Annotated in this window: 40 protein-coding genes, 1 pseudogene and 1 riboswitch (1 of these 42 running past the window's edge); of the genes and pseudogenes, 17 read left to right on the top strand and 24 right to left on the bottom strand. The window is 56.5% G+C overall.

What is annotated here, in order from left to right:
- Window positions 1-487 precede the first annotated feature (487 nt).
- Window positions 488-1,384, top strand: coding sequence for a DMT family transporter (locus tag EC836_RS13655; protein ID WP_123333984.1), 897 nt, complete (start codon window positions 488-490; stop codon window positions 1,382-1,384).
- Between the two features lie 96 nt (window positions 1,385-1,480).
- Here EC836_RS13655 and EC836_RS13650 read toward each other — a convergent pair whose 3' ends face one another.
- From EC836_RS13650 to EC836_RS13640, 3 genes are all read right to left on the bottom strand, one after another.
- Window positions 1,481-2,653, bottom strand: a complete 1,173-nt coding sequence (locus EC836_RS13650) for a Gfo/Idh/MocA family protein (protein WP_199735154.1) — start codon at window positions 2,651-2,653, stop codon at window positions 1,481-1,483.
- Window positions 2,654-2,658: 5 nt separating this feature from the next.
- Window positions 2,659-3,711, bottom strand: coding sequence for a sugar phosphate isomerase/epimerase (locus EC836_RS13645; protein ID WP_123333918.1), 1,053 nt, complete (start codon window positions 3,709-3,711; stop codon window positions 2,659-2,661).
- Between the two features lie 65 nt (window positions 3,712-3,776).
- Window positions 3,777-4,703 (bottom strand): substrate-binding domain-containing protein, encoded by a 927-nt coding sequence (locus EC836_RS13640; RefSeq protein WP_123333916.1) that lies wholly within the window; start codon window positions 4,701-4,703, stop codon window positions 3,777-3,779.
- A 379-nt stretch (window positions 4,704-5,082) separates the two neighbouring features.
- Between EC836_RS13640 and EC836_RS13635 the strand changes: the two genes are divergently transcribed.
- A complete protein-coding gene (locus tag EC836_RS13635) occupies window positions 5,083-5,799 on the top strand; it encodes a hypothetical protein (RefSeq protein WP_123333914.1) in 717 nt (238 codons plus the stop codon).
- A gap of 178 nt (window positions 5,800-5,977) precedes the next feature.
- Window positions 5,978-6,310, top strand: a complete 333-nt coding sequence (locus EC836_RS13630; RefSeq protein ID WP_123333912.1) for a hypothetical protein — start codon at window positions 5,978-5,980, stop codon at window positions 6,308-6,310.
- Between the two features lie 148 nt (window positions 6,311-6,458).
- Here the strand turns inward: EC836_RS13630 and glgX are convergent, their stop codons facing one another.
- From glgX to treR, 6 genes are all read right to left on the bottom strand, one after another.
- Complete coding sequence (gene glgX / locus EC836_RS13625; RefSeq protein WP_123333910.1) at window positions 6,459-8,534, bottom strand: glycogen debranching protein GlgX; 2,076 nt, start codon at window positions 8,532-8,534, stop codon at window positions 6,459-6,461.
- Window positions 8,535-8,574: 40 nt separating this feature from the next.
- Window positions 8,575-11,097 carry a malto-oligosyltrehalose synthase gene (gene treY / locus EC836_RS13620; protein WP_123333908.1) on the bottom strand — a complete coding sequence of 841 codons (2,523 nt, stop codon included), beginning with the start codon at window positions 11,095-11,097 and terminating at the stop codon, window positions 8,575-8,577.
- Window positions 11,094-12,881, bottom strand: a complete 1,788-nt coding sequence (gene treZ, locus EC836_RS13615; RefSeq protein WP_123333906.1) for a malto-oligosyltrehalose trehalohydrolase — start codon at window positions 12,879-12,881, stop codon at window positions 11,094-11,096. Before treZ ends, treY begins: the two co-directional genes overlap by 4 nt.
- Window positions 12,882-13,027: 146 nt before the next feature.
- Window positions 13,028-14,671: an alpha,alpha-phosphotrehalase gene (gene treC, locus EC836_RS13610; RefSeq protein ID WP_123333904.1), complete on the bottom strand. Its 1,644-nt coding sequence runs from the start codon at window positions 14,669-14,671 to the stop codon at window positions 13,028-13,030.
- 23 nt (window positions 14,672-14,694) lie between these two features.
- Entirely contained in the window at window positions 14,695-16,113 is a 1,419-nt protein-coding gene (gene treB / locus EC836_RS13605) for a PTS trehalose transporter subunit IIBC (protein ID WP_123333902.1), read from the bottom strand.
- Between the two features lie 169 nt (window positions 16,114-16,282).
- Entirely contained in the window at window positions 16,283-17,233 is a 951-nt protein-coding gene (gene treR / locus EC836_RS13600; RefSeq protein WP_123333900.1) for a trehalose operon repressor TreR, read from the bottom strand.
- Window positions 17,234-17,997: 764 nt separating this feature from the next.
- On the opposite strand from treR, the gene EC836_RS13595 reads away from it, so the two are divergent.
- Genes EC836_RS13595 through EC836_RS13575 form a run of 5 tightly spaced genes read left to right on the top strand, consistent with a single transcriptional unit; the run spans window position 17,998 to window position 23,373 of the window.
- Window positions 17,998-18,405, top strand: coding sequence for a biopolymer transporter ExbD (locus tag EC836_RS13595; RefSeq protein WP_123333898.1), 408 nt, complete (start codon window positions 17,998-18,000; stop codon window positions 18,403-18,405).
- Between the two features lies 1 nt (window position 18,406).
- A complete protein-coding gene (locus EC836_RS13590) occupies window positions 18,407-19,192 on the top strand; it encodes an energy transducer TonB (RefSeq protein ID WP_123333896.1) in 786 nt (261 codons plus the stop codon).
- 33 nt (window positions 19,193-19,225) lie between these two features.
- Window positions 19,226-21,466 (top strand): TonB-dependent receptor, encoded by a 2,241-nt coding sequence (locus EC836_RS13585; RefSeq protein ID WP_123333894.1) that lies wholly within the window; start codon window positions 19,226-19,228, stop codon window positions 21,464-21,466.
- 19 nt (window positions 21,467-21,485) lie between these two features.
- Window positions 21,486-22,133 carry a MotA/TolQ/ExbB proton channel family protein gene (locus tag EC836_RS13580; RefSeq protein WP_123333892.1) on the top strand — a complete coding sequence of 216 codons (648 nt, stop codon included), beginning with the start codon at window positions 21,486-21,488 and terminating at the stop codon, window positions 22,131-22,133.
- A complete protein-coding gene (locus EC836_RS13575) occupies window positions 22,126-23,373 on the top strand; it encodes a phospholipase D-like domain-containing protein (protein ID WP_123333890.1) in 1,248 nt (415 codons plus the stop codon). Before EC836_RS13580 ends, EC836_RS13575 begins: the two co-directional genes overlap by 8 nt.
- A 575-nt stretch (window positions 23,374-23,948) precedes the next feature.
- Here the strand turns inward: EC836_RS13575 and EC836_RS13565 are convergent.
- Window positions 23,949-26,027 (bottom strand): AAA family ATPase, encoded by a 2,079-nt coding sequence (locus tag EC836_RS13565; protein WP_148050375.1) that lies wholly within the window; start codon window positions 26,025-26,027, stop codon window positions 23,949-23,951.
- A gap of 140 nt (window positions 26,028-26,167) precedes the next feature.
- Between EC836_RS13565 and EC836_RS13555 the strand changes: the two genes are divergently transcribed.
- A protein-coding gene (locus tag EC836_RS13555) for an IS3 family transposase (protein WP_233599332.1) occupies window positions 26,168-27,303 on the top strand; the annotation gives its coding sequence in 2 pieces (ribosomal slippage) (window positions 26,168-26,414 and window positions 26,414-27,303; 1,137 coding nt in all).
- A gap of 84 nt (window positions 27,304-27,387) precedes the next feature.
- Here the strand turns inward: EC836_RS13555 and EC836_RS13550 are convergent.
- Window positions 27,388-28,740 (bottom strand): AAA family ATPase, encoded by a 1,353-nt coding sequence (locus EC836_RS13550; protein WP_123333882.1) that lies wholly within the window; start codon window positions 28,738-28,740, stop codon window positions 27,388-27,390.
- A gap of 1 nt (window position 28,741) precedes the next feature.
- A complete protein-coding gene (locus tag EC836_RS13545; RefSeq protein ID WP_123333880.1) occupies window positions 28,742-29,731 on the bottom strand; it encodes a reverse transcriptase domain-containing protein in 990 nt (329 codons plus the stop codon).
- A gap of 446 nt (window positions 29,732-30,177) precedes the next feature.
- Here EC836_RS13545 and EC836_RS24985 point away from each other — a divergent pair.
- Window positions 30,178-30,679: pseudogene (locus EC836_RS24985) on the top strand (tyrosine-type recombinase/integrase); the annotation flags it as partial.
- 75 nt (window positions 30,680-30,754) lie between these two features.
- Here the strand turns inward: EC836_RS24985 and EC836_RS24725 are convergent.
- The 3 genes from EC836_RS24725 to EC836_RS13525 all read right to left on the bottom strand — a co-directional run bounded on the left by EC836_RS24725 (window position 30,755) and on the right by EC836_RS13525 (window position 33,356).
- A complete protein-coding gene (locus EC836_RS24725) occupies window positions 30,755-30,928 on the bottom strand; it encodes a hypothetical protein (RefSeq protein ID WP_158612790.1) in 174 nt (57 codons plus the stop codon).
- Window positions 30,929-31,323: 395 nt separating this feature from the next.
- Complete coding sequence (locus EC836_RS13530; protein ID WP_123333879.1) at window positions 31,324-32,577, bottom strand: enolase C-terminal domain-like protein; 1,254 nt, start codon at window positions 32,575-32,577, stop codon at window positions 31,324-31,326.
- A 77-nt stretch (window positions 32,578-32,654) separates the two neighbouring features.
- Window positions 32,655-33,356 (bottom strand): FadR/GntR family transcriptional regulator, encoded by a 702-nt coding sequence (locus EC836_RS13525; RefSeq protein WP_123333876.1) that lies wholly within the window; start codon window positions 33,354-33,356, stop codon window positions 32,655-32,657.
- A 278-nt stretch (window positions 33,357-33,634) separates the two neighbouring features.
- Here EC836_RS13525 and EC836_RS13520 point away from each other — a divergent pair, with 278 nt between their 5' ends.
- The 4 genes from EC836_RS13520 (at window position 33,635) to idnD (ending at window position 38,182) form a co-directional block, all read left to right on the top strand.
- The gene (locus EC836_RS13520) at window positions 33,635-34,402 is read left to right on the top strand and encodes an SDR family oxidoreductase (protein WP_123333875.1); all 768 of its coding nucleotides are present in this window, start codon (window positions 33,635-33,637) and stop codon (window positions 34,400-34,402) included.
- A 69-nt stretch (window positions 34,403-34,471) separates the two neighbouring features.
- Window positions 34,472-35,761 carry an MFS transporter gene (locus EC836_RS13515; protein WP_123333873.1) on the top strand — a complete coding sequence of 430 codons (1,290 nt, stop codon included), beginning with the start codon at window positions 34,472-34,474 and terminating at the stop codon, window positions 35,759-35,761.
- Between the two features lie 13 nt (window positions 35,762-35,774).
- Window positions 35,775-37,139, top strand: a complete 1,365-nt coding sequence (locus EC836_RS13510; protein ID WP_123333871.1) for an MFS transporter — start codon at window positions 35,775-35,777, stop codon at window positions 37,137-37,139.
- A gap of 2 nt (window positions 37,140-37,141) precedes the next feature.
- Window positions 37,142-38,182, top strand: coding sequence for an L-idonate 5-dehydrogenase (idnD, locus tag EC836_RS13505; RefSeq protein ID WP_123333869.1), 1,041 nt, complete (start codon window positions 37,142-37,144; stop codon window positions 38,180-38,182).
- Between the two features lie 137 nt (window positions 38,183-38,319).
- Here idnD and EC836_RS13500 read toward each other — a convergent pair whose 3' ends face one another.
- The 4 genes from EC836_RS13500 to EC836_RS13485 are packed head-to-tail and all read right to left on the bottom strand — an operon-like array spanning window position 38,320 to window position 41,186.
- Window positions 38,320-39,297, bottom strand: coding sequence for a HesA/MoeB/ThiF family protein (locus EC836_RS13500; protein WP_123333867.1), 978 nt, complete (start codon window positions 39,295-39,297; stop codon window positions 38,320-38,322).
- The gene (locus EC836_RS13495) at window positions 39,297-40,058 is read right to left on the bottom strand and encodes a thiazole synthase (protein ID WP_123333865.1); all 762 of its coding nucleotides are present in this window, start codon (window positions 40,056-40,058) and stop codon (window positions 39,297-39,299) included. The genes EC836_RS13500 and EC836_RS13495 overlap by 1 nt, the downstream gene beginning before the upstream one ends.
- 1 nt (window position 40,059) lies before the next feature.
- Entirely contained in the window at window positions 40,060-40,257 is a 198-nt protein-coding gene (gene thiS, locus EC836_RS13490) for a sulfur carrier protein ThiS (protein ID WP_123333863.1), read from the bottom strand.
- Window positions 40,257-41,186, bottom strand: a complete 930-nt coding sequence (locus tag EC836_RS13485; protein ID WP_123333861.1) for an FAD-dependent oxidoreductase — start codon at window positions 41,184-41,186, stop codon at window positions 40,257-40,259. The genes thiS and EC836_RS13485 overlap by 1 nt, the downstream gene beginning before the upstream one ends.
- Before the next feature lie 141 nt (window positions 41,187-41,327).
- Window positions 41,328-41,448, bottom strand: a riboswitch (TPP riboswitch).
- A 187-nt stretch (window positions 41,449-41,635) separates the two neighbouring features.
- On the opposite strand from EC836_RS13485, the gene EC836_RS13480 reads away from it, so the two are divergent.
- Together EC836_RS13480 and EC836_RS13475 are read left to right on the top strand one after the other, a co-directional pair.
- The gene (locus tag EC836_RS13480; protein ID WP_123333859.1) at window positions 41,636-42,691 is read left to right on the top strand and encodes an LLM class flavin-dependent oxidoreductase; all 1,056 of its coding nucleotides are present in this window, start codon (window positions 41,636-41,638) and stop codon (window positions 42,689-42,691) included.
- Between the two features lie 192 nt (window positions 42,692-42,883).
- On the top strand, window positions 42,884-44,656 hold the full coding sequence (locus tag EC836_RS13475; protein ID WP_123333858.1) for a sensor domain-containing phosphodiesterase: 1,773 nt from the start codon (window positions 42,884-42,886) through the stop codon (window positions 44,654-44,656).
- Window positions 44,657-44,658: 2 nt separating this feature from the next.
- Here the strand turns inward: EC836_RS13475 and EC836_RS13470 are convergent, their stop codons facing one another.
- Window positions 44,659-46,041: an NAD-dependent succinate-semialdehyde dehydrogenase gene (locus EC836_RS13470; RefSeq protein ID WP_123333856.1), complete on the bottom strand. Its 1,383-nt coding sequence runs from the start codon at window positions 46,039-46,041 to the stop codon at window positions 44,659-44,661.
- Window positions 46,042-46,181: 140 nt separating this feature from the next.
- Between EC836_RS13470 and EC836_RS13465 the strand changes: the two genes are divergently transcribed.
- Window positions 46,182-47,036 carry a LysR family transcriptional regulator gene (locus EC836_RS13465; protein ID WP_123333854.1) on the top strand — a complete coding sequence of 285 codons (855 nt, stop codon included), beginning with the start codon at window positions 46,182-46,184 and terminating at the stop codon, window positions 47,034-47,036.
- On the opposite strand, the gene EC836_RS13460 is transcribed toward EC836_RS13465, so the two are convergent.
- The 4 genes in view from EC836_RS13460 to EC836_RS13445 are tightly spaced (at most 13 nt apart) and all read right to left on the bottom strand, a layout consistent with a single transcriptional unit that may run on beyond the window.
- Entirely contained in the window at window positions 47,025-48,251 is a 1,227-nt protein-coding gene (locus EC836_RS13460; RefSeq protein ID WP_233599330.1) for a M20 family metallo-hydrolase, read from the bottom strand. The two genes, EC836_RS13465 and EC836_RS13460, sit on opposite strands and share 12 nt — an antisense overlap.
- Before the next feature lie 7 nt (window positions 48,252-48,258).
- A complete protein-coding gene (locus EC836_RS13455) occupies window positions 48,259-49,137 on the bottom strand; it encodes an alpha/beta fold hydrolase (protein ID WP_123333852.1) in 879 nt (292 codons plus the stop codon).
- Window positions 49,138-49,147: 10 nt separating this feature from the next.
- Window positions 49,148-50,281, bottom strand: a complete 1,134-nt coding sequence (locus EC836_RS13450; protein WP_123333850.1) for a pyridoxal phosphate-dependent aminotransferase — start codon at window positions 50,279-50,281, stop codon at window positions 49,148-49,150.
- Window positions 50,282-50,294: 13 nt separating this feature from the next.
- On the bottom strand, window positions 50,295-50,375 hold the final stretch of the coding sequence (locus EC836_RS13445) for an SDR family oxidoreductase (protein WP_123333848.1). 702 nt of this gene lie beyond the right edge of the window; 81 of the gene's 783 nt are visible here — the last part of the coding sequence; its start codon lies beyond the right edge, outside the window — the gene reads right to left on this strand; it ends in the stop codon at window positions 50,295-50,297.

Below are 50,375 nucleotides of genomic sequence, written 5' to 3'. Positions count from 1 at the left end.
CAGGGTTTTCCCTTAGGGATGTTCCAAATTCACCCTGCTTCAGGTAGTGGTAGCTAACCACTACCGACTGCAATACTCAAGATACAAGGGATGTTCAATCCTGGCCGGTCCGCACGGCACAACGCCGCAACCGAAGGCACCGCACAGCGGCGCGAGGACCGTCCGGCAGCCGCCGAGGCCGGGCCACCCTTCCTGAACCCAACGCAACTGCTGCTATCAGACCTGCTCTGGGCAGAGTTTCCCGCCCCCACCCTGAATTATATAAAACGCATATCAGACACATACCTGATTACGATTTCACATATCAGAAACCGTCAGCGATTATCACTGTCATCGCACAACACCCGCCCAGCTAAACTTCAAGGAAACCACCCGAACCCTAAAACTTCCAGCCGACTGGCATTCGAGAAAACATTGATTTAACCGCTTTTCGGCGCGAATCGTACCGCCGACAGCACTTCACTTTACAGACATAGAAATGGTTCAAATGATGCTATCCGCCAAGTCCCGCGCAGCCGGGATTGCTTTTGCCGTACTCGCCGCCTTTGGTTTTTCGTTTAAGGCGATATTCGTCAAGCTCGCCTATCAGTCCGCTCCCGTGGATGCCGTTACCCTGCTAGCGCTGCGAATGAGCATGTCGCTTCCGGTTATCCTGCTGATGGCCATCCCGATCCTACGCCAGGGCCCAGCGCTGACGCGGAAGGATTACGGCTGGCTGTTCCTGCTGGGTGTAGTGGGCTATTACGGGTCCAGCATGCTGGATTTTATGGGGTTGCAGTATATCTCCGCCGGTCTGGAGCGGCTGATCCTGTTTACCTACCCAATGCTGACCATCCTGATTGGGGTGGCTTTTCTGGGGAAAAAGTTTGAGAAGAAGGTGCTGCTGGCGATGGCGCTCGCCTACGCCGGGATACTCTTCGCGTTTATGCACGATGTCAGCGTTTCAGCCGAGATGAGTACGGTGATCGTCGGCGGCCTGCTGGTGTTCGGCTGTGCGGTGCTGTATGCCGGCTACAGCGCCGGTTCGGAAGCGGCAATCGGGCGCCTTGGCGCGATGAAGTTTTCCGTGCTGGCGCTACTGGTGTCCACGATGGCCACGCTGGTGCACTTCCTGCTTACACATCGTCTGACGACGCTGAATTTGCCTCTGCCGGTCTACGGCTGGTGTCTGGCGATGGCCCTGTTCTCAACGGTGCTGCCGATTTTCTGGCAGTCCGCCGCCGTTTTCCGTATCGGTGCCGCCAGGGCGGTGATGATTGGCCTGCTTGGCCCGGTGCTGACTATTTTCTTTAGCTGGTGGCTGCTGAAGGAACCGATCTCGCTGGAGCAGATGCTGGGAACGGGACTGGTGATTTGCGGCCTGCTGGTGGTGATCCGCCGTTAAATGAAAAACCGGCTGCCCGGCAGACTCAACTCTGTCGGATAGACTGTTCTTGCGATATCTCTGACCGTGCCCCTGACGGTCAGAGATATCGGGCGATCAGCGGTACTTCGGTTTCATCCAAACCGTGCCCTGCTCGTGGCTGTCCACGACCGCATCGACAAACGCCACGCCCTTCAGCCCGTCATAAATCTGCGGCACCGCCGCACCTGCCAGACCCGGTTCCTGCCCGGCATCACGCGCCCTCAGCGCATCGGCGAACCCGCTGTAGAGGTTCGAAAATGCCTCGATGTAGCCCTCGGGATGGCCCGGCGGCGTGCGGGTGCGTGAACGGGTCAACGTAGCCAGATCGTCGCGCCCGCGTTTAATGACCTGGCTGTTACCCTCCAGCGGGGTATAAAGCAGTTCGTTCGGCTGCTCCTGCGCCCACATCAGGCTACCGGTTTCGCCAAAAACGCGCAGCCGCAGCGCGTTGGCGCAGCCAATCGCCACCTGCGACGACCACAGCATCCCCCTTGCACCGCCCTCATAGCGGATCAGCACGTGGGCGTTATCGTCCAGCGCACGTCCCTCAACGAAGGTTGCCAGATCGGCCATCACGCTTTCGGCCTTCAGCCCGGTCACATAGCCCGCCAGATGGTAGGCATGGGTGCCAATATCGCCCACCGAACCACCCCGGCCGTTTTTCTTCGGATCGACGCGCCAGGCGGCCTGCTGATTGTTTTTCTGCTCCACGCCGGTCGCCATCCACTCCAGCGGATATTCCACCTGCACCGTGCGCACCTGACCGATCAGCCCGGCGGCAATACGCTGCCGCGCCTCGGCAATTAGCGGATAGCCCGCGTAGGTATAGGTGACGCCGAGGAAGCCGCCGGTGCGCTGCACCACTTCGGCCAGCAGCTCCGCATCCTCCAGCGTGCTGGTCAGCGGTTTTTCGCAAATCACATCGATCCCCGCCTCCAGGCAGGCGCGCGACACGGGGTAGTGGGTGAAATTGGGCGTGCAGATAGCAATCACATCCACGCCGTCTTCACGCGCGGATTCGGCCGCGATCATCGCCGTAAAATCGTCATAGGAACGATCGGCGGCGATAAAGTTTTCCGCCGCAAAGGCATGACCGCGCGCGGCGTTAATATCGAAGGCCCCGGCAACCAGCTCATACTGATTATCCAGCCGGGCCGCAAAGCGGTGGATACCGCCGATGTAGGCACCCTCGCCGCCGCCGACCATGCCCAGGCGGATGCGGCGTCCCTTCAGTGGTGTTTTTTTCATGATGGTCAGAGCCCCAAAATTTTACGGTTAAGCGCCGGGTCGGCCCAGGATTTACAGAAGTCATCAAAGGATTTATCGGTCACGCGGATGATATGGTCGCTGATAAATTTCGCCCCCTCCCACGCGCCGTCTTCGGGATTTTTAAAGCAGCATTCCCACTCCAGCACCGCCCAGCCGTCAAAGCCGTAGCCCGTCAGTTTGGAGAAGATCGCGGAAAAGTCGATTTGCCCGTCGCCCGGCGAGCGGAAGCGCCCGGCACGACTGCTCCAGGGCTGATAGCCGCCCCACGCTCCGCTTTTACCGTTGGGGAGGAACTCGGCATCCTTCACGTGGAAGGCTTTAATCCGCTCGTGGTAGTGATCGATAAACGCCAGGTAATTCATGCCCTGCAGCACCAGATGGCTGGGGTCATACATCATATTGCAGCGGGGATGGTGGCCGGTTTTTTCCAGAAAGCGCTCGAAGGTCAGGCCGTCGTGCAGATCTTCGGTGGCATGAATCTCATAGCAGACATCCACGCCCTGTTCGTCAAACGCGTTGAGGATCGGCAGCCAGCGGCGCGTCAGCTCGTCAAATCCTTCCTCGATTAACCCTTCCGGCCACTGCGGATAGGGATACAAATACGGCCACAGCAGGGTACCGGAAAACGTCACGTGCTTGCTCAAGCCAAAACGGCGGGAGGCCTTTGCCGCCAGATGTAGCTGTTCGGTCGCCCAGCGCTGCCGTTCCTGCGGATTATTGCGCACCGCTTCCGGCGCAAAGCTGTCGGCGGGCAGATTAAATGCCGGATGCAGCGCCACCAGCTGCCCCTGTAAATGGCTGGCTAAATCGGTGAGCGTCAGGTCGTGTTCGGCAAGCATGCCGAGGATCTCATCGGCGTAGGTCTGGCTTTCCGCCGCGCGCGCCAGGTCGATCAGCCGCGTGTCCCAGGTGGGGATTTCCACGCCCTTAAATCCTTTCTCCGCCGCCCATGCCGCCATACCGGCCAGCGTATTGTAAGGTGCGCTGTCTCCGGCAAACTGCGCCAGGAATACACCAGGACCTTTAATCGTCTTCATTGTGGCTCCTGTAGAAAAAGGCACCTGCGGCAAACACAGGTGCAAATAACCCCACTAGAAAGGTATTACTTCGTCATAAACTGCTGATAGTTCTGCGGCGTAACCTGCTGGAAGGGGATGAATTTAATGTCCTCAACCTTGCCGCCTTTCGCGGCTGTCTCGGCCATGTCTACCGCGCCGTAGGCCTGCGATTTGGCATCCTGGAACACCGTGACGGTCAGCAGGCCGGTTTTAATCGCCTGCAACCCGTTCGGACCGCCGTCGGTGCCGCCGACCAGAATGTCCTTGCCGGGCTTCAGGCCGTTGCTCTTGATGGCCATTGCTGCACCGATCGCCATTTCATCGGCGTTCGCGGACAGAATGTCGATTTTGTCGCCGGCGAGGATCCAGTTGTTCATCAGGTTCATGCCATCTTCACGCATCCATTTAGCGGTATCTTCCAGCGTCACGTGCATATTGGGATGTTTGGCGATCACCTCTTTTGCGCCCTGCGTTCTGAAGCGGGTGGCATCGTTGCTCAGCAGCCCTTTCATAATCGCCACGTTGACGCTTTTCCGATCCTTCACCTTCTCCGCCAGGTACTCCATTTGCAGCCTGCCGGCCTCGACTTCATCACTGCCGATATAGCTGACCCCGTCACCCATTTTCGAATCCGACGGCATACGGTTGAGATAAATCAGCGGAACTTTGGCCTTCCTGGCGGCCTCGCTCATATTTTTGGTGCCCTGGGTATCCACCGGGTTGACGATAATCACGTCCACCTTACCGTTGATAAAATTCTGTACCTGGCTCAGCTGCTTATCGACCGCGCCCTGCGCATCTTCAAACTGCACTTTCATATCGGGATAGGTTTTACTTTGGTCCAGCACGTATCCCCGCAGGCGGGACAGAAAGACATCATCCATTTGTGCGATGCTGACGCCCACCTGAACGGCAAAAGCAGCCGGACTGAGCGTAATAAGGGTCAGACAGAGTAAGAGGGATTTTTTCATTATTGCCTTCCACATTAATGGGTTAATCGGCGTTCACCGACTACGAAGGTTTATTATCAACTGCCGTTATCTAAAAATGGCCCCGCCTGTCAACAGGACTTCGCACCATTTTTTCCAATAATAAGATCGGAGCAATAAAAATTGCAATGCGTGAAATTTGAGCGCATTTCATGAATGAAACGGACGCTAAGCGCTTTCAATTCATCATGTTAATGTTTTGTTAACTAGCGAAATGGGGTTTTCACCCGCCTGGCAGAATCATTTTCTTAGAGGGTAATCACATTAATTAAGGGGAAATGAACTGATATCGTTACGGGTTCCACATTTCTCATTCCGTTGCTACCCTGTGAACGTTAATTAACTGTTATTGAGGCAAGGGATGAAAGTGGTCACTGAACAGGCTGATGCAGAGTTTATGCAGGCATTTTTTGAAAACGAGGCCGGGAGCCAACACGATGAGCGACGTGCCGCGAAAATCCAACAGGCACTGACCACCGCCGTCGGGCAGAAAAACCGCGAGTCGACGCTAGTCTGGCAGCACGCCATCACCTTCCTGGCGCTGTTTGTTTTTCTTTATGCCGCGCTGGGTGCTTCGCTGACGCTGGATCTCTCCGCCGGGAATGCCAGCCACGGCCATAAAAGCATTGAATATGCGCTGGAAGCCATTCCGGTACTGATCGCTTTTTCGGGCTACTTTATCGCTATTCTGTACCTGTTCCACTGTAAAACCAGCGCCCGCCGATCGGAAAGTTGGGATCGGGCGATCCGCGCGCTGGAAGCGCAGGATCCCGGCAGCCTGTTTACCGCCGTTAACGCCCGCAGCTCAGGTGCCAGCGACTATTCCAGCCCGGCGATTGCTACCGCTCTGGCGCTGTTTATCGGCCTGACCTGGCTGGTTATTTATAACTACCTCACCTTCACCACCAGCGGCGTAATGGGCAGCGTGATCTCGCTGTTTATCAGCACCATGACCTATGTGATCCTTGATATCCAGCTGCTGAAACCGACGCATAACCATGCCGCCCCTGCTGAGCCGGAGAAAGAGGAAGAGAAAGAGAAAGCGGAAGAAACCCGGACCCCGCCGGAACAGGACTGAGTCAGAAGTCAGCACGGATACGAACACTGTTATCGGCACTGGCACTGGCACTGATTTTGACGCAACGGGTGGCAATGCAGCAGCATTTTCACCCGCTTTGTCCCATACTGACTGCTGTCACCGCTGAAACCGGCCAGACTTGTCAACGCCCCTGAAACGGGCCACCGCAGGAGATGTTATGAAAATTTTGATCCCCGCTGTTCTACTTTTCGCCGCTGCATCAGCCAGCGCCGCGGACGACCAGCAAACCGAAGCTACCTACATCAATCATCTGTGCAGCGTTGCGGTAGAAAAACCCGATGCCTCTGCCGATTTCTTCCTGCAAAAAATTAAAGAGCTGAGTATGCGCGGTGAGTCGCCGTCGGCGCTGAATAAGGATGAGTTCGATCAGGAGACTGCAGAAGAGGTCGTCAATAGCTGGCAGTCGCTGTCGCCGGAACAGCGTAAACAGGTGAAATCAACCGAAGGCTGCCAGCAGCTGATGGCCAGCGAGTTCCAGCAGTCGGATTAACGGTCGACACGGCAGAAATCACGGGCCGCGGGCTTTCCACCCGGCGGCCTGTTATTAACACATCCCCACACAAAAACTCATGACGGGGATTTCGCCATTGCTGACGCCCTCCCTGCCGGCGTTTAACCCCTGACCGCCACCGGCCCTGTCATGGCCTTCTGAACAGCACAAAACTGCGCCCCGCCAGTTCGAAGTCCTCTTCCTGCGTAATCACCTGCCCCTGCTGCTGCGGATCGGCGGTGTTCAGCTCCAGTACCCAGCCGCCTTCGCCAATTTGCGGAATGCGGAACGGCACGCTGCCCTCAAACGGGTTGAACAGCATCAACACATCGTGCCAGATCCCTTCCTGCTGTTGCAGATCGGGCCGCGTCAGGTACAACCCGATCGTCGTGCCTTCATCCCACTGCTCCGACTGCTGCGGGCCGCCGCCGGCGTTAAACCACTGGATCACCATGCCGTCGCGCCAGTTCTCTCGGCGCAGCAGCGGCTGGCTGGCCCGCAGCGTAATCAGGCGGCGGGTAAATTCACGCAGCGCTCCGGCGCTTTCCGGCAGGTTTTCCCAGTGTATCCACGAGATCTCGCTGTCCTGACAGTAGCCATTATTGTTGCCCAGCTGGCTGCGGCCAAATTCATCCCCGGCCAGCAGCATCGGCGTACCGTGGGAAAACAGCAGCGTGGTGAGGAAATTACGCTTCTGGCACTCGCGCACGGTGTTGATCCCCGCGTCGTCCGTCGGGCCTTCCGCGCCGTAGTTGCAGGAGCGGTTATCGTTATGGCCGTCGTTATTCCCTTCGCCGTTGGCCTCGTTGTGCTTCTCGTTGTACGACACCAGGTCGTTCAGCGTGAAGCCATCGTGTGCGGTGATAAAGTTAACGCTTGCCGACGGGCGGCGGCCGCGCAAATCGTACAGATCGCCGGAACCCAGCAGGCGGGCGGCAAAATCGGTGGTGACGTTTTCGCCCTTCCAGTACTCGCGCACCGTGTCGCGATATTTATCGTTCCATTCGCCCCAGCCCGGCGGAAAGCCGCCTACCTGATAGCCGCCCGGCCCGATATCCCAGGGCTCGCCGATCAGCTTGAGTTTCGCCAGCAGCGGATCCTGCATGACCGCATCAAAAAAGCCGCCGCGCTGATCGAAGCCTTCCGGCTCGCGCCCCAGAATGGTACCCAGGTCGAAACGAAAACCATCAATATGCATCGCTTCCGCCCAGTAGCGCAGTGAATCCATCACCATTTGCAGCACGCGGGGATGTGAGGTATTCACCGTGTTTCCGGTGCCGGTATCGTTGATGTAATAACGGTGCTGGTCCGGCAGGGTGCGATAGTAGGAGAAGTTATCAATGCCCTTAAAGGACAGCGTTGGCCCCTGCTCGTTACCCTCCGCTGTGTGGTTGTAGACCACATCCAGAATCACTTCGATACCGGCGTCGTGATACGCCCGCACCATCTCGCGGAAGCCCTGAATGCCCCGGGGGCCGTAATAACGGGTGGCGGGCACGAAGAAGCCGAGCGAATTGTAGCCCCAGAAATTTTTCAGCCCTTTATCCAGCAGATGCTGGTCGTCGGGGAACCAGTGTACCGGCAGCAGTTCAACCGAGGTGATGCCCAGGCTCTTGATGTAGTCAACCGACGCCTGATGGCCCATCCCCTCAAACGTACCGCGCAGCTCGGGCGGAATGGCCGGATTCAGCTGGGTAAAGCCTTTGACGTGGGTTTCATACACCACCGCGTTCGGCCAGGGGACCGACGGGCGTCGGTGATCCTGCCAGTCAAACTCATTGATATCGATCACCCGGCATTTTGGAGTGAAAGGTGCGCTGTCGCGGGTATCGAAGCTTAAATCCTTCTCTTCATGCCCCAGCTGGTAGGCAAAATGGGCGTCGTTCCAGGCGATATCACCGGCCAGCTCGCGGGCATAAGGGTCGATAAGCAGCTTATGCGGGTTGAAGCGGTGGCCGTTTTCCGGATCGTACGGGCCGTGAACGCGATAGCCGTACAGCGCACCGGGCCTGAGGCCGGGGACGTAGCCGTGCCAGACCTCATTGGTGTATTCCGGCAGCGTCAGCCGGGCAATTTCATGCTGCCCGCTGTCGTCATACAGGCAAAGCTCAACCCGCTCCGCGTGGGCGGAGAAGATGGCGAAGTTAACCCCTTCGCCGTCGTAATTTGCCCCAAGTGCGTAACCGTATCCTGCCCTGATTTCAAATCGTTGTTCGTTGGACATTGTTTTCCCTTAATCCCTGAATCATGGTGTCAGCAACACATCAGACGGCAACCAGCACGACCGCCCGGCCGGGCAGCGCGGAAAGCTCCAGCCTGTCTCCGGCGGCATAGTCTTTACCGCTGAACAGTTCGCGGTAGCGCTTTCCGGCAAGCCGCGCCGGTAACGCCACGGCCGTTTCCTGCCACAGTTCAGCCGCGGCATCGGCCAGCGGTTTATCCGAGACGTTGAAGACCAGACGCGGCGCAATAACGATCGCCGCGTGCTGGTCGTCCGCGCGGGCAAAGGCAATCACGTTATCCGCGTGATGACCAACGGCCTGAAGCGGCAGATACGCACCCCGTCGGAACAGCGCCGGGGCGCGCTGGCGCAGCCCGAGCAGCGCGGCGGTGACGTGCTGGTTAACCCGACCGCTCCGCCAGTGCTCATCGGCGCTGAACGGCTCCGGCTCGACCAGTTGCTGTGCCAGCAGAGCAAAGTCCGGCTCGCGGCGGTTGTCCGGGTCCACCAGGCTGAAATTGAGCGCCTCGCTGCCCTGATAGATGTCCGGCACCCCCGGCGCGGTCAGCTTGATCGCCGTCTGCGTCAGGCTGTTGATCAATCCGCCCCGGATAAACGGCTGCAGCGTCTGATGGAAATCCGTCAGGAAGCGGGCGTTCTCCGGCGAGAATAAATGGCGGGCATAGTCGAGTACCGCCGTTTCATAGGCTTCATTGGTGTCCACCCAGTCGGTACGCAGCTTGGCTTCCCGCAGCGCTTTTTCAACAAAGCCCAGGAAACGCGCCTCCAGCGATGCCAGCGCGGCGGCATCGGGGATCTGACGGGATGCCGGCCACACGCCGGCCAGCGCCTGATAGAGCATCCAGGTATCGGCGGCTTTGGGCGCGGTGCCGTCGTTAAGAAACTTCACGTGGGTCTGGTTCATCTGCCGCCAGCGGGCAAAACCGTCGCGCCAGATATCCGGTGCTTCGGTCAGCGTATAGAGCCGGGCGCGGGCGTCCTCTCCGCGCTTGGTATCATGCGTCGAGGTTCCCGAGAGCGCGTCGGGCTGCTGCGCCAGGCGGAGATGCATCTCCCTGTGGAAGCGCGTCAGTGAAAAAGCGCGTTTAACCGGCTCGGCGCCGACTTCATTCAGCGCCAGGCCCATGTTCTGGCGGAAGAACAGCGTATCCTCGACCGATTTCGCCATCAGCGGCCCGGTCAGCTGCTGGAAGCGGGTGCGGAATTCGGCGGCATCATCATAGGCCGCAGCGGTCAGCCCGCCGGTCAGAATGCAGACCACAAAGTCCAGTGCCGCGCTTTCCGGCGGCTCCGGCCGGTTTTTGACCTTCTCCGCCACGCGTTCCAGCAGGCTGATATCCGCTTCAGACATGCCCGCCGCCGTGCCGTAGGTGCGATAGGTCGGGAAAGCCAGCAGCAGTTCGCGCAGCGCATCGCGCACGCTGCTTTTTTCCAGCGCCACCCGCGTGGTTTGCGCTATCTTCATTGCCAGCCTGAACAGGCGGGAAAACTCACCGGCAAAATTGCGATCGACCATCAGAATCCTGGCTTCCCGCAGCTCGGCGCGCATATCCACCTCGCTTCCCACCGCCTCGTGCCAGACGTGGCGCAAACGGTCAATGTTCTCATCATCCACCAGCACTTCGGACAGCGCGGCGATAAATTCATAGCCGGTGGTGCCGGATACCGGCCAGTCCGGCGGCAGCTGTTCATCCTGCGAGAGAATTTTCTCCACGGTGATATAGCAATCCGGCCCCGCTTCCTGGCGCAGCCGCTCCAGATAGCTTTTCGGATCGGCCAGACCGTCCACGTGATCCACCCGCAGGCCGTCGACCAGCCCGCTTCTGACCAGCTCAAGAATCAGTCGATGGCAATCGTCAAACACCGCGTGGTCCTCAACCCGCACGCCCACCAGGCCGGTCACCTCAAAGAAGCGGCGGTAAGAGAGTTCAGTGGGCGCGTCCCGCCACGACATCAGCCGCCAGGACTGGCGCTCGTGCAGTTCGGCGATGTCCCCGGGATCGGTCAGCGCCAGCACCGCCGCGCGATTACCCGCCCAGCTATCCGGATTAAGCGGGTAATAACTGTCGTAATAAACCAGCGCGGGATCGCCGCTATGCATATCGGCCTGTACGCTAATCTCGCCGTTTTCCAGCGCCGTCTCGAAGGTATCGCCGAGGAACGGCAGCGTCAGGCGCTGCGAGCCATCGATATCAAAATAGCGGGCATAGTGACTCTGCCGGCCATATTTGATCACGCTTCGCCACCAGGCGTTTTCCAGCGAGCTGGCCATATGGTTGGGTACGATATCGAGGATCAGCCCCAGCCCGGCCGCTTTCAGCGCGTGGGCCAGCTGTTCAAAGCCTTCACGCCCGCCGATTGAGGGTTCAATTTCATTGAAGTCGGTGATGTCGTAGCCGTGGGTGGAGCCGGTGGTCGCGGTAAACACCGGCGAGGCGTAAAGATGGCTGATGCCAAGGTGCTTCAGGTAAGGAATGAGTTTAACGGCGCGATCGAAGGTCATGCCGTTGCGGAACTGAATGCGGTAGGTGGAAAGTGGGATCATTGCGCGGCCCCCTCTGCAAGCCGGACGATCATCGCGTTCTGTCCCAGCCGGTCGGCTTCAGCAGGCCAGGCAAACAGGGTTTTACCCGGCAGCTCGGGCAGCGACAGCGCGTTCTCGCTGAGATTCAGCGCCAGCGACAGCGTTCCCGCCGGGAAGCGCCAGCGAACGGCCACCACGCCCGGTGCCGTCACCAGGATCTCTCCGGCCCCGAGCGCGCCACCGGCGATCAGCGGCACGATATGCTGCTGGCGCAGCAGCAGAAGCTGACGCACCAGCGTCAGCCAGGCCTTGCCCTCTTCCCCGTGGCGTTTTTCCCAGTCGAGCTTCGAACGCTGGAATGTTTCCACGGCGTTAGGGTCCGGCACGCTTTCGCTGCTGTACCCGGCGTGGCCGTCAAACTCCTTCGCCCGCCCTTCCCGCACCGCACGGGCCAGATCGCCGTGGAAATCGGTGAAGAACAGGAACGGACGGCTTTCACCATACTCTTCCCCCATAAACAGCAGCGGAATATGCGGCGACAACAGCAGGGTGGTGAGCAGGATGCGGGTTCGGTCGGCCCCGGCCAGCGATATCAGACGCTCGCCCTGGGCGCGGTTCCCGGCCTGGTCGTGATTCTGTATAAAGTCGACAAACGCCGTCGGCGGCTGCCCGGTACTGTCGACCCCGCGCGGCTCGCCGCTCTGAACGGACACCTCGCCCTGATAAGCAAAGCCCTCCGCCAGCGCACGGGCCAGCCATTTTTCCGGCTGCTGAGCAAAATCGCGGTAGTAGGCCTGGGTTTCCCCGGTCGCAAGAACGTGGGCGGCATTATGAAAGTCATCGTTCCATTCCGCGGTAAACAGCGGCGCGGAGCCGTCTTCGGCCCGTGGATGCAGGAAAGTCACATTGCGGCTGTCTTCGGTGGTGAGGTGGATCGGGCGGTCGGTAATGTCGCTGCGGATACGCTCGGCGATCTCCACCAGCACATGCGTGGCGGAGTCGTCTTTTATCTGGTCGATGGCATCGAATCGCAGCCCGTCCAGGCGGTACTCCGTCAGCCAGTAGAGCGGTGCCTCCACGATATAGCGGCGCACAGCGTCAATGTCGCAGGCGATACCGTTGCCCCACGGTGTGGTGCGCTGCGGATCGAAAAAATCCGGCGACAGCGTCGGCAGGTAGTTACCTTCCGGGCCAAAGTGGTTGAGCACGATATCCAGCACCACCGACAGGCCGTAACCGTGGGCAGCGTCAATAAAGGCTTTAAATTCGTCCGGCGTCCCGTAGGCAGCGTGCGGCGCGTAAAACAACACGCCGTCATAGCCCCAGCCGCGATCGCCGCCGAACTGCGCCACCGGCATCACCTCGATCAGCGTGATGCCCAGCTCGGCAAGATAAGGCAACTTTTCGATGGCCGCGCTGAACGTGCCTTCCGGTGTGAAAGTGCCGATATGCAGTTCATACACCACGGCGTTTTCCCACGGCACGCCGCGCCATTCCGCGTGCTGCCAGCGGAAACTCGTCGGGTCGACCACCCGTGACGGTCCGTTAACCCCGTCCCGTTGTGCTCTGGAGGCCGGATCCGGCACTGTGCTGCCGTCACTCAGCACGAAGCGGTATTCGGCACCGGGGTCAACCCCCTCAACCTTGAGCTCAAACCAGCCGTCACCGACCGGATCCATCGGCCGATCGGCACCGGCCAGGCGCAGCATGACGTGCTGCTGGCCCGTTGCCCACAGGCGAAAGCGGACCACGCCAGCGGCGACGTATTCCGCTCCCCAACTGCGCAAAACAGATTTTCCATTCATTCTTTAGCCCCGTTTAACCCGTTAATTCCGTGAGTAACATCAACCCGGGCTGTTAAGGCGGAGGGATAGCGTGAAACGGTATCCGCTTCAGACAGCTTACGAAAAACAAGCTTAGTCGAAGCTAAAGAAAATGAAGGCCGGTTGCGTCAGTCCGCCAGCTGCCAGAAGCACTCATAGGGGCGCAAAACGCCCGGCAGCGCGGCATCCTCGTAGTTGTGCAGCAGCACCTCACCGCGAAATTCCGCCAGCGTGACCGCCTGCTCCTGAGCGCTGAGGTTCGCCAGCACGCGCAGAGTTTTTCCTCCGGCGGATCGGGTGTAGCACCAGACGTCGGCGCTGTCTGGCAGCAGATCCTGATAATCGCCCTCGGTCAGCAGCGATACGCTTTTCCGCAGCTGAATCAGCCGCTGATAGTGATAAAACACCGAATCGTGGTCCGCCAGCGCCTGATCGACGTTGATGCTATCGGCGTTGTGCGCCACCGGGATCCACGGCGTACCGGCGGTAAAGCCGGCCTGCGGATCGGCGCTCCACTGCATCGGCGTGCGGCTGTTGTCGCGGGATTTACGCGCCAGAATACGCAGCAGCTCTTCGTCACTCCGCCCGGCGCTTTTCAGCTCGGCGTACATATTCAGGCTTTCGACATCGCGATACTGTTGCATATCGGTGAAGCCCGGATTGGTCATGCCGATCTCTTCGCCCTGATAGATGTACGGCGTACCCTGCATGCCGTGCAGCACCATCGCCAGCATCTTAGCCGAGGTGACGCGCAGTTCGCCCTCATCACCAAAGCGGGAAACGATGCGCGGCTGATCGTGATTACACCAGAACAGCGCGTTCCAGGCGTGGCCGTGCATCCCCTGCTGCCACTCACGGAAAATCTGCTTCAGCAGCACGTAATCCGGCGTGGCGTCGGTCCACTTATTGCCGTTGGGATAATCCACCTTCAGGTGGTGGAAGTTAAAGGTCATCGACAGTTCGCTGCCGTCATTCGCGGCGTAGCGGCGGCAGTCCTCCAGGCGGGTGGAGGACATCTCACCCACGGTCATCAGGCCCAGCGGTTGAAACACGTCGCGGCTGAACTCGTTCAGGAAGTCATGGATACGCGGACCGTCGGTGTAAAAACGACGACCGTCGCCCACGTCATCCGGCAGATAATCCTGCTGCTTGGAAACCAGATTCACCACGTCCAGCCGCAGGCCGTCCACGCCCTTCTGCGCCCAGAAGCGGCAGACCTGCTTCAGCGCTTCGCGAACCGGGGGATGCTCCCAGTTCAGATCTGCCTGTTCGAGGGCGAACAGGTGCAGATAATACTGCCCGCTCGCCTCATGCCACTGCCAGGCCCCGCCGCCAAACTTCGAGCGCCAGTTATTGGGCGGCCCACCGTCTTCGGCGGCATCGCGCCAGATGTAGAACGGGCGGAACTCACTGTCGCGATCCTGCGATTTCAGGAACCACTCGTGGTGCGTGGAGGTGTGGTTAAACACCATGTCCATCACGATACGAATGCCGCGGCGATGGGCTTCCGCCGTCAGCTGCTCGAACTGTTCCATGGTGCCGTAGGCCGGATCGATGGCGCAGTAATCCGCCACGTCGTAGCCGTTATCCACCTGCGGCGACAGGTAAATCGGCGTCAGCCACAGCGCGTCCACGCCCAGGGTTTGCAGATAGTCCAGACGGTTGATAATGCCGCTGATATCGCCCGTGCCGCTGCCGGTGGTGTCCTGAAAACTTTTTGGGTAAATCTGGTAAATGGTTCCGTTCTTCCACCACTGCACTTCGTTACTCATTGCCTGTTCCTTATTAAATACCACTAGACCGCAGCCAGCGCGTCACGGCGCGCCTTACGCTGGTAAACCAGCACGGTCAAAATAATCGGGATTACAGTTGCTGCCAGCATCGCCAGCGCGTAAACGCTCCAGAACTGCGGTTTGATCGAGAGGATACCCGGCAGGCCGCCGACGCCAATGCCGTTCGCCGTTACGCCGGCCAGGCCGCAAATCAGCGCCGCCACGGCGGAGCCGATCATCGCGCAGAGCATCGGGAAGCGGTATTTCAGGTTGATGCCGTACATCGCCGGTTCGGTCACGCCGAGGAACGCGGAGATCGCCGCCGGAACCGAGATTTCACGTTCGTTATGCTTTTTACTGACGATAATTACGCCCACTACTGCGGCACCCTGAGCAATATTCGACAGGGCAATCAGCGGCCAGACCGGAGTTCCGCCGGTGCTCTGCACCATCTGCATATCGATCGCCAGCGTGGTCTGATGCACGCCGGTGATCACCAGCGGCGCGTAAAGGAAGCCGAACAGGGTCGCACCAATCGGCGCAAGGCTGCCGGTCATCACGCCTTTCACCGCAAACGCCACGCCGTCACCGATCATGCGGCCGAACGGCCCGATCAGCGTATGGGCGAGGAACACCGCAATCAGCAGCGACGTCACCGGCACGATAACCAGATAGAGGTACGCCGGCACAATGCGCTTCAGCGCATTTTCCACCAGCGCCAGCGCCATGCCGGCCAGCACGGACGGGATCACCTGCGCCTGATAGCCGACTTTTTCAATGGTGAACCAACCGAAGTTCCACACTTCCGGGAGCTGCTGCCCGAGGTTGTAGGAGTTCATCAACTGCGGAGACACCAGGGTAATACCCAGCACGATGCCGAGGATCTCGGTGCCGCCCATTTTTCTGACCGTTGACCAGCACACCGCCACCGGCAGGAACATAAACACCGCTTCGCCCAGCAGCCACAGGAAGTCATAAACCGACTGCCACATCGGGTGCATCTGCGCCAGCGTCTGGCCGTTGCTGAAGGGAATATCACCGATAACGTTGCGGAAGCCGAGGATCAGACCGCCGCTGATCAGCGCGGGCAGCAGCGGGAAGAAGATTTCCGCGAAGTGGGAAATACTGCGCTCAAACAGGCTCATATTCTGCCGGGCGGCGATTTTCGCCTGCTCTTTGCCGACTTCATTCTGGCCAATCGTCGCAATCAGCACTTTGTAGTAGTCGCCAACTTCCGGCCCAATCACCACCTGGAACTGCCCGGCGTTGGTGAAGCAGCCTTTGACCATCGGCAGCTCTTCCAGCCCCTGCGGCGAGGCTTTTTTCGGATCGCTCAGGACAAAACGCAGGCGCGTAATACAGTGGGTCACGGTGGCGATGTTGTCTCTGCCGCCTACAAGGTCGATCAGCCGATCAACGTCCTGTTGCTTAACTTTACTCATATGAAGTGGCCTTATCTCTGGAAGTGTCCAATGCCGGGTCAGGGGCTGCCTGAAATCGAGGCAAGAATAGCCAGAACCACTACGCCCTGTCATGGGAACGTTCCCAGTTTTGCAGAAACGATCACAAATTTTCAGAAATATGAGGGTTAAATCGGGCCAAAAGGCGGCGTTAAAGCGCTAGTTTTCCGTGAATAATCGTCTGCTGCACAACGGTCGATCCGTCGAGCTGCGCCAGCAGCTGGCGGGCGGCGGCATCGCCGGCGGCACCGTATCCCAGCTCCACGGAGAAGGACTCCGGGAACAGGAAATGCAGCAGCGGCAGGTTACCGATACTGCACACCAGCACGCCGCTAATCTGCTGTTGCTGCAGGTATTTTTGTGCGCCAAGGGCGATGGTATCGGAGGCGCAGACCACCGCGCGGATATCGTGGGCCAGCAGCTGCGGCAGCAGATCGTAACCGCTCTGCCAGGTCAGCTCGCCCAGCGCGATATGCGGCGCTAACCCGTGCTGCTGGCAGAATGCTTCATAGGCGCGGGTACGCTTCAGCCCGGTGGTGGTATCGCGATCGGAAACGCCGATAAAACCGATTTCGCCGATCTGCCTCTCCCTCAGCGTCTGCATCAGCAGCCGCACCGCCCCGGCATCGTCATAGCACACCGAAGAGAGGCCGGGCATTTCGCGGGCCAGCATCACCATCTTTTCCCGCCACGGCAGCAGCATTTTGGCGGTCAGGCCGGTAAAGCCAAACAGGATCACCCCGTCGATATTGCGCTGCTTCAGCACCTGCAGGTGTTCTTTCACCCGCTCTACGCTGAACTGGCTTTCCAGCACGATGGCGTCATAGCCCTGCTGGTAGAACACCGGCAGCATGGCGCGCACCGCCTGATTTTCCGAAGGTGAATCCAGGCGCGACACAACAATAGCGATGACCTTATCGCTAAAACCACGCATCGCCCGCGCCGACTTGGACGGGCTGAAATTATGCTCTTCAATCACCTGCAGCACGCGCTCACGGGTTTCAGGCCGAACGTTTTCTTCGTTGTTCAGCACGCGGGATACGGTGGATTTCCCCACCCCGCTGAGGCGGGCAATGTCCTTGATCGTCAGGCGATTTTGCATGTTGTGTTCTGTTCAGCTGCGTATGGCGGGCAGTTTACCGCCTTTCGCGGCTAAAAATACAGGGTGGGATGGTGTTCAGATATTCGCTGACGGGAAAGCGATAAGACGCGGCTGTCCGGATTGTCGGTAATAATCTTACCCGCGTAATGTGGATACGGCCCTAAGCCAGGGCAGCGCTTAATACCGCCAGAGCATCTCGAATCTGTATTTCCGGATATGACAAACCCACTCCCTTAATTTTACAGGCAGAGTCGGTGAATCCAGAAATAATCACTGCTGTAGAAATCACGCAATTATATTACTACTAATGGTCTGGCAATCACTATTGCTGAAGGATCTTTCCTGACCCAATTGCTTGAACGAAATCGATTGCTTAATGCCGACGACACCCGTTTTACACGTTAAAAAAATCAATTTTCTGCCTCTGTAGATCTCCAGATTTTAAAAATGATTAACTATATGATTTTAGATACATATTTTGATTCATTTGGCACCATAAAATCAACAGAAATAGGTTTTCACCTTTAGCAGTTCTGAATCGTCAGGGATGATAATAAATTTTATTCCTGTAAACCCCATGCATCCTCATACGCAGAAAACATAATCTTGCCCTGACTGCTACCAAATATCCTGACATACACTCAACCCTGGCACCGTTTTATTTCATAAAAATGTAAGGGTTGTGATAATAAAATAATAAATGTGCAACAAAAAATAAACAAAGCACTTCTATATTGGCCCCTTCAATTTTGGGAGGGAGTGCCATGCGTAACTGGAGTGAGCCTAAAAAAAATAAAGCCCATATCGAACTGATCCCGATGATCGATGTGATGATGTTTTTACTGGTTTTCTTTGTTCTGATTAGCCTGAATGTGATCCCGGCTCTGGGCTTGAAAACCCAGCTGCCGTCCGCCAGTAGCGCCCAACAGCTTAAACCGCAGAAAAAGGCCATCATCACCCTGGGTAGTGGCGAACAGCTGCAGCTGGACGGCCAGCCGCTGGCCCTTGATGGGCTGGTGACGACCCTGAAGCAGCAGCAGCAGGAAAACCAGACCACCACCATTATCGTCAACAGCGATAAAGACGTGGCGGTCGAGCGCCTGGTTGCCGTGATGGATACCCTGCGCCAGGGCGGTTTCTTCTCCATTTCCATCGCCACACGGAAGCAGTGATATGTATCTGCTTTATCGCTCACGCCACGTTGTCAGCTGGCTACCCGCGTTCGTTATCGGTGGATGCTTACTGTTTATCAGCCAGCATGCCGTGCTGCAGGTGAAACCCCACTATGACGATACGGTCATGGAACTGTCGCTGGCCGAACCTGAACCTGAGCCGCCGCAGCCGGAGCCTATCCCGGAACCGCAGCCAGAACCGCCGCCGGAACCACAGACTCAACCTGAACCGCAGCCCGAGCCAGAACCGATTGCTGAACCCGTCGTTCCTGCTCCGGAACCGGTTATCCAGTCCCAACCGATTGTTAAGCCGAAGCCAAAGCCGAAGCCGAAACCTGAAACAAAGCCAAAACCGGTTGCTGAAAAAGCGCCGCAGCCGCAGGCGCGCGTGGCTCCACGGTCGCCTGCCGTTAACAGGCCGGTGAGCCAGCCCTCCGCGCCGCCTGCTCCGCCAGCTCCTCCGGCGCCGAAAGTCAACGCGCAGGCGGTAGAAAACGACTACCTGCAGGCGCTGCGCCGCGAGCTGGAACAGCGCAAACGCTACCCGAGCGGCCGCCAGGCATCACTGGAGCGTCCACAGGGCAACGTTGAGGTCTGGCTGGAGGTTGACCGCAGCGGCAGAGTGCTTTCTTCCGGTATTGCCAGCAGGGCGCCGAGCATGTTGCTTAATCGCGCAGCGCTGAGCTCTTTACAAAGTATCAGCCAGCTGAAGCCCTTCCCTGAAGAGGCTTTCGCCGGGCAAAGAAGCAAAAGATTTACCGCAACGTTTAATTATCAGGCTCCATAAAATTTAATTATCTGTTTTTTCACAGGAAAAGAAATGAAGAACTTTAATTATTCTGGGATTGCGTTAGCCGTGGTGACGGCATTGTTATCAGGTTCATCGCTGGCGGCAGACAGCAGCGATGTGGGGGAGATTAACGTCAAAGGGCAGTCGCTGGGCGGCGGTCTGATGGTGCAGGAAGACAGCAGTAAAGCACGCTCCACGCTGACCAAAGAAGCCATGGACAAAGCGCCCGGTGCCAGCAACGCTATCGATATGCTGAAATATACGCCGGGTATGAACGTCAACAGTAATGACGCCAGCGGCCTGAGCGGTATCGACTACACCATGCGCGGGATGAACGCCGATCAAATCGGCCTGTCGATGGACGGCATTCCGATTAACGACTCAGGCAACTACGCGGTGTATCCGAACCTGCTTGGCGACGCGGATAACCTTGAGCAGATCTTTGTAACCCAGGGGTCTTCCGAAGTTGACGGCCCGCATATTGGTTCCAGCGGCGGCAATATCGGACTCGTGACAAAGCGCCCGTCTAAAGAGTTCGGTGGCTTCGTCAAGCAAACTCTGGGCAGCAATAGTCTCAGCAAAACCTTCGCCCGCCTGGAAACCGGTGAATACAACGGTTTCAGCAACTGGCTCTCTTACTCGCACACCGAAGCCAAAAAGTGGCGCGGAGAAGGACGCAACTATTCCGATAAGTTCGAGATGAACTCGCTGTACGAGGATGGCAACGGTAACAGCAGTAATCTGATCGTGAAGTACAACAAGCAGGATAACACCAACTACAACACCCTGAGCAAAGCGCAGTTTGACGAAGATCCGACTCAGGATTACTCGACCACCCCGGTTTATAACAGCAGAGGCCAGCTGAGCAAGTATTACAAGCTGGACCGCAACCCGTTTGAAAACTTCAGCCTCTCTTTCTCACAACGACTGCAGCTTCGCGACAACCTCGCGCTGACCGTTCAGCCCTATTACTTCTGGGGTAACGGCGGCAGCTTTACCGGGCAAACGGCCTCGGTGCTGTCCAGCACCTCCGATAAAGCCGGGCAGTACGATCTGAGCAACTTAACGTCCAATACCTACTACCGACCTTCGTGGACCCAGACATGGCGACCGGGCGTTACCACGAAACTGAAGTGGGATATTAACGACGAGCACAGCCTGGATATCGGTTACTGGTATGAGCGTGCGCGCCAGTCGCAGACCCAGCCGTTTATCAGCATTCAGGATGATGGCAACCCGGCGAACGTTTCCGGTAAGCCCGGTGGATCCGATCAGGTGAAAGACGCCAACGGCAACACGGTACAGGGCCGCAACCAGTACACCGTTACGCCGGCGCAGAAAGTCTGGCTGCAAGATACCTGGTTCGTGTCACCAGAGTGGACGGTGGTGGGCGGGCTGGCGTATCAGTACGTCGAGCGCATTGGTGATAACAAGGGCAGCCTGTACAACGCGCCGGAAAAGCGTAAAGCGACCTACCATGAATTCCTGCCGAACTTCAGCCTCAGCTATAAGCCGGATCTGGAAAACCAACTGTTCTATAACCTGACGCGCAACATGCGCACGCCGCCAAACTACGTGCTCTACAACGTGGGCGACTCAATCAATACCGCGCCGGAGCTGAGCTGGAACCACGAGCTGGGCTGGCGTTTCCAGCGCGACGATATGCTGCTGAGCGCGACCGTTTTCTATATGCGCTATTCCGACCGTCAGATTTCCACCACCAATGCTGACGGCGACTACGAAATGATGAATATCGGCAGCGTGGAAAGCAAAGGGCTGGAGCTGGAGTGGAGCGGTAAGCTGCCGTACAACTTCAACTACTACACCTCGTACACCTACACGCATTCCGAACAAAAAGATGACATTGTGAGCAACGGCGGCAATCCACTGCCAACGTCGGGCAAAACGGTGCCAAACGTACCGAAAAACATGCTTAACATGTCGCTGGGGTATGACGATGGTCTGTATTACGGCAGCTTGGGCGGTAAATACGTCAGCGCGTTCTACGGCGATTTAACCAACGACGAGAAAATCAGCGGCCGCACGATCTTTGACGTTGCCGCAGGCGTTCATCTGCCGGTGGATAAAAAGATTGTTAAAAGCGCCACCCTGCGCTTTGGCATCGATAACCTGTTCGATAAAGAGTACCTGACCTCCGTGCGTTCAACGACCTTTAACGCGGCACCTTACGATGGCGTGAGGGCCAGCACCCCGTATTACAACGTCGGCGAAGAGCGCACCTTTAGCGTTTCGCTGGAAGCCACCTTTTAACTGACCGGAGGGCACGCAGATGGATGCCAACCTGATTCACGACATTATTTTCTACATTATGTATGCCGCGCTGGCGATCGCCGTGGTGATACTGATTGAACGCGGGCTTTATTTCTCGTGGACCCAGCGACAGGCTCAGCGCTTTGAACAGGCGCTGAAGCCGGACGTCCGCCGGGCGTCGGACCTGCCGGAATCGCTGACCCGGCGCAGCAGCCTGCCGCTGACCACGATTCTGCCGGTGCTGGAGAAAAAACAGATGCCGGAAGACCGCGAGGCGATGAGCGATTTAATTGATGCGCAATATCTGCTTAGCAAACCGCAGATGTCGCGCGGGCTGTGGATGCTTGAAACCGTCGTGACCGCCGCGCCGTTGCTGGGCCTGCTGGGGACGATACTGGGCATTATGGATACCTTTAAGGCGCTTTCCGCCTCTGGCGTATCTGACGCCAGTATGGTTTCCGCCGGGATGGGCACCGCGCTGTACGCCACCGGTCTGGGGATTGCGATAGCGCTGCTCTGCCTGGTGGGCAACAACTACCTGCAAAGCCGCATGGAACGCATCAACGAGCTGCTCAAGGTTCTGCTGATCCGTGCCGGCAGCCCGGGCAGTCGTCCGGACAAAAGCGAGCAACGCTGGGAAGGGCGCGAGGCGCAGCGCTATGCCTGATTATCGTCAATACGGGTGGCCGGGAGGCCGCCTGATTAGCCTGGTCGCGGGCGGCTGGATGCTGTTAAGTCTGCCCGCGCAGGCGGCGTTTTCAATACCGGGCTACGAGCTGGTTTATAACGCACCCCAGGAAACCACGCTGCAGAACGATGATTTGCGCAATGCTGCCGAAGTCTGGCAGCAGATGTTTGATTCGGCGCACACGCATATCGATCTGGCGCAGTTTTATGTGGCAAACGAACAAGGCTCGCTGCTGGACGGCGTGCTGACCCACCTGCGGGCCGCCGGGGAACGCGGTGTAAAAATTCGTTTTCTGATGGAGGAGAAAGGCGTTGGCCTGTCGACGCCGGAAACGCTGGCGGCGCTGAAAACCATCCCCAACCTTGAGCTGCGGATTATTCCGTTCCACCGGCTGACCGGTGGCATCGTCCATGCCAAGTATCTGCTGGTGGATGGCAAAGAAGCCTTTGTCGGCAGCCAGAACTTTGACTGGCGCGCGCTGGAACAGATACAGGAAACCGGCCTGCGGATCGATGATGCACAAGCGGTGCGGCAAATTCAGGCGATCTTCGATCAGGACTGGCAGGCGCAGGCCCTGCTCGCCGGGAATAAGCCGGTGCCAAAACTGGCGTGGCAGGCACCGGCGTCGTCCCCACAGGGCAATTATCTGGTTGCCAGCCCGCGCGACTACAACCCGAGCGGGGTGATTGACTCGCAGGTTGAACTGCCGCGTCTGCTGGCCAACGCTAAATCGCGGATCCGGGTGCAGGTGATGGACTACGCCCCGCTGTCGTGGGGAGAAAAGGGAAAGCGCCCCTATTACGCCACGATTGATAACGCCCTGCGCAGCGCGGCCGCGCGGGGGGTGCAGGTTGAACTGATGGTGGCCAGCTGGAATCTGAAAAAACCGGAGGTGTTCTGGTTAAAGAGCCTGTCGCTGGTGCCTAACGTGCAGCTAAAGGTGGTGACCATCCCTCCCGCAGCCCGGGGCTTTATTCCCTTTGCACGAGTGGTTCATAGCAAGCTGATGACCATCGACGGCGCGACCGCCTGGGTGGGAACCAGCAACTGGAGCGGGGGCTATCTTGATAACTCACGCAACCTTGAGCTGGTGATGAACAGCGTGCCGATGACCGAGCGCCTGGACGCGCTTTACAGCCAGCTGTGGAACAGCCCCTACGCGGAGCCAATCAGGGTTGATTTTGATTATCCACTGCCCCACCCTGCCCGCGAAAAGTAGATGAAGTTGTGGCTGATTATGTAGGCGGGATGCCTTATCGGGAAGAAGAGAGAGTGCTACTGCCGCGGCTTTGGGCCGCGGTAGTTGCATTTATCAGTTTCAAACCTGAGGAATAAGTTCACAAAGAACTGCAATATGATCAGTATTACCACCAGCGCTCAACACGATACCTAACGGTTATACCAAATTCAGACATTGTGTGTATGTAGTCCGGATTTTTTAGCGTACGGTCGATGGCCTTAGTCCGGTGTGTCTTATATTTTTTCCTGGCGTCTTCCGGGAAGTTTTCACTCGTAACCATGTCATCCCATGACTCATATGATTTTGCCCCGGGAATCATAACGACCTTCCATCTCTGGAATCGCCGGGGAATGTTGTCAAATGACATCACCCCTCCTCAATGCTTTAGCGCGACAGTTTTGGCCGCATACAAAAAAAGACTCCCAAAGGAGCCTTTTAAAAATCTTAAACACAATGAAATAAAATAATTTATTTCAGATTGCGCCCACACATTGACCACGCCGATGTATCTAGCCCCGCTATTTTCGGCTATACAAAAACAACTTGGTGATATATTACTTATTAATCACCTCGATTAATGTTGAGAATAGCTCCCTAAATGCTGAAAAATCTAGATCTTTGAATTTCTCTTCCTGGCCAAGAATTGCATTTGCGTAGTCATTTTTTGACATAGCCAAAGATTCGCCTTCAATGTTAATCACTTCCGAGTCCACAATGTTGTCGTTTTTTAAATTATTCTTACCTCTTATTTTATTATGGTTCTGAACTCCGACTTGGATATCTTGAATGAGTCTCCCATTATCATTGAATTGACTTGAAACGTAAAGCCGACGACCACTTTCATTTTCCCTAAACAAATCTTCGTCTTTGTACATGAATTCAATGCATATCCCATCATGATAGCTTCTATGTTCTGGTTGAGGTATAGTTATAGCATATACATTATTGCCGAGTTCATTTATTTTATTTCTACTGTATTTCTTTCCATTTCCTTCATCGCGATCGAAAATCCCAATTATTTTTTTATTATTTGAAACCTGAGCAATATTTATTAAGAAATTATTGAGCTTGTCATCTGAAAATGACGCATCTTCATATTCGTGAAAAACAACGTCTAAGTCTGTAAACTCTCCTATATTCTGGAAGGATGACAAGGCTGTTTTTAAATGCTTCCAATCGGTTTTACCTTCGGTAATAACAAGTGTCTTAGTGGAATTGTAAAGCTCATTTTCTAGGATGCTAAGATTTTCTTTGATATCCTCAAATCTCTCAACGAAGATAGAGTAAGCTGTTTGTAATTCCTCGAAATCAGTTTCATCAATAATTTCACCACCAGGAGTACTAACGATTTGATAGTTTGAACCGAAGGTGTCTTTCATGCCAAGCAGGAAAAAAGGCGAGTGACTAGTAATAATAAATTGAACTTTAGAGAATAACTTTAAAAGTTCTGGAACTGCATTTTTTGCGTATCCAATATGCAAATTAAGGTCCACTTCATCGATAATGACAATGCCTTTGATTTGGTTTAAATCAAAATTATTTACACCAGATACTGAGTCAAATTTTTTTATAATAGAGCAAAATAATGCTACAAGCATCGCCTCACCTGAAGACATATGCGAGAATGTAGGGGAAATTGACTTTTCTTCGGTAGAGTCATGTTCTTTAATAATTACCGATATTTTTCTTCCTACGTCTTTACTGCTAATTCCAAATCGTGCACTTACTAAATTTGGTATTTTTGATTTCAGTATTGTAGTAAGAACCTGGTTAATTAATACTTGTATCTTTGTGTTTTTCCCTTCTTTGGGAATAGTGAGCGTCCCTGGAAATGCAATATATTGCCCATCGGCTAAAATAAAAGGTTGTACTGGTATTATTTTCCTTTCATATAGTTCCGAATCTAATATTACATCTAGTATCCACGATTCTATCTCTTTAATTGCATTTATTTTTATGAAATTATCTGTATTTTTTCCAAGAAAGTTTTCTATAATTTCAATTCTAGGGTCGTAATCTTCAACTAACCATGCAGGGTTATAATATCTGTTTACAGGGAAGTATAGAATCGCATTGTGAGTAAATATATTTTTTGATTCGCCCTCAATTGTTTTTGAAAAACCGTGATCGTTAAAGTCATGTGCGAGATTAATATTGTAATGTTGAAGAAGGTCACGGGTTTCGATAGCCGAGTAACTTGCTACGTCATTATATACAACACGTTTTTTATTGTCATCAACATTCTCATAGATTACTCTTATGTAACTGTAATTTTCCCCCTGCTTTATATAGTCTTTTTTCCCCGCCTTATAATATGAGCGTTCTTTAGCTTCGGCAATAGATTGGAAATTAGAACGTTTAATTTCAATTAATGAATCAACTATGCTAGATGTGAGCAGTGTTTTCCCCGAGCCGTTTTTACCTACAAGAATCATAGGTTTAGGGGTGCCATCTTCGTTGAATGGAAGATCAAGGCTTAACTTTTCGATTGCACCATAATTATCTATTTGAATGCTTTTTATATACATAAATTCTATCCTTCGATTGTGCAGCAAGCGTTTTTTTGATTTTATGTTAAAAACACTAGAAATTGTATGCAGATAGCGCATTGCACGCAATGCTTTACCTGCCACGCCTGCGCGTTTAACGGGTTGCCTTTAATGCAGGTGCATGAAGATCTGCCCCGCTTGACTAAGACTCGTTAAGTCTGTTCTTGGACTGACCCCGCCCCGGTAGACGATCCTGCCCTATAGTTTGAGCATAGGAGGAGCGTATGGGTACACCACGATTTACACCTGAATTTAAGGAAGAAGCCGTCCGTCAGATAACGGAACGCGGTTATTCCGTCGCCGAAGTTTCTGACCGGCTGGGCGTTTCAGCACACAGTCTCTATAAGTGGTTACGGGCTATTAAACCCGATAACAGCGAGCAGCATGCCCGTGATTTACTGGAAGCGAAAAGCGAGATCCTGAAGCTCAGGGCCCAACTGAAGCGCACTGAGGAAGAACGGGACATACTGAAAAAGGCCGCGCGGTACTTTGCAAGGGAGCCCGACTGAAGTACCGCTTTATCAATGAGCACCGCACTGTATGGGGTGTCATGACGATGTGTCGGGTGTTGTGCGTTGCCCGGGCCGGGTTTTATGCGTGGCTGCACAACCCGGTCTCCGCGCGGGATAAAGATAACCAGCGTCTGCTGACGCTTATCCGTGACTCCTATTCACTGAGCGGAGGCGTATACGGTTACCGCCGGGTTCATGGCGACCTGAACGAAATCGGGGAAATCTGCGGTAAAAACCGGGTGTGCCGTATTATGCAACTGAACCGGATTAAAGCCGTGCGCGGCTATAAAGCTCCGCGTCGTATCGCTGGCAGACCTTCAGTGGTTGCGCCTAATCGTGTGCAGCGGCAGTTTACCGTTGTCCGGGCCAATCAGGTCTGGGTCACCGATATTACTTATATCCGCACCTGGCAGGGCTGGCTGTATCTGGCGGTGGTTATCGATCTCTTCGCCCGTAACGTGGTTGGCTGGTCGATGAAGCCCACTCTCTCTCGCGAACTCGCGCTGGACGCTCTGATGATGGCCGTGTGGCGTCGAAAACCGGACGGCGAGGTTATCGTACATAGCGATCAGGGCAGCCAGTACGGCAGTGACGACTGGCAGCGCTTCTGCCGGGCCAATAACCTGGCGCCGAGCATGAGCAGGCGTGGCAACAGCTGGGATAATGCAGTGGCCGAATCGTTCTTCAGTTCGCTGAAAAAAGAACGGATCAGAAAACGCATTTATAAAACCAGGGATCTGGCCCGGGCGGATATCTTCGATTACATTGAAGTGTTCTACAACCGGGCCCGGCGTCACAGTCACCTGGGTGGCGTCAGTCCTGAGGCCTTTGAAAAGGCCTCGCCGTGAGGACAGCGAATGTCTACTGTCGTGGGGTCACTCCAAAATGCAAACTCATGCAGAGAGAAATGCATGGGGTCATGATGGTTAAGTTCAACCGCCAGCCACAATATTTCGTTGAAGAAATGCTCTAATTTGTTGCCTAAAGGTTTCACACTCATCTGGCTTTAATGTCTCAAGGTATTTAAAAATCCTAGTTTCATCCCAGCCGTTGTTATAGGTCTTCACAACCCCACGATAAACTTGTTTATCGAGTTTATCGTTACCTCTGACGGTAACTCTCGGAATTGACTCATCATTTTCGTAAGCTTGATAAAAATCTTTCTCAACACTTTGGAAAGGTATGCATAAAATATTATCACCACGAGCATGCCTCAGACCTAACTGATCTCCATCCAACACAGAGATAACATTTTGTTGAGTAGTTAAAAATGTCTCATCCTCATTACGTCGCATTAAATCAATGACATTTGTTCCTCCCCCTACATATATTATCTTATATTCGTAGAAGTATTCATTTTCAGAAGCATCAATAATGTATTCTAAAAAATCCTGAAGGACTTTATCTTCGGTAAGAATGTACTTATCCCATCCTTTGAATCCAAAGAGTGTGCTTTTTATGAAATTATATGAGCGATTAATAATTGATGTGCCTGCGTCATTTTCGCACATGTAATATAATTCATCATCATTCATCGTTTGCATTAAAGCAAGTGAATGAGTTGTGAATACAATATTCACCGAATGTCTCTGGCAATATTTTCTTAGCACATCTATAAGATGGACTTGAGCCGAAGAATCCAGCGATATATCTATTTCATCAATAACAATAAACTTTCTTTTTAGCTCAATCATTCTAAATAAATTTAAAATGAAATACTCACCCGAACTAAAGTAATCTTCTCTTATATAAGTCCCATTATCATTTAATCTGAAGTAGTATGTTTCGTTCTTTACAGAAAATGACTTAAAATTATTATAGGAGGAAGACTGATATACTACATTGAATATACTTATCAAGTCATAAGGGACGCTATAGCTTTCAAACGCAATACTCTTTCTAAGTTCAGTATCAATTTTACTAAGCGTTGGAAAATTATTAAACCTCATCCCATGCGGAATAGGCAACTCAACATAAAGATTAGATTTTATATCCGATGGAATTATTTGCTTTGTATCTATTACTTTTAACTTGTCATCATAAGCATATATAATATCTTCGTCGTTAATATTATAAACAATTCTACTTTCGGAATTGAATATATATCTAGAAGATGTCTTAATGAATGTATCTGCTGATTGTAAATTCTTAATCGCTTTGATAAGCGTTGTCTTCCCAGTTCCGTTTTTTCCTACAATACAAGTCAGTTTATTTTCAGAAAGATCAATAGCAAAAGACATATGTTCAACATGCTGAATTTTTGAGATCTCAATGTTTATTTTCATTTTAATTCACGTTCTTAAAAAAAAGCATATCAACAATCGTGTTACCGTATTTTTTCTTAAGCTTGTCGAGGTAGTTTTTATCGATTGTATTTATATGATTCAAAAAACCAGAAACAGAATTAACTCCTTTCTCAAGGATCTCACTATCATTCAACCCGCTAGTTTTAATCTTAGGATCTTTTATTATAGAATCTAAAAACTTATCTTTGTCAGTTATGTAAAAATGAATTAAATGCTCAAGTTTTCTTTTGATTTTTATATCAACAGATACTATTTCAGATGGCAAGATAACCATTCCCAGTAACTTTATTTTACTACCTTTTCTTATAAGTTTTGTTTTTGTCAGGTTAAGTCTAAAATGCCCCCTCCCAAACTCATATAACAGCTCGATCACAACTGAATTAATATTATCAAAACCCTCGCCATTTTCAGAAGAAATAATAATATCATCTGAGTAACGCGTGAATACATAATCATGCTTAGCACAGTATTGCTGCAAAGCAACATCAAAATCGTATAAGCATGCATTACTGAAAGCTGGTGATGTCGGGAAACCAACAGGTAAGGAGTCATCGATAATAATATAGTCTAGAATTTTATCTAAGTGGACATTTAAATCAGATATGGGAATGTTCGATAAGTTATCAAATAAAACCGTTCGCGCATACTCACGAGTAATAGAAGGGAAGAAACTTTTAATATCAGTATTAAAAAAAACTTTGCTTTTAGCGTGAAGTTTTACAGCATCATAAGTACTACTCCCTTTCCTATACGAGAACACAACATCCTTATTAACTTTCAAGTAGGAAAGAACAAATTCATTTATGAATTTATGATATTCTTTAAGTTTAGAACTGGGTTCGGCAATTAGTCTTTCTTCAAATGTTGAAAATTTAGTTTGCTGAAATGGCTGAAATGAAAGAAAGTTATGAAAATAATCTTTTTCGAAGAATGCGATATGAAAAGCTTTTTCTAGACTAAGGGGTTTCATGGTTGGCTGGGCTTTTGTTTTTTGAGTTGAATGGATTCTAAGATGAATACTTTAACTCTTAGTGTTTCCTCACCCCAGACACCCTCCCTTTCACTGGCCTTACTTCTTGTACATACCTTCCCCCGGGAGAGAAGGCAGTACAAGAGCAACACTAAATCAAGGCCTGTAGAGGCCAACATTTATGACTGGAGATACTCCTAGTCGTTGGCATAAAGCTACTTTAAACCAGATGATGGTTATTTACAACATTTCAAGTCGTCGGAGGGAGCTCAAATTGGTTCTGTGCTTAAAAGAAAAAATAGTAATAGGCCATTGATTTTAATGAACATAACTTAACATCGTTAATGATTCACTCACTCGTCTGTAATCGGGTATACAAATTTTTTTTGCCATAAACAATCGTAGCCCCACGCGCTAGCGCTTCGAGCGCCCATCGTCCTGGGGTAATATCGGGTGGGAATCGTAAGATCGCGGTTTTGTGCCGAGCACCGGTGCAAGATGGGGTGAAGCAGCGCGACTGAAAGTGGAGAACGTGATTCAGAACCGAGTGATTTTCTTTAAGACGAAAACCAACACGCCGCGCGCGGTTCCGATCTCAGATAAAGTGGCGGCTTACGTTGTCGGTAATACGTGGGGGTTTCTGTTCCATGATGCGAGCTATGCAGAATTCAGGAACATCCTTAAGGCGTTAACCATCGGGGCAAGCAACGCACACGCTACGACACTCTTTTGCAACGCACTTTGTTATTAACGGTGGGCAACATCATCACACTACAGCGGATTCTGGGTCATACGAAAATCGCGCAGACAATGGTCTATGCACACTTCGCTCCACAGTATCTGCAGGGCGCGATTTCATTCAACCCGTTGAAGGGGGCAAATGGTGGTCAGAGTGTCCACGTTGTGTCCATACCCCAGGAGCTTTTTATAGCTTTTGACTGCTTGTAGTAAAACGTGAAGCCTTGTCTGGCGCGATTCTCCAGCTTCATCGGACATAATAAAGACTCCTAAAGGAGCCTTTTTTTAATTCACTGGAATGGATTTCTTGTTTGGCCAGGTCTTCACGCCAAGTGTGTCAGCGTCTTTTCTACTTAATTTTGCAACCTTCCCGCCATCAAGACTCATCCAGAAATCCACCGCTGGTTTGGCGAGGTCTTTCTTGTCGCCAATGCTGGTTGGTTTCTCTTTGATTCTCATCAGACCTCCTACTGTATCGATGGGCTGTTAGGCAAATTCCACACTGCCACTGTCTGTTTTACAAACAACCCTGCCGACTACTCTACCGTTCATCCGGTGTTATGCCATCGCTGTTGTCAGAGACAGCGTCAACATTCACATCTTCTGTCCCCAGACCTCCCGGGAGGGTTGCTGAATAAAGCTTAAAAGCCATTATGACAAAGGCGCTGATTCGAAATCATAGTTATATCGGGTACGATGAAGACATTCATCGCTACGACGGTCGTGTTTCTGAGTTGCTGTAAAGATCGCATGTCCCATCTCATCACGAACGGTGATCGGGCCCTCACCATTGTCGTGCATATGGGCCGCCATCCCGGCAGCCCCTCTCAACACATCTACCCCTTACAAACCCCTCACGGGCGTGCCGCAGTCCCGTCCGGCAGGCGCGCGTGGGTCCATTCGGGGATCCCGCCCAGCACCGGGTATTTCGCCGCCTCTTTCAGATTGATATCTACACCCAGCCCCGGGCGGTCGCTGAGGTAGGCATAGCCCCGGTCGATCTCCGGGCAGCCTGGGAACACCTCCATCAGCGCCTCATTCACCGGCGTGTACTCCTGAATCCCCAGGTTGGTAATGCTCATATCGATATGCAGGTTGGCGGCAACGCCGACGGGGGAGATGTCACCCGGTCCGTGCCACGCGGTGCGCACGCCGTACAGTTCCGCAAAGGTGGCGAGCTTTTTGGCCGGGGTAATCCCGCCAATGGTGCTGACGTGGCAGCGAATATAGTCAATCAGATGGTTTTGAATCAGCGATTTATATTCATTGATCTGGGTAAACAGCTCGCCCATGGCAATCGGCGTGCTGCTCTGCGCGCGCAGCTTGTCCAGCCAGTCGATATTCTCCGGCGCCACCGGATCTTCGAGGAAGAACAGCTGATAGGGTTCGAGTGATTTCGCCATCTGCACGGCGGCAATCGGGGTGATCCTTTCGTGAACGTCATGAATAAACTCAACGCCAAAGCCGATTTTATTACGCAGATGCTCAAACAGGCGCGGCACCGCGCGGGCGTAGGCATCGGGATCGAAGTAAACGCCCGCCGTCCGCTGGCGCGGGGACACCTTCGGCTGAATATTCCGCGCCTTCGCCAGCTTACCGGCAATCAGCCGCAGATCGTCGGTCCCTGCCCCGCCGTACATGCCCATCTGGCAGCGAACGTACTGATAGCCCTCCTCCATGCGGGCACGAATATTGTCTTCCACCTCCACTTCATCCGCGCCGTCGCAGTGGCGGTAAAGCGCAATGCCATCGCGGCATTTGCCGCCCAGCAGTTCATAAACCGGTAACCCGGCAACCTTGCCCTTCAAGTCCCACAGCGCCATATCCACGCCGGACAGCGCGTTATTCATCACCGGGCCGTTACGCCAGTAGCCGCTGACCGCCGCCGACTGCCAGATATCCTCAATGCGGGCGGGATCTTTGCCCAGCAGGAAGGGTTTCATGTAGTTGTCGATGGCCGCCGAGACGGCATGAATACGCTGGGTAAAGGTGGCGCAGCCCAGGCCGTACAGGCCGGGTTCACTGGTTTCGATTTTGACCACCACAAGGTCGATGCCTCCCGGTGCGGTCAGGATGGTTTTCACGTCGGTAATGGTGAGTTTGCTCATGTTATTCCTTATTAATCCTGTATGATGTCCTACATGTTAAGTGTTTAAAAAAGCCCGAAAAGGGCTTTTTAGCGGAATCAGTTATGCCGCACGTCTTCAATGGCATGAACGTTATGGGTCATCGCGCTGTTTAACGTCTCGGTGGCCAGCGAGGCATCGCGATTTTTCAGCGCCATAAATACCTTAATGTGGGCCTCGACGCTTTCCAGCGTAATGCCCAGCACCCGGTTCAGCTCTTCCAGATAGTGGACGTAGATGCCCTTCAGCGACTCCATCACGTGGATGAAAATGGTATTGTGCGAGGCTTTCACAATCGCCAGATGAAAGTCGTAGTCCGCCAGCGAATACTTTTTATAGTCATCCTTGTTGACCAGCATGCGATTCAGCGCCTTTTCCAGCTCGGCAATGTCGTCGTCGGTGGCGTTTTTCACCGCCAGCTCCATACAGCGAAACTCCACGGTCTGGCGGAACACGCGCATGTCCTCAAACTCTTCTTCAGACAGGTGCAGGATAGGCTGGTTATCGTTGAATGCCCCGTAGCGCGCCACGTCACGCGTCACGTAGGTGCCCTTGCCCTGATGGGTGATCACCACGCCGAGGTCGCGCAGCTTCTGCACCGCGCTGCGTACGCTCACCCGGCTGACCTGGAACGTATTCGTTAGTTCAGCCTCGGAAGGCAGTTTGCAGCCCGGCTCCCAGATGCCGTTCTGGATGTTGTTTTTCATCTGTTCGTAGATCACATCCACGATGTTGTGCTTTTGCACACTCTCAAGCGCCACGTCATTTACCCACTTGTCCTACATGTCTGGAGTTGTATCGTTTCCCGAGGCGTATCACAAGTTAAAAATTTAACGACTGCGACAACGATCAAAATGCCTTCCAGTTTTTATTATTAAAAATCATTAGTATAAGAAATATATCTATTTTCTGATGCTGCTATAAATCACTATTTTTGTGAAGCCTGCTGCATTTTATTCAGCCGCTAATTGCTGGTTCATAAAAGCTCACGTACAACAAACGATATCAACTTGTTAGTCATGTTACATGAGGATTTAAAATGAACCCTATTTTTGACCTTACGGGAAAAACGGCGCTGATCACCGGTTCCACGCGCGGTCTGGGATTCGCTTACGCGTCGGGTCTTGCCGAAGCCGGTGCATCGGTGATCCTGAACGGCACCCGCCAGGCGCATATGGACACGGCACTGAGTGAACTACAGGCCAGAGGGCATAACGCCCGAGGCTTTATTTTTGACGTCGCCAGTGAAAGCGACATTGAGAGCGTGTTTAACCAGTTAGATGCCGAAAACATTCACGTCGATATCGTGATCAACAATGCCGGGATTCAGTTCCGTAAACCGATGCTGGAACTGGCGCTGAGCGACTGGCAGCGCGTGCTGGATGTGAACCTGACCAGCGCGTTCCTGGTAGCGCGCGCGGCGGCGAAGCGCATGGTGGCGCACAACAGCGGCGGCAAGATTATCAATATCGGCTCACTCACCAGCGAAGCCGCACGCCCGACGGTGGCACCTTATACGGCGGCGAAAGGCGGCATCAAGCTGCTGACCAAATCGATGGCCGCCGAGTGGGCGGTGCATAACATCCAGTCGAACGGTATCGGCCCCGGCTACATCCTCACCGATATGAACGCCGCACTGGTGGATAACGCCGAATTCAACCAGTGGGTCTGCAACAGCAATCCTTCGGGACGCTGGGGCAAACCGGAAGAGCTGATCGGCACGGCGGTGTACCTCGCATCGTCGGCATCCAACTACGTGAACGGTCAGATGATCTACGTAGACGGCGGCTGGCTGGCCACGCTGTAGCAAGGGCGCCGCCCGCAGTTAAATCCCAAGACCCGATTACCCTACAAAACAACGATAAGAGGTCAGCACATGAATCAGACCATTGCAGGGCTGCTACCGACCAAACGGTGGAGCAGGCTCATTCCCATCGCGTTTATTACCTACAGCCTGGCCTACCTGGACCGCGCCAACTATGGCTTCGGCGCCGCTGCCGGGCTGGCGGAAGATCTGAATATCACCCCGGCGATCTCCTCGCTGCTCGGCGCGCTGTTCTTCCTCGGCTATTTCTGTTTTCAGGTACCGGGCGGCATCTACGCGGAAAAGCACTCGGCGAAAAGAATGATCTTCTGGAGCCTGATCCTGTGGGGCGCGCTGGCCACCGCCACCGGGATGGTGCACAGCGTGGCGCTGCTGGCCGTTATACGCTTCCTGCTTGGGGTTGCCGAAAGCGTGGTGATGCCCGCCATGCTGATTTTCCTCAGCCACTGGTTCACCCGCCAGGAGCGGTCCAGGGCCAACACCTTCTTATTCCTCGGTAATCCGATTACCGTCCTGTGGATGTCGATTCTGTCCGGCTATCTGGTGAATTCCTTTGGCTGGCGCGGCATGTTTATTATCGAAGGCGTTCCCGCCATTCTGTGGGCGTTTATCTGGTGGATGGTTTACGCCGATCGCCCGAAAGATGCCGCATGGCTGAGCGAACGGGAAAAACGGGCGGTGGAAAACGCGCTGGCCGCCGAGCAGCAGGCGATCGCGCCGGTGAAAAACTACCGTGAAGCGTTCCGCTCGCCGAAGGTGCTCTCGCTGGCGTTTATCCACTTCTTCTGGAATATCGGCATGTACGGTTTCATCATGTGGCTGCCGTCAATTCTGAAAACCGCTTCCGGCATGGGCATCGTCGCCACCGGCTGGCTGTCGGCAGCCCCTTACCTGCTGGCCGTGCCGCTGATGCTGGGCGCGTCGTGGATTTCCGATAAATTCCAGCAGCGCAAAGCGATTGTGGTGACCTTCCTCGGGCTGGGCGCGGCGTGCTTTATCGCTTCGTTCACGCTCGGTGCCTCCCACTTCTGGATCTCCTGGACGCTGTTGGTGATTGCGGGCGGCGCGATGTACACCCCGTATGGCCCGTTCTTTGCCTCTATCCCGGAGATGATCCCACGTAACGTGGTGGCCGGTGCGATGTCGTTCGTTGTCTGCTTCGGCGCGCTGGGTTCCTTCGTTGGCGCGTGGATCGTTGGCTACCTTAACGGTCTGACCGGCAGCCCGGCGGCCTCCTACATCTTTATGGGTGGCTCGCTGGTGATTGCCGTTCTGCTGACGATACTGACCCGTTTTAGCAGCACCTCTGCGGCCTCAACCCGCACGGCCTCCGCGTCCTAAGGCAGAAAAACAGATGAAACTCAAACCTACCCGCAGCCGTTTCTCCGTGCTGATCATGCTGTTCGTGGTCACGGCAATCAACTATATGGATCGCGCGAACCTGTCGGTGGCAGGCTCGCACATCCAGGGCGAATTCGCCCTGTCGCCAACCCAGCTTGGCCTGCTGTTCTCGATGTTCACCTGGTTCTACGCCATGAGCCAGATCCCGGTGGGCTACCTGCTCGACCGGATCGGCTCCCGCTGGCTCTACGGCAGCGCAATCGTCCTGTGGAGCGTGTTCACCCTGATGATGGGCTTTGCCTCTCACCATCTGTTCACCACCGCCACGGCCTCATTTATGATGCTGCTGGCCTGCCGGGCGCTGGTGGGGATGGCGGAAGCGCCGTCATTCCCTTCGAACACCAAAATTATTGCCACCTGGTTCCCGGACCATGAACGCGCCCGCGCCACGGCCACCTACTCCAGCGCGCAGTACATCGGCCTGGCGCTGCTGACCCCCGCCCTGTCGTTTATCGTCAGCAAATGGGGCTGGGAGATGTCCTTCTATATCTCGGGCATGGTCGGCATTGTTTTCGGTATTTACTGGCTGATGACCTACCGCGATCCGCAGCACAGCAAAACCGTCAATCAGGCCGAGCTGGAGATTATCCGCAAGGGCGGCGGCTACGGCTCGGCGTCACAGCAGGCCGGCAGCCGGGTCAACTGGCAGTCGGTGCGCTATATCCTGCGCCAGCGCACCACCTGGGGCCTGTTTATCGCCCAGTTTGCCGCGTCCTCAACGCTCTATTTCTTCCTGACGTGGTTTATTGTTTATCTGGAAAAAGGCCTGCATCTGTCGATTGATAAAGCCGGGATCGGGGCGATGTTCCCATACCTGATGGCGATGGCGGGCGTGCTGTGCGGCGGTACCTTAAGCGATCTGCTGCTGAAGCGCGGCCACAGCCGGACCTTCTCCCGCAAGCTGCCGGTGATGGCGGGGATGCTGTTGACCTGCTCAATTGCGCTGGTGAACTTCTTCCAGGACCAGCCGGTGATCGCCATTGGCATCCTCTCCGTGGCGTTCTTCGCCAATGCCTTTTCCAACCTGGGCTGGGTGGTGTGCAGCGATGTCATCCCGCGCCATCTGATCGGCACTATCGGCGGCTTCCTGAATATTTTTGGCAATCTCTCCGGTATCGCCAGCCCGATCATTATCGGGGTGATCCTGCAGCGCACCCAGAACTTCCAGTACGCCATGTGGTACATCGCCGCCGTGGCGCTGGCGGGCTTCCTCGCCTATCTGTTCCTCGTCGGGAAAATCGAGCTGATGACGCCGCCGGAAAGCGAACCGGAAGCCGACAGCAAAAAAAACCTTCATCCGTCTGAAATTCAGGGATAACTATGCAGCAGAAAACCGTAAAAGCCGTGGTCGCACATGGGGTGCACGATGTGCGCCTGGAGAGTCATACCCTGAGCTGGGAAGCAGATCGGGTGCTGGTGAAAGTGGAGCGCGGCGGCATCTGCGGCTCCGACATCCACTATTTCCAGCACGGAAAAGCCGGCATGTCGGTGCTGAAATCGCCGATGGTGCTGGGCCACGAATTTGTCGGCATCGTCGAGCAGGCCCCGGAAAACAGCGGGCTGCACGGCGGCCAGCGCGTGGCGATCAACCCGTCCCAGCCCTGCCAGCAGTGTGATATCTGCCGCAGCGGCAGGCAGAACCTGTGCCGCACCATGCGGTTTATGGGCAGCGCGCAGTTCTTCCCGCACGTGAACGGCGGTTTTGCACAGTACGTGGCGGTCAGCCCGGCGCAGTGCGTTCCCTATGCGCAGGAGGCGGAGCCGCGCGTTATCGCCTTTGCGGAACCGCTGGCGGTCTGCATTCACGCGGTAAAACAGGCGGGAGATCTGACCGGCAAACGCGTGCTGGTCAGCGGCGCGGGGCCGATTGGCTGCCTGACGATCGCCTCGGCGCTGGCGTCGGGCGCATCGGAGGTGATGGCGACCGACATCAGCCCGCGCTGCCGGGCGCTGGCGGTGGAGATGGGAGCCACACTGGCGCAGGACCCGCGTGATGAGGCAACAACCACGGGCTGGGCGGCGGACGGCGGCCAGTTTGACGTCTGCTTTGAAGCCTCCGGCGCGCCGTCGGCAATTGCGGCGATGGTGGCCTTTACCCGCCCGGCCGGGGTTATCGTTCAGCTGGGCATGGGCGCTGCCGAAGTGAATTTCCCGATCGGGCCGCTGCTGGTGAAAGAGGTTCAGCTGCGCGGCTCGTTCCGCTTTATCGGCGAGTTTGACACCGCCGTCAAATGGCTGGAAACGGGCAAGATCAACCCGCTGCCGCTGCTTTCCGCCGAACGGAGCATGAACGATGCGGTCGCCGCACTGGCTCTGGCTGCCGATAAGGAACGGGCGGCAAAAGTACAGTTGGTGTTCTGACAAACGGCGTTGCCGGTATCCAGGCGGACTACGCGGCTGGATACCGACGGCGGCAGGGTTTCAGCGTGAAATGGCGACAGCCCTGGCCGCCGGTTCATCCTGAAACAGGTTACGCCGCCAGTGGTAAGCGCAGCCTGTCACTCCGCCGGGATATAGTCCGCCGCCACCAGCGCCAGATCGCGGTATCCCCGATCTTTCAGCTGCTGCGCCGCGCGGCCCGCGCGGATGCCGCTGGCGCAGACCAGCACGATACGCCCCGACTCCGGTGGCTGCCAGGCCACCAGCTCGGCGGGCAGAATGCGATGAACCTGTGCCGCCACGCTCTCCGGGGCTTCTTCCAGGCTGCGCAGTTCCACAATGCAGTCTTCCGCCGTCAGCATCTGCGCGTCGAGGAACGGGATGATGGCTTCCGTCGGTTCCGGCGCACCGTCAAAGCGGAACTGACCGAAGCGCCAGTTGACGAAATCGCAGTTCACCATGCAGCCCAGCGGCGACGGTTTCAGGTCGAGCAGTACACTGAGGGTCATCTGCGCCTGTAGCGCACCCAGCGTGGCCACCGCAGGCCCCATCACCCCCGCCGTGCTGCAGTTGGCCGCAGAAGCAGGCAGCTGCGGGAACAGCGCACGATAGCTCGGCGCACCGGCGCAGAAGCCGCCGACGTAGCCCTGCCGCCCCAATACCGAGGCGGAGATCAGCGGCAGATTTCGGCTGAAGCAGGCGTCAGAGAGCAGCCAGGTAATAGCGAAGTTATCCGCCGCATCCACCACGATATCCATATCGCGCAGCGCGTGATCCAGGCTGCTGCCAGAAAGCCTGATATCAACGGCTTCTACCTCGCATTCCGGGTTCAGGGCATTCAGCGCCCGGCGGGCCGCCACGGCTTTCGGCTGCCCGACATCCTGCATAGTAAACAGCGTTTGCCGGTGCAGGTTATGCACCTCCACGCGGTCGTCGTCGCAGACGCGCAGAAAGCCCACCCCGGCGCCGGCCAGCTGCGGCAGCAGGGTGGCCCCCAGGCCGCCCGCGCCAACCACCAGCACCCGCGCCTGTGCCAGCTTCTGCTGCCCCTGCGGGCCGATCTCCGGCAGCATAGTTTGCCGCTGGTAGCGATCCATCAGTTAAACTCCGCCAGGCCGAAGACCGGCGTGGAGGCCGCCGCCATATCGCGGCGCTCCATCGGCCCGGCCAGCAGCGCCTGCTGCCCGGCGTGGATCGCATCGCGGAACGCGCTGGCCATGCGCACCGGATCCTGCGCTTTCGCCACGGCGGTGTTCAGCAGGATCGCATCAAAGCCCATCTCCATTGCCTGCGCGGCCTGGCTCGGCGTGCCGATACCGGCATCCACCACCAGCGGCACGTCCTTAAACCACGCACGCATGGTGCGCAGCCCTTCGATATTGCGCAGCCCCTGGCCGGAGCCAATCGGCGCCCCCCACGGCATCAGCACCTGGCAGCCCGCCTCCAGCAGCTTCTCGCCCAGCACCAGATCTTCGGTGGTGTAAGGAAACACCTGGAACCCCTCTTCGCAGAGGATACGCGCCGCTTCCACCAGCCCGAACGGGTCTGGCTGCAGCGTATCGGCATGGCCGATCACTTCCAGCTTGATCCAGCGGGTGTTGAACAGCTCGCGCGCCATGTGTGCGGTGGTCACCGCCTCTTTCACCGTGTGGCAGCCCGCCGTATTCGGCAGGACGCGCTTGTTCAGCCGGGTCAGCAGGTCGCGGAATGCACCGCCCGCCCCGCCCTCACGACGCAGGCTGACGGTGATAATCTCGGTGCCGGAGGCTTCAATCGCCTGGCCTAAAATCTCCGGCGACGGATAGCCCGCCGTACCCAGCAGAAAGCGTGACTCAGGTGCGTAATCGTAAAAGTTCATCTCAACCCCCCTGCATTGGCGACAGCACTTCAATCTTGCTACCTTCGTGAATTGGCGTGGCGTCATACAGGCCACGCGGCACGAAGTCACCGTTCATCGCGCAGGCTACGCAGCTGCTATCGATCTGCTGTTCGTTGAGCAGCGCCGTCAGGGTAGCCGCCCGGGTTTCGGTCGCCTGACCGTTCAGTAAAATGTGCATCAGCGCGTCTCCTGCGACAGCTGTTGGATAAGATTTTGCGCCACGATCGGTGCCAGCAGAAAGCCGTGCCGGTACATGCCGTTGACGTGGAAGGTGCCGTCGCGATAGCGGATATCAGGCAAGTTATTCGGATAAGAGGGGCGCAGGCCGCTGCCGGTTTCAATCACCCGCGCTTCGGCCAGCGCCGGGTCGATGGTATACGCCGCGCTCAGCAGCTCCATCAGCGCGCGGGCGCTGATCGGGCTGGCGTCGTTGCTTTCCACCATGGTGGCACCGAGCATAAAGCGCCCCTCGCTGCGCGGTACCAGGTAGCAGGGAAAACGCGGATGCAGCAGACGGACCGGGCGTGAGAAATGCACTTCATCGCTTTGCAGGATCAGCATCTCGCCGCGCACGGCGCGCAGTTCCGGCAGCAGCGGCGCGGCATGAATGCCACGGCAGTCAATCATTTTGCCCGAAGGTTTACCGTGGTGGATCTCCACGCCCGCTGCCAGCAGCTTCTGCCGCAGTTCCTGCATGGCCTTACGCGGATCGAGGTGCCCTTCGCTGGGGAAAAACAGCCCACGTGCGAAGCGCCCGGCCAGCCGATCCTCCACGCTGCCCGGATCCACCCACTCATGGCCCTGGGTCATTTTGGCAAAGCGGTTCAGCTCCATGCTGTCGCGCGGCGGCGCCACCACCAGCGTTCCCTGGCGCGCCACGCCGCTGACGTGCGCCTGCCACCAGTCGGCGGAGCCCTGCCCCAGCCTGACCACCTCTTCCGGCGCGCCTTCGCCTTCGCAGAACGGGGCGAGCATGCCGCCCGCATAGTGCGACGCGGGGCAGTGTTCTTCCGAGGTGATAATTTCCAGCTTTTCTCCGGCGTCGGCCAGCGCGGTCGCCACGCACAGCCCGGTTACGCCGGAACCGAGGATCGACCAGTGGCTCACGATGTCGCCTCGGCGGAATGTTCAGGGAGAGTTGTTACAAACGTCATACCGGCCTCTCAGATAACTAAGAAGACCCGCGATAGTGAGAAGGGAGAGTATCGGCGTTCGGCGGCTGCGATCTGCCCGATAAGGCGTGCGGTGAAGCGGCACGACAGGTCTTCCTACGCCAGTATCAACTGGGTCAGGTTCTAAGGGTCGCTGAGCCGCGATAAATCGCAATCAGCCTCTCAGTCTCTTCGGCGAGACTCCCCTGACAGAGACTTTTTTATTGCATCCTGAGCGCAACCGCAAGCGTTTAGGCGGATTTATTTCGACGGCCGTTTCCGCCAGATGAAAATAGTGTGCCGGATTCAGCATTTTGCAAAGCGCCGGGCAGGCAACACAATTGCCCGACGCTGAAGGATTTTTCAGCGCGCGTTTCCCACATCAGGTCTGAACGGATGGACACCATGACAAAACCGGCCATATCGCATATCGCGTTTCTCACCCCCGGCAACTACCCGGACCACGCCCCGCTTCAGGGTCTGGAAGAGACCCTGCAGCTGTTTGAACTGGGGGAATCGCTGGGCTACAACGGCGCCTGGGTGCGCCAGCGCCATCTGGAGCACGGCGTCTCCTCGGCGAGTACCTTTCTGGCCGCCGCCACGCAGCGCACCCGGCGTATTGAGCTGGGCACCGCAGTCATTCAGATGGGCTATGAAAGCCCGTTCCGGCTGGCGGAAGATTTACTGACGGTGGACGTGCTGTCGCGCGGACGGCTCAACGTCGGCCTCAGCGCCGGGCAGCCGAACCACCTGGAGCTGATCGGCCCGGCGCTGTTCTCCGGCGACTGGCGGCAGGAGGATTTTTCCTACGAGCGGGTTCGACGCCTGCGGGATAACCTCAGCGGCCGCTGGCTGGCGGACGAAAACACGCTGATCGCCTCGCCGGGCAATCAGCAGCGCCCGCGCCTGCATCCCGATTCGCCGGGGCTGGTTGACCGCCTGTGGTACGGCGGCGGCTCGCTGAGGTCGGCGGCGTGGGCGGCGGAGAACGGCTTCAACATGCTGATCGGCAACCTGACCTCCGGGGAAGAGACGAGTAATTACTACGAGGCACAGCTGGCGCAAATTGCCACCTACCGGGAAAACTGGTCCGAGGATGCCCCGCGCCGACCGCGCATCGCCGCAGGCCGGGTGATTGTACCCACCGACGGTGCCGACAGCGCCACGCGCCGCCGCTATGCGGAATTCGCCGCCAGCCGCTACGCGCGTACGCTGACGCCACAGGGTCCGCGCCGTACACTGTTTTCACTGGATATCGTCGGCAGCGCGGAGCAGATTCTGGAGCGACTGGTGAACGACCCGATCCTGCGCGAGGTGGATGAACTGCGGCTGGAGTTGCCCTATGAGTTCACCGCAGATCAGTATCGGCAGATACTCAGCGACTTCGCCACGCTGATTGCCCCCGAACTGGGCTGGAGCCGCCGAAAAAATCATCAGAAAAACACCGACATGGCTCTCTGAGCCATGACAGGCATCACAATTTTGCGTGCAGTGCTAGCAAAAAACGTGGCCGCATTGGAATGATGCAATCTCTTCACTATCATTAAAAATTATTTTCATGATGACAGCCGTGAAGATCGACCAGTCAGAGAGAGGAATCGTGATAGTCTGACAGGGTCAGCAGCCATCAACTCTTTAATGCGAATCCAAACCATGAGTGGGACCTTCAGTAACGATGATGTCAGACGCCTGGCTGCCCTTGAGATGCTCAAATCTGAAGATGCTATCCGCGATGATATTTTGCAAAAATTCACCCTGCTCACCAGTGATTTGCTGGCGATCCCGGGTTGCTTTGTCTCGGTTCTGGATAATGAAAATCAGTATATTAAAGCGGCCTGCTGCCTGGATGTGCCGCAAAGTTCGCTGCATGATGCCTTCTGCCGCCAGGCGGTGCTGAGTCATGCGCAGCTCATCTGCAACGACACCCTGCTCGACCCGCGCTTCAGCCAGAATCCGTTCACCGTGGGCGCGCCTTTCATCCGATTCTACGCGGGTATACCTCTGCACACACGGGAAGGCATCTCGGTGGGGACGCTGTGCATTACCGATACTCAGCCGCACACTTTCGACGAACATAAGCTGACGATGCTGGAGCTGCTGGCGGGGCTGGTCAGCGGCTATCTTGATGCGTGGTATACCGCGGGCTACAAAGATGTGGTGACGTCGCTGCCCAATCGCCAGCGGCTGCTGAAAGATATCGGCCTGCTGCAGCGCGCCTCCAGCTTCGAACCCCTGACGCTGACGCTGATTGACTGCATTGATATGCCCCGCGCCTATGAAATTGCCCGCTCAATGGGGATGGATGCGGTTGAAACCCTGCTGAAAGCTCTGACCGCGACGGTGCGTTCGCGCCTTGAGCTGAGCGATGACGATGTGCTGTATACCGTCGCCACCGGCCGCTTTGCCCTGCTGAGCCGCAAAAACAGCGCGGTGAGCGCCAGAGCGCTCAGTTGTCGACTGGAAAATATTCGCGCTCAGGTGCTGGGCGACATCAGCCTTGATGTGAAAATCTACGTCGGTGACGTGAGTTTTGTGCCCGCTACCGCCCAGGTGACGGAGGTTCTGCGCCAGGCGGTCAGCGCCCTGCATGAGGCGATCAGCCAGAAGCAGACGGCTATGGCCTACAACGCCGACAGCGACAGCCGCCGAAATCTTAACTTTCAGCTGTTGAACGACCTGGCGCTGGCGCTGCGCGGCAGCCAGGGACTGTACCTGGTGTATCAGCCGCAGCTCTGCCTGCATACCGGCAGGCCGGTCGGGCTGGAGGCGCTGCTGCGCTGGCAGCATCCGGTTGCCGGCAACATTTCCCCGGCCGAGTTTATCCCGCTGGCGGAACACACCAGCCTGATGGACGAACTGACCGACTGGGTGATTGACCACGCCCTGATGCAGCTGCGCGTCTGGCGCCAAAAGGGGCTGAACCTGCCGGTATCGGTGAATCTCAGCGTCAGCGATTTTTCCCGCCCGGCGTTTGCCGCCGATCTGGCGGAGAAAACCCGGCGTGCCGGTCTGCAGGTAGGTGATCTGACCCTGGAATGCCTGGAAACCCAGCAGGTGCTGGAAAGTGACGAGGCTTGCCAGGGGTTGGATATGCTTAAGCAGCGCGGCTTTCGCATCGCGCTGGATGATTTTGGTTCCGGCTACAACAATATTAATACGCTGCGCCGCATCCCGATCGACGTGATTAAGCTCGACCGCTCGCTGATCCAACAGCTGAACTGCGATCCGGCCAGCGAAGTGATTGCCCGCCATATGATCACCATGCTGAAAGAGCTGAATTACGTGGTGCTCGCCGAAGGCGTGGAGGATCTGCAAACCCTGGCCTCGCTGCAGCATCTCGGCTGCGACGAAATCCAGGGTTTTTATTATTCCCATCCGCTACCGCCGGACAAGCTGGAGCACTGGTTCAGCCATATGGCGGTGTAGACTCAGGGCTGTTCAATCCAGACGGTCTGCGGGTTGGTGAACTCGCGCAGGCCAAAGTGCGACAGCTCGCGGCCAAAACCGCTTTTCTTCACGCCGCCAATCGGCACCCGCGGGTCGGAGAAGCTCGGCGTGTTAATAAACATCCCGCCGGTTTCAATACGTGATGCCAGGCGCTGCGCTGCGGCCAGATCGCGGCTCCACAGGCTGCCCCCCAGACCGAACTCGGAATCATTGGCCAGCGTCACGGCGTGATCTGCATCCTCCGCCACGATCAGCGAGGCCACCGGGCCAAACAGCTCCTGCTTAAAGCTGGTCATCGCAGGGGTGACGTCGCTCAGCACCGTGGGCGCATAGTAGTTACCGTCGCCCGGCAGCACGTGGCCGCCCAGCAGCAGGGTGGCGCCCTCTTGCAGCGTGGCCTGCACCTGCGAATCCAGCTCGTCGCGCAGATCGTAGCGCGCCATCGGACCAATCCACACCCCGGCCTCACGCGGGTCGCCGATTTTCATCGCCTTAACCGCGGCGAGGAATTTGTCGCGGAAGGTGTTAAACACCGCCTTCTCCACGATGATACGTTTCGCCGAGATGCACAGCTGGCCGTTATTCATAAAGCGACCGGCAATCGCCCCCTTCACCGCCGCATCGATATCGGCGTCGGCCAGCACGATAAAGGCATCGGCACCGCCCAGCTCGAGCACACATTTCTTGATGGCGGCGCCGGCCAGCGCGGCAATCGCCGATCCTGCACGTACGCTGCCGGTGACGGTAACCGCTTTAATACGGCGATCGTTAATCGCCTGCGCCACGCCGTCATTGTCGGCATTGACCACCGCAAACAGCCCTTCCGCCACCCCGGCATCGCTCAGCACCTGCTGTAGCAGCAGCGCACAGCCCATCACGTTCGGGGCCGGCTTCAGCAGATAGCTGTTGCCCGCCAGCAGAATCGGTACCGCGCCGCGCAGCACCTGCCAGATCGGGAAGTTCCACGGCATCACCGACAGCACCGCGCCCAGCGGCAGGTAGTCAACGAAGGCTTTGTTGCCCTCAACGGTGGTCGGTTCCCGCTGCAGGAAGTCAGGACCGTGCTGCGCGTACCATTCACACAGCTTCGCGCTTTTCTCCACCTCGGCCAGCCCCTGGTCAATGGGCTTACCCATTTCGGTGGTCATCATCTCCGCCAGTGCGCGGCTCTGCTCACGCAGCCCGGCGGCAACAGACAGCAGCAGCTGCACGCGGGCACTCAGCGGGCTGCTGCGCCAGGTCTGGAAGGCGCTATCGGTCTGTGCCAGTGCGGCATCAACATCGGCCCGACTGGCGAAAGGATAACGGGCCACCACGTCACCCGTGGCGGGGTTGCGGGAAACGGCAGAATTTACGTCGGTCATGTTTTGCGCCTTCTCGATCATTCGGTTCAACGTTGCACCCAGCGCACAGGCTGAAATGCGGCATGGGGAAATGATAGGCTTGTGAAGCTTTCATTAAAAATGAATAATAATGAAAGTTACTTGCTCAAATTGAGAATGATATGGATCTGACCCAGCTGGATGTCTTCCGTGCGATTGCCGAAGAGGGCAGCGTCACCGCCGCCGCCGACCGACTGCACCGCGTGCCGTCGAATATCTCTACCCGCCTGCGCCAGCTGGAAGAGGAGCTGGGCTGCGAACTGTTCCGCCGGGAAAAACTGCGGCTGCATATCACCGACAGCGGCCGCACGCTGCTGGACTACGCACGGCGCATTCTGGCGCTGGCCGAAGAGGCGAAGCTGAGCGTATCCGGGCAGCATCCCAGCGGCGTCTTCACCCTCGGGGCGATTGAAAGTACCGCCGCCGTGCGCCTGCCGCCGCTGATTGCCCGCTACCATCAGCAGTGGCCGCAGGTGGAGCTGGACCTCTCCACCGGCCCCTCCGGCGATATGATTGACGGGATTTTCTCAGGCCGCTACAGCGCGGCGTTTGTCGACGGGCCGCCTAAGCACCCGCAGCTGGAGGGCGTACCGGCCTTCAGCGAGGAGCTGGTGCTAATCGGCGCGCTGAATCATCCGCCGGTGCCGGATGCCGCCAGCATTTCCGGCTCAACGATTTATGCCTTCCGCGCCAACTGCTCCTACCGGCGGCTGTTTGAAAACTGGTTCGCGCGGGAAAACGCCGTGCCTGGCAAGATTTTCGAAATGGAGTCCTATCACGGCATTCTGGCCTGCGTCAGCGCGGGCGCGGGGCTGGCGCTGATCCCGGCCAGCATGCTGGAGAGTATGCCGGGGCGCGACAGCGTGCAGGCCTGGCCGCTGGGTGGCGGGATGGGCAATATTGAAATCTGGCTGGTGTGGCGCAAGGGCACACGCGCAGCCAATTTAAACGCGATGACCGAAATGCTACAGCCCTGACCAGCGGCGCGCCACGTCCAGCAGCACCTGAGCGCCCGCGCTGACCGCCTCGGGCGCTGCCCACTCTTCCGGCGCATGGCTGATGCCCGCGCGGCAGGGAATAAAGATCATCGCCGAGGGGCAGATTGCCGCCAGATAGCGCGCGTCGTGGCCGGCAGCGGAAAGCAAAGAAAGCGCCGGATAGCCGCGTTCGCTGGCAGATTGCGCAATCGCCTGCTGGAGTTCGGGGGAAAAGGCGTTGGGCGCGGCTTCGCTCAGGCGGGTGAATTCAATGTCACAGGGTGACGCCATCTCGCTCATCAGCCGCTCTGCTGTCGCCGTCAGCGCCGTTAACCGCACAGCGTCGGGGTGGCGCAGATCGATGCGGAAGGTCAGACGGTCCGGGATCACCGACGGCGCGTTGGGCTGCATTTCAATCCGTCCTATCGTCAGCATCACCGCCGGATCGGCCGCGCCCACCTTGTCGTAAAGCCGCTGCGCGATGCCGCTGAAGCAGCGCAGCACGTCGCGCCGCTGCGCCATCGGCACCGTGCCCGCATGGCCGCGCTCGCCATGCAGCGTCACCTGCCAGGTCACCTTGCCCTGAATGCCGCTCACCACACCGATGGTGGCCTCCGCCCGTTCCAGCTGTGTCGCCTGCTCAATATGCGCCTCCAGATAGGCGAGCGGGGGATGGGGGCAGGCGTAGATATCCAGCGGCACCGCCCGGTGGAGTTCATCCAGCGCCTGGCCGACGGAGCAGCCCGCCTCGTCGGTCACGGCGCGCATCGCCATCAGCGCGCGCGCGCCGGCGAACAGCGACGATCCCATCATCCCCGGTGCAAACCGCGATCCTTCTTCATTCATCCACGATACCGCCACGACATCGCAGGCGGGCTGAAGGCCGCATTCGCGAAACACCGTCAGCACTTCCAGCGCCGCCAGCACGCCGTAAACGCCGTCAAAGCGGCCACCGGTGGGCTGGCTGTCGAGATGGCTGCCCAGCAGCAGTGGCGCGGCCGCGCGATCGGTACCGGAGAGGATAACGAACAGATTCCCCGCCATATCGCAACGGGCCTCCAGATCGCTGGCCTGCGCCCAGTCAATCATCAGCCGCAAGCTCTCCGCTTCTTCCGCACTGAGCGCCTGACGATTGACGCCGTCACCGGCAATGGCCCCCACCTGTGACATCCGCATCAGCCGCTGCCAGAGCCGCTCACCGTTAATTTTCATCATTTCACCCTCAGTCGGTGCGCATTATCTGCGCCGGATTAGCACGCGGGTCGCGCACGCCCCATTTCCCCGCCTCAACCTGCGCGAAAAACTCCGCCAGCAGCTGGTTAAACAGCTGCGGCTCTTCCAGATTCAGGGTGTGGCCGGTTTTCGGCAGGATCGCCAGCCCGGCGGCAGGCAGGTGTTTTTTCAGGTACAGGCCGGGTTGCAGACAGTGATCGTCCTCGTCACCGACCATAATCAGCACCGGCAGCATCAGCGCCTTGATCTGCGCTTCCAGCTGGTAGAACGCCGGGCGACGCGCCTGCACGCCGCGCATGGTCAGCGAGGCTCCCAGCGAGTCGTGTTCCGCCAGCCGATCGGCAAAGCGCTGCCAGCCGCGCGGATCTTTGTTCTGGAACTGCACGCGGCTGGCCCCCAGCGCATAGGTCGGCGCAAACTGTTTTGCCCCCTGGCGGGCGAAGTTTTCGCCTACCTGCAGCGAAACCTGGCGGAAATACGCTTCGGTTTCCGGCTCGCAGCCGTAGCCTGCTCCGGCCACGGTCAGCGACAGCGCGCGCTCGGGCGCATTGAGGCCAAAATGCAGTGCGGCAAATCCCCCCATCGATAACCCGACGATATGCGCCTTTTCAATGCCCAGCCCGTCCAGCACGGCCAGCGCATCCTCCACCGCCCGCTGCTGGGAGTACGCTTCCAGATCCTGCGGCACCGACGAAGGCGGATAGCCGCGTGCCGCATAGGTGATGCACTGATAGCGGCGGCTGAAGGCATGGACCTGCGGCTGCCAGCTGTCAAAACTGCCGCCAAATTCATGGATAAACAGGATCGGGATGCCTTCCCCGCTGGTTTCAACCCACAGCTGAACCCGATCGTTGGTGGTAATAAACATGGTTCGCTCCTCAGAATGGTTGGCGGAACTGCTGCAGCTGTGCGGCCTGCGCCACCATTTCCGGCAGCAGAGCGGCGAATTTCTCCGCCCATTCAGCCGGAACCGTGGTGCTGACTTTGATAAAGCGATCGCCAAAGGTGGTGGTGTGATAGCCGCCGTGGCGGATCTGAATGCCCTGTTGCAGATAGCACTCCACCAGCGCTTCGGGACGAATACCGGCACCGGTGACATCAATCACCAGGAAATTACCGCCGGAGGGGTAGACCGGCAGCGACAACCCCGGCACGGCGCTGACCGCCTCGGCAATGCGTGCTTTATTGCGTTTGTCCGCCGCCAGCAGAGTGGTCATCCATTCCGCCTTCACTTTTAAACCCGCTTCCGCCGCGCGCTGCGCCGGAACGCTGGCCCCCAGCACGCCGCCGTTGTACGGGGCCAGTTCGGCCAGCAGCGCCGGCGCGGCCACCAGCGCGCCGACCCGCAGGCCCGCCAGCCCCAGCCATTTTGAAAAGCTCACGGACATCACCACCTGTTCACTGTCCAGCCCCAGTGCGGCCACGTGCTCCGGGGCAAAGTCGCGGTAGGTGCAGTCGTGGATCAGCAGCGCACCGTGGCGGCGGGCGATATCGATAAATGCCTGCAGCTCTTCCCGGCTGTAGTGAATGCCCAGCGGGTTATTCGGGTCGACGAGATAGATCAGCGCGGTGCTGTCGTCCACCGCTGCCGCCAGTGCGTCCGGAGTCAGGCGATAGTGGCAGTCGGGGTTCCAGATCGGGATCTGAATAACCTCGGATCCCATCTGCTCGGCGAACTGGCAGGGCCATTTCCAGCTGGGATCGGTGGTAACAAAGGTGGTGCCGGGGCGGCAGCGGGCGCGGCACAGCGTCGCCAGGGCATTCACCCCACCGTCGGTGACCATTGCCGTCACGCCGGGAACCCCAATGTCGGCGACAATGGCGCTGCGCAGTGACTCAAACCCCAGCGGCGGCGCATAGGCACTAAACTCGGTAGCGGCCACCGAATTATGCAGTGCGGCCAGCACGTCCGGATGCGGCGGCAGATGGTTGGTGTTCTGCCCCATCCAGATCAGCCCTTCGGTGGCAAACAGCCGATCGAACCAGGCATTACGCGTATAGATATCTGACATGCTGCGCTCCCGGTTAAATGACGGATCCACGCGCAGCAATGCCGCCGTCGATAGTAATGTTGGTGCCGCTGATGTAGCCCGCGCGCCCGGAAGA

This window comes from Erwinia sp. JUb26 (assembly GCF_003751505.1).
GTDB lineage: Bacteria > Pseudomonadota > Gammaproteobacteria > Enterobacterales > Enterobacteriaceae > Erwinia.
This window is presented reverse-complemented; position numbering and strand designations above follow the sequence as displayed.

Excerpts from the sequence above, each read along its gene's own strand:
- EC836_RS13655 (WP_123333984.1), top strand. The coding sequence starts at position 488 with ATGATGCTATCCGCCAAGTCCCGCGCAGCCGGGATTGCTTTTGCCGTA.
- EC836_RS13650 (WP_199735154.1), bottom strand. The coding sequence starts at position 2,653 with ATGAAAAAAACACCACTGAAGGGACGCCGCATCCGCCTGGGCATGGTC.
- EC836_RS13520 (WP_123333875.1), top strand. The coding sequence starts at position 33,635 with ATGAACCCTATTTTTGACCTTACGGGAAAAACGGCGCTGATCACCGGT.
- treY (WP_123333908.1), bottom strand. The coding sequence starts at position 11,097 with ATGATCCCACTTTCCACCTACCGCATTCAGTTCCGCAACGGCATGACC.
- EC836_RS13455 (WP_123333852.1), bottom strand. The coding sequence starts at position 49,137 with ATGTTTATTACCACCAACGATCGGGTTCAGCTGTGGGTTGAAACCAGC.
- EC836_RS13630 (WP_123333912.1), top strand. The coding sequence starts at position 5,978 with ATGAAAATTTTGATCCCCGCTGTTCTACTTTTCGCCGCTGCATCAGCC.
- EC836_RS13595 (WP_123333898.1), top strand. The coding sequence starts at position 17,998 with ATGCGTAACTGGAGTGAGCCTAAAAAAAATAAAGCCCATATCGAACTG.
- EC836_RS24725 (WP_158612790.1), bottom strand. The coding sequence starts at position 30,928 with ATGAGAATCAAAGAGAAACCAACCAGCATTGGCGACAAGAAAGACCTC.
- thiS (WP_123333863.1), bottom strand. The coding sequence starts at position 40,257 with ATGCACATTTTACTGAACGGTCAGGCGACCGAAACCCGGGCGGCTACC.
- EC836_RS13480 (WP_123333859.1), top strand. The coding sequence starts at position 41,636 with ATGACAAAACCGGCCATATCGCATATCGCGTTTCTCACCCCCGGCAAC.
- glgX (WP_123333910.1), bottom strand. The coding sequence starts at position 8,534 with ATGTCCAACGAACAACGATTTGAAATCAGGGCAGGATACGGTTACGCA.
- treC (WP_123333904.1), bottom strand. The coding sequence starts at position 14,671 with ATGAGTAACGAAGTGCAGTGGTGGAAGAACGGAACCATTTACCAGATT.
- EC836_RS13530 (WP_123333879.1), bottom strand. The coding sequence starts at position 32,577 with ATGAGCAAACTCACCATTACCGACGTGAAAACCATCCTGACCGCACCG.
- EC836_RS13645 (WP_123333918.1), bottom strand. The coding sequence starts at position 3,711 with ATGAAGACGATTAAAGGTCCTGGTGTATTCCTGGCGCAGTTTGCCGGA.
- treR (WP_123333900.1), bottom strand. The coding sequence starts at position 17,233 with ATGCAAAATCGCCTGACGATCAAGGACATTGCCCGCCTCAGCGGGGTG.
- EC836_RS13545 (WP_123333880.1), bottom strand. The coding sequence starts at position 29,731 with ATGAAACCCCTTAGTCTAGAAAAAGCTTTTCATATCGCATTCTTCGAA.
- EC836_RS13640 (WP_123333916.1), bottom strand. The coding sequence starts at position 4,703 with ATGAAAAAATCCCTCTTACTCTGTCTGACCCTTATTACGCTCAGTCCG.
- EC836_RS13460 (WP_233599330.1), bottom strand. The coding sequence starts at position 48,251 with ATGATGAAAATTAACGGTGAGCGGCTCTGGCAGCGGCTGATGCGGATG.
- treB (WP_123333902.1), bottom strand. The coding sequence starts at position 16,113 with ATGAGTAAAGTTAAGCAACAGGACGTTGATCGGCTGATCGACCTTGTA.
- EC836_RS13575 (WP_123333890.1), top strand. The coding sequence starts at position 22,126 with ATGCCTGATTATCGTCAATACGGGTGGCCGGGAGGCCGCCTGATTAGC.
- EC836_RS13500 (WP_123333867.1), bottom strand. The coding sequence starts at position 39,297 with ATGGATCGCTACCAGCGGCAAACTATGCTGCCGGAGATCGGCCCGCAG.
- EC836_RS13585 (WP_123333894.1), top strand. The coding sequence starts at position 19,226 with ATGAAGAACTTTAATTATTCTGGGATTGCGTTAGCCGTGGTGACGGCA.
- EC836_RS13515 (WP_123333873.1), top strand. The coding sequence starts at position 34,472 with ATGAATCAGACCATTGCAGGGCTGCTACCGACCAAACGGTGGAGCAGG.
- EC836_RS13450 (WP_123333850.1), bottom strand. The coding sequence starts at position 50,281 with ATGTCAGATATCTATACGCGTAATGCCTGGTTCGATCGGCTGTTTGCC.
- EC836_RS13550 (WP_123333882.1), bottom strand. The coding sequence starts at position 28,740 with ATGAAAATAAACATTGAGATCTCAAAAATTCAGCATGTTGAACATATG.
- EC836_RS13635 (WP_123333914.1), top strand. The coding sequence starts at position 5,083 with ATGAAAGTGGTCACTGAACAGGCTGATGCAGAGTTTATGCAGGCATTT.
- EC836_RS13465 (WP_123333854.1), top strand. The coding sequence starts at position 46,182 with ATGGATCTGACCCAGCTGGATGTCTTCCGTGCGATTGCCGAAGAGGGC.
- EC836_RS13580 (WP_123333892.1), top strand. The coding sequence starts at position 21,486 with ATGGATGCCAACCTGATTCACGACATTATTTTCTACATTATGTATGCC.
- EC836_RS13590 (WP_123333896.1), top strand. The coding sequence starts at position 18,407 with ATGTATCTGCTTTATCGCTCACGCCACGTTGTCAGCTGGCTACCCGCG.
- EC836_RS13470 (WP_123333856.1), bottom strand. The coding sequence starts at position 46,041 with ATGACCGACGTAAATTCTGCCGTTTCCCGCAACCCCGCCACGGGTGAC.
- treZ (WP_123333906.1), bottom strand. The coding sequence starts at position 12,881 with ATGAATGGAAAATCTGTTTTGCGCAGTTGGGGAGCGGAATACGTCGCC.
- idnD (WP_123333869.1), top strand. The coding sequence starts at position 37,142 with ATGCAGCAGAAAACCGTAAAAGCCGTGGTCGCACATGGGGTGCACGAT.
- EC836_RS13495 (WP_123333865.1), bottom strand. The coding sequence starts at position 40,058 with ATGAACTTTTACGATTACGCACCTGAGTCACGCTTTCTGCTGGGTACG.
- EC836_RS13475 (WP_123333858.1), top strand. The coding sequence starts at position 42,884 with ATGAGTGGGACCTTCAGTAACGATGATGTCAGACGCCTGGCTGCCCTT.
- EC836_RS13510 (WP_123333871.1), top strand. The coding sequence starts at position 35,775 with ATGAAACTCAAACCTACCCGCAGCCGTTTCTCCGTGCTGATCATGCTG.